Genomic DNA, 56,404 nt, shown 5'->3' on the forward strand with positions numbered 1-56,404 from the left:
GGTTCCGCCGGGGGTGGTGACGGTCAGCTGCACGGTTCCGGTCCCGGCGGGAGCGACGGCCGTGATCTGGGTGTCGGAGTTGACGGTGAACGAGGTCGCCGGTGTGGCGCCGAAGTTCACCGCGGTGGCTCCGGTCAGGCCCGTGCCGGTGATGACGACCGTGGTTCCGCCGGTGACCGGTCCTACGCTCGGGACCACCGTGGTCAGGGCCGGCACGGCGACGTACGTGTAGGCGGCGGCGTTACTGGTTCCGCCCGCAGTAGTGACGGTGACTCCCACGGTCCCCGTCCCCGCGGGGGCGATTGCCGTGATCTGGGTGTCGGAGTTGACGGTGAACGAAGCTGCCGGTGTGGCGCCGAAGTTCACCGCGGTGGCTCCGGTCAGGCCCGCGCCGGTGATGACGACCGTGGTTCCGCCGGTGACCGGTCCTACGTTCGGCACCACCGTGGTGATGGCGGGCACCGGAATGTAGGTGTAGGCGAGGCCGTTGCTGGTTCCGCCGGGTGTCGTGACGGTGACTTGCACGGTTCCGGTCCCGGCCGGCGCGACCGCCGTGATCTGGGTCGCCGAGTTGACGATGAACGAGCTCGCCGGTGTGGCACCGAAGCTGACCGCTGTCGCTCCCGTCAGATTCGTCCCGGTGATGACGACCGTTGTCCCGCCGGTGACCGGACCGGCATTGGGCACCAACGTGGTGATGGCGGGCACCGCCACATAGGTGAAGGGAAGGCCGTTGCTGGTTCCGCCGGCAGTGGTGACGGTGACCTGCACGGTCCCCGTTCCGGCTGGAGCGACAGCGGTGATCTGGGTATCGGAGTTGACGATGAACGACGTCGCCGGTGTGCCACCGAAGTTCACCGCGGTGGCGGTCGACAGCCCCGTTCCCGTGATGACGACCGTGGTTCCGCCGGTTGTCGGACCGGTCGTGGGTACCAGGCTGGTCAGCGCTGGGACACCGGCATAGGTGTAGGTGACACCGTTGCTGGTCCCGCCCGAACCCGTGACGGTGACCTGCACGCTCCCCGTTCCGGGAGGCGCGATGGCGGTGATCTGAGTGGGCGAATTGACCGTGAAAATGGTTGCGGTGTTTCCGAACCGGACAGTCAGCGGGCCGGTGAACCCGGAGCCGGTGATCGTGACGGTGTTACCTCCCGAGGCCGGCCCGGCGGTCGGCGAAATGGAGGTGATGGTGGGGACGACCACGTAGATGAACGGCACCGCACCGCTGGTGCCGCCCGGACCGGTGACCGTGACCGGCACGATCCCTGTACCGGCCGGCGTGACAGCCGTGATCTGGGTGTCGGAGTTGACCGTGAACGAGGTCGCCGGTGTGCTGCCGAAATTGACCGCGGTGGCTCCCGTGAAGCCCGATCCGGTGAGCGTGACTGTCGTCCCGCCCGCGGTGGAGCCTTGGTTCGGGTTGATGCTGTTCAGCGCGGGAACCGGAACATAGGTGTAGGGGAGGCCATTGCTGGTTCCCCCCGCGTTGCTGACGGTGACCTGCACCGTACCGACCGAGCCGGCCGGGGCGATGGCCGTGATCTGAGTGGGGGAGTCGATCGTGAAAGTGGTCGCGGTACCGCCGAACCGTACGGTCGTCGGACCGCCGAATCCGGTACCCGTGATCACGACACTGGTTCCACCCGTTGCGGGCCCTGATGTCGGGGAGAGGGAAGTGATGGTAGGCATGGCGCTGCCTCCTTTTGCCGTGGTGATGATTCCTCTGCACCGGGGGGCGCCCGCCGCTCTTCAACGGCCCGGCTATCTCAATTAACGCCTTTGTACTGATGCCTGGCAACATATCCCGCGATCCGTTTTGGTCCGTTTTAGGTTCGCCGACGATGCATCGGGTTACGGCGCGAACAGCCTGGCAGGCGTTGCGGCAGAAATATTTTCGACGGTGTCTCGCCGCTGCCGGCAGCTACGCCGTCAGCACGGAGCCTGCCGAGAACCGCCGTCTCGGCGAACGACTGGCGACCATCCGGAACGCCCGTCAGCATCCCGCCTCGGAGTCCCTTCCCGTGTCAGAGGAACAGTTCCGGTGGGTCGTCGAATTCGATGCCCGCCTGCCGTGCCCGGGTCACCATCTTCCGATCCCACTCCCGATGGACCCGCAGAGCCATGCGGAACTCGCCCATCTGCTCGGACATCTGCTGGGTCTGCGAGATGGCCAAGTCACTCAATACTTTCGCGGCGTCGGCTTTCGTCTTCGTCATATGGGCGTCGACGTCGCCGCGCTTGAACCACGCCGTCACGGCCGCCGACAGCACCGACGAACTGGCGATGAGCACCAGCGCCGCGAAGACCGGTGACTGCTGGATGAGGTTCATGACGCCTCCCGAATCTTCACCGCGTGCAGCGTCCGGACGTCCTGCAGCACCTGTCGGCGCTTCCAGAGGAACGCGACACCCAGGGCGATCGGCAGCGGACCCCCGAGAACCGTGGCCGGACCGAGGGTTCGGTGCTGGATCTGCAGCAGCAGCAGTTGCGCGCCGAAGGCCACCAGGGACCAGCCGAGCGCTCCTAAGCCGACTTGCTCGACCAGATAACCCCAGACGCGCCGGGCGAACAGGCCGACCAGCGTGGCGACGCAGCCGATCAGCATCAGAACGAGCCACAGCGTGCGAAATCCCGCGGGCATGGCCGCGGTCGCCGAACCCGGCGGTGGGCCGTAGACGCAGTGCAACAGCATCGAGACACCGAATACCGCGCACAGCACCACCTCGAAGGGATCGTGGCGTGTCTTCTCCTTCTGAGCCCTCATGCTGGTTCACCGCTATCCGGTGGCGCCGGGCTCACCCGGTGGCGCGCCGATTCGACTGCGGGCAAGCCCAGTGCCGCCGCGACGATCGCGAGGACGAACCCCGAGAGGTCGGCGGAGACGACGCCTTTGGTGACGCCGTAGCCGATCAGCGCTACCAGCAGTGGGTACAGCAATGCGCGAACGGGCTCGCTGTGCAGGATGGTGATCACCTTGTTCATCGGTTCTTCCCTTTCTTTCTGTATCGACGGCGCTGTCGGCCGATGCCGGAGCGCCCGCCGTCTGAAAACCCACCGTGGGGTTTGTTTCGGATACGACCTGGTCCGATGTTCGGACGGTGTCGTGGAAATGCCTGCCGGCCAGTGGTATCTATGCGAACCCGTATGCGTCCGTGGAGGCTTCATGGCGCGTTGCCGCGGCCTGCGCCGGAGCGGCGCCGTTTACCGGAATGCCGTTTGCCGCCGTGTCGCGTCGGGCCCGCGAGTGATGTCCTGCCGAGGGGTAGAGGAAGGTAGGCATGACGCTGCCTCTCTGTTTGCTGGTTCCTCTGTACCGGGGTGCGCGACGCTGGTGGCGAACCGGTTAACTCCGTTATGCCCCATGATCAGCGGGTCGGCAACGCGCCAGATGATCCGTTTTTGTCCGTTTTCCAGATTGTTGCCACGTATTGACCAGGCGGCGGTGTGATTCGGTCGGGCCGCATCGTCCGGCCTGGCCGCAGTGTGGTTCTCGCCGGTGCGGTGGACCGGGACCAGGCAGCCCCGGGACCCCGGCCGCCTCGCAAATCGGAAACGCCACGCCCGCTGGAATTCTGGTCGCCACGCCCGTGCGTCTGCCAGTCCGCGGGTCGGGAGATCGAGATCACTGGTCGCTGTGAGGGAGGACAACCCGGCCGCAAGTGAGGGTCGGTCCCTTCGATCGGACCGAACGCTCGAGGATTTCACGCTCCACGCGACCGGGCCGCCGCCGGAATGCCCGGCGGCGGCCCGGTCGCTGTCTCGATCAGACGTAGGAGTACGTGGCGCCGTTACTGGTTCCACCGGACCCGGTGACGGTGACCTGGACATCGCCGGCCGCGTGGGCCGGTGCGACGGCGGTGATCTGGAGAGCGGAGTCGACGGTGAAGGTCGTCGCGGTGTCGCCGAACCGTACAGTGAGCGGACCGGTGAATCCGGTGCCGGAGATCGTGACGTTGTTTCCACCGGATGTGGGCCCCGAAGTCGGCGTGAGCGCCGAGATGGTGGGCACCACGACGTAGACGAAGGCGACCCCGTTGCTGGTGCCACCCGGAGCGGTGACGGTGACCGAGACGATGCCCGTGCCCGCCGGAGCGACAGCCGTGATCTGCGTGTCCGAGTCGACGGTGAACGACGTCGCCGGTGTGGTGCCGAAAGTGACCGCGGTGGCGCCCGTCAGCCCCGATCCGGTGAGCGTGACCGTCGTCCCGCCGGAGGTGGACCCCTGGCCGGGCGCGATAGAGCTCAAGGACGGAACGGCAAGATAAGTGTAGGTGGCTCCGTTGCTGGTTCCGCTCGAGTCCGAGACCGTCACCTGCACCGGACCGGCCGACCCCGCTGGGGCGATGGCCGTGAGCTGAATCGCGGAATCGATGGTGAAAGTCGTTGCCGTGGAGCCGAAACGCACGGTCAGTGGGCCGGTGAATCCGGTACCGGTGATCGTGACGCTGGTGCCTCCTGTAGTCGGGCCCGATGTCGGGGTGATCGAAGTGATAGTGGGCACGGTGATGCCTCCTGGTTCCGTAGAGATTTCCTCTGCACCGGGGAGGGCGCCCCGACTCACTCAGTGGCCCGGCACTTTCCATTAGGGCCCCGCGCCGCTACCTCGGCAATAATCCACCCACTCCGTTTTTGTCCGTTTTCTCCAGCGGTGCCCTCGTGAATCATCGCTGCACTCATACGGCCTCGGCCGCCGCAGGAAGGATGCGCCGCAGCAACGCCGCCACCTCGTCCGGCGCTTCGAGCGGTCCGCAATGTCCCGTCTCGAGTTCCACCAGCTCCACCAACCGTGGGAGTTGCTGGGCGAGCGGGCGCGAGCGGTGCGCCCGGGTGATGCGGTCGGCGATCACAGTGCTGGCACGGGTGAGGGCGCGAGGTTCGATGCTGGTCGCCATGCGCACCAGCATGAAGCCGTCGCCACCCCGGCCGCGAGCGGATGTCGCGGCGATGATCTCGTCCAGACGGAGCAACAACCTCGCTGGCGCTACGGGTCGGCGGGACGACTGGAGGAAGCGATTGCCCTGTTCGAGCGGACCCTCGCCGATCGGGAGCGGATCCTCGGTCCAGGCCACCCCGATACCCTGGCTCCCCGCGATAACCTTGGCGGGATGGTTCGGTCCGAGAATTCGCTCGAAGTCGGCAACGGTCCGCTCGTAGAGGGAGATTGCCTCTACGCGTCGCCCCATCGATGCGTAGGTGTGAGCGAACGAGGTGGTTCGTGGCAACCTCGCGGCCTCACAGGCGCAACGATCGAGGCCGCGTGGTCGGCAGTAGGTCCGGTGCCACAGCGGACGGTGCATTTCATCGACCGCCCCGTGTGCTGCAGATATTGCCCGAGAAGCCGGAATCGACGCAACGCGGCGGACGGCGTCTGGCAGCTCGACCTTCTTGATCTCGGGGATGGATGCCAGATAACCGTGGTTATCTGGCAATAGCTCCTCTACGCAGATTGTGGCGCGTATGACGCTCGGCCGTATCGGGCAGGATTTTTCGGTGCCTGGTGGGCTGCTCGTAGATGCTGCAGAGCAAAACATAGAACATCACCTCGTGACACCGGTCACTGATGGAACCTGTTGTGCCGCAGCATCGTCCAAGAGCAGTGAAGGAGATACCTTCAAACCAACGGAGGGGACGACATGCGAACCATTTCGGCCGGGCGGCGACTTGTCACAACAATCGCGCTGACGGCTGCGTGCATCGCGGGCGCATCGGCAGCCGGGGTCGGCATCGCACAGGCTGAGATACCGACGATTGCCGCCGAACCCGTCGAGGCGGCACGCCCGCACTGGCAGTTCGAACTCACCGCCAAGTGGACCGTGACATTGTCCTGCTACTTCGAGAATCTGGACCGGACCGACGCCACCGGTCCAGAGAAGTACACCGGAACGGGTAAGACCAAGGACGCGGCCGAGAAAGACGCTTGGAACAAGGCGCAAGCGGCTGCGCCCAAGGGGCGGAAGGTCAAGCACTGCCGCGTCGAGAGCTCATCGAAGAAATAGCAGGAAGGTTGGACGTGGACGACGACGAACGCCAAGTGTGGGAGTTCGCGGTAGGACTCGGGTTGCCGGACGCGACCGGGCCCGGTGCCCTCGACGGCGAGGGAATCCACCCGGTTGCGCTGGCGCTCGAGGAGAGCGCCCACCGGATCCGCGGGGTGAACCGTATCCCGTGCTTCACCAGTTTCGGACCGGTCACCGCGGTCGATGAGTTCGCTCAGCGCGCGTGGGGCGACGCATACGACCCGGCGCGCGTCCTGGTTGAATGCCGTCTTGCCGTCTATGTGACCGATGACGAGCTGGACGAACTGGTGTCAGCGATCGTCGAGGATCTCGGCATCGACGAGGACGGATACTCGGTGGTAGTCGGCCGGAAGGTCACCGTCGGCCTGCGGGCCATCTCGCTGGAGTCGCCAGAGAACAGCTTCTACCAACACCTCGTGGGCCAATACCGGGATCAACCCACCACGGATTGACTCCGTTCCGGAAGCCCCCCGTAACGACGACTACGAACCGGTCCAGAGCTACATCCTGCGGATGATCAAGCCATTCGCGTAGCGCAGACGCGTCTGTGCATCGAGGCCCGTCGCTCCGCGTAGAGCGACGGGCCTCGTCGGTCTCGCTTTCCTCGGCGGCTCGACACGCTTCTTGACAACGCGATGCGCTGGAATTCCGCGCCTTCGGTGCCGGGTGTCGAGTATCCGAAAGCTGAACGTTTCTCAACACCCCCGGTGGCGAGTCCGGCGGCGGATCGACGCCAGTCGTGCGGTGTCCTGGGTACTGAGCGAGCGCTAGAAGAAGGGCGATTCGTCGTCGCCGTCCTTCGTCACAGTGCGCCGGTAGACGCCGGTGACGATGCCCACGCGTCGCTATTGTTCCCCGAACAGCCAACACCGGAACGCGGCTGGGAACTGCTGTCGGTACTCGAACAGGGCGATGGGTCCCGTTGGATCTCGACCACCGTTTCATCGCAGCCCATATCGTCGCCGGCCAAGCCGAAGGCATACTCGCCAGGGACGATCCGGACCTACGCGCGGAGGTGATGATCCCGCTCACCCTCGGCTATTTGCTGGCGCCGAGCCGGCGTCTGAATCTCGAGGACCCGACCGTTGCCCGGCACGTCGCCCGCCGGACCGTCGCACCCCTGGTGACGGGTTCATCCTGCCCCGGACCCGGCTGCCTTCCGACGCCGTCACCGGATCCGGCGGTGGTGCCCGCTCGGGCGACGACTGCAATCCGTCGGCACCTGCTGGGGCGGTAAAGTGGGCCCGGTCGTGCTGTCGGAGCACGTTGCGTCCGAGGGGGATTCATTGACCGCGATAATCGGTGCGGATTTCGATGTGCGGGGCTGGTCGGCCTCCGTTGAACTGCCACGGATGCACGGCTCGGTCGTACGAGTCGACTGGCGCGGGTAGGAATGCAAGCGTGAACGGTCAGCCGCCGCCGCTCCCGGCGGGCCCGGGTCCGGTGCTCGACGCCAGGGCAGTCCTGAACGGAACCGTCGACATGCGCACCTACCGGCGCAAATATCTGGTCATCTGCGCGCAACCCCGGCGAGGTCTCGCCTGGGATGCGGGCCTGCTGAAAGCCAACCATCAGGCGAGTCTGTCGACGCTGACCGCCTGTATCGAATGGCTGGACACGTACTTCGGCTGGGAGCTGGTGAGCGTCTTCACCCGCCAGGTCGACAAGTACTACATCCACCACGCGATGTTGCGGCGTCGATGACGAACAGCGGCCGGATGAGTTGGGCAGCGACCCCTCAAACGCATCGCAGCTGGGTTACGCGCATGGTCCGCGTGGTGTCACGGCACGTCGTAGATCTCCCACCTCGCGAGTTCTGCTTCCGGAGACGGAGTGCCGTCCCATGGATGCGCTTGGAAGTCGTGGTCCACCAGATATGCTCGGTACTTTACTTTCGCGGAGCCGGTGTTGGTGACGTACAGGGTCCCTGTGCGAGCCCCCAATTCACTCTTCTTCAAAGCGTGGGCGACGGTGGTTGCTATCGGCCGAAGTCCATCGGGATTCTTCGACGCTGGTACGCAAAGATGAACCAAGACTATAGCGCTGCCATGTTTGTCGGCGGCAATTCCGAAGTTCACATCGAAGAGGTTGACCTCGGGCGGGAGCCGCAGTTCATCCGCGAATTTCGCCAGCTCCGGTTCTTTGATCTTCAGCATCGGAAAGCAACTGTCGATTTTCGTGGGCGTCGTTGACGCTGCCACCGTACTTGTCGTAATCGGAATGATGTCGTTGTCGGGTGTCGATCCGCAGCCGACCGGGGTGCAGGCGATGGCTACCGCCGCAATGGTCGAAGTGCGCCGCATGAATCGCCGGGCGGTGCGAGATGGCAAGATCATTTGACCACCAACTCCCACAGCTTGGGATCCTCGAAAGTGTTGGAAACAGAACTCGGCCACGTGTTGTTCGGCAGCCCGCGCGGGTTGTTCCTGAGATTCTTGAGTTCGTTCGCCGCGATTCCCTGCTCCTGCAGATTTCCGAGTGCTGCGGTGAACAGATCCGCCATCGTGGTGAATGCCTGGCCAGCCAGTTGTCCGACAACGCCGGCAGCCTCCAACGCCCCGACTATCTCGGCGATGTCGACGATCAACTCGACAATCTTGGCGTAATATCCAACGATGCCTTTGACGATCTCGGTGTAAAGCGCATGTCCGCTTCTGGCCAAGGAAATCAACTGATCGTGTACCTTGTCACATAAATCTGCGGTGGTGGCCATCGCCTGCTGCTGGCTCGTCCGGGACGCGCTGTAACGATCCTTCGCGGCTCCTGTCCAATGCCCATCGAGGCTGATGACAGGATTAGATTGTGCGTTCTCTGCGCCACGTACCGTTGCGCCTACCGCTTGCCAGTCGGCCGCGTACTGGATGAACAGGTAGGGTGCGGCAATTCCCTCGCCGATCTCGATGAATTTATCCATCACCTTCTTGAGTTCTACCTGTGCGTCGTCGCGCTTAGAAGTCACCAGCGCATAGAGCGGTGGCGCCTTCCACTTCAAGCCGTCTACTGCGTCGTTCAGCTTGTTTGGAAGATTGTTCCAATCATCCCGCGCCTTCTTGAAGTCGCCGATCGATTTGTCCAGATCTTCCTTTTTGAGCGTTTCGGTCATATGCTGAAGTCCACATCCAACTTGTTGAGATCGCCTTCGATCGCCTCGTCCTGGCTTCTGTAAGTGGCCGCCGCTCGGTGCAATGCGACACCCATTTCGGTGGCCTCGGTGCCGCCTTCTCGGAGGCGATCCTGGATATAGGCGGCGGTCTGGGTGTACTGATCCCAGGGTATCTGGAAGATCCCAAATTGAATCCTGGAGAACTTCAGTGGCTCTATTTGATCCGCAGCATTATAGAGCGCCTGATCCACGGTGTCGGTCCAAGCTTTCGACGCTTGTTCGAGAAGGTCCAGTTCTACGGATAGGTTGTCGGCCATCAGATCTCGTTTTCGGTCAGTTTTCGAATGTGCTCGGCAAGGCGCTTGGAGACCTCGGCCTCTGATTCTCGATCGAGATAAGGATCTCTGGCTGAAACCGGTTTCATTGCGCGAATTCGATCGGCGCATGCCACGATGTCGTGGGCGATCGTGAAAGGTTCGGCACCCTGGGCCCATCGCGGATCGATCCGGATGGCGATAATTCTTCTTTCATTCGCCGTCACGGTAATCGCGGGCTCGTCGGACTCGGTCAAACCGGGGCCGTGTGCTTCGTATGTGACGGGACCTATCAGGCGTGTGAAGGTCTCCTGATATTCATGAGTGTCTCGCGTTTGCAGAAGCGCGGGCGCGACATCGTGCAGGGATGGCATCGTCGATTCCGGAATCGAGCCGGACTCGGCATAATGAAGTTGCCGCTCATAGAGGGCATATTTGTATGCGGTCATGATGCTCTCCGCGTAGCGTGACGGCTCCCAGCTGCCCTTCCAGTTGCGACTGATTTTCACTTCGGTGGGCAGGCAGTCTTCACCTACTTTTACCGATACCAACGCGGACTTCTGCGGCAGCGTGAGCGTATCACGCTCGGCACCGGCGGCGGAATCACCTCGATCGGCACCGGCCGATTGATGCTGCCGCCGATTGTCGTCGGGCTCGTCATCCCAATAATTCGGGTCGTCCCACGGAGGTGGGGTGTGTGGCATCACTCGTCCGCTTTCGAACTCGACAGTGCCTGATCCTCGTAAAGTCGTCGCCCAGCAAACTCTACGGGTGCGGTATTTCTGCTCACGAAACTCCCCTCTCGGCAGCCTGTCGATGAATTCATGCAGGCCGATCAACTCCCCATTGGGTTCCAGACACTACCGGCGTGCCGGGCCGTCGGCAAGCTTCTCAGCAAGGAGTTGGCCACGCTGCTACCAACTTTCGGGGCGGGCGGCTTCGAGATGTTGGAGGGCTTGGGTGATCCAGGTGGTGAAGTGGGTGGTCAGGTCGGTGGGGGTGGTGGGGCGGATGGTGATGTGGTCGGTGCGGTGTTCGGTGTAGCGGCCGTCGGTGGAGATGTCGTGCCATTGGAGGACTTTGGCGGGTTTGGTGTGGGTGTGCAGGGGGGCGGTGATGAGGACGGCGGTGCCGCCGCCGTCGACGGGGCGGCCGAGGAGGCGTTGGTATTGCTCGCGGGGGGTGTTGCGGGCGTTGTCCTGGAGGTAGGTGTCGCGGCGGGGGATCAGGTCGTCGGGGTGGAAGGTTGCGGGTTTCTCCGTTCCGGGGGTGCAGGCGGGGATGGCGTTGAGGAGGCGTGCCGGGAGTTGTTCGGCGGGGAACAGGCGCGCGCGGATCGGGCCGTGTTCGTGTTGATTGCCCGCTTGGCTGAGGACAACGGCGCGGTAGTTGTCGCGTGCGCCGAGGATTCGATACTCGCGGATGTCGTGGGGGCCGGTGCTGTTCTTGTGCTTGCAGGTGCCGCCGAGGATCTCGATCCGGAGGTCGGAGTCGCCCAAGGTGCGGAAGGCCGCGGCGATCTCGTCGAGTTCGTCCGCGGAGTAGCGGTCCCAGACGGCGGCGCGGTGGGCGGCGAAGTCGTCGCGGAAGGCGAAACGGCTGGTGTAGCGCAAGGGGCTGGGGATGCGATCGTGCGCGTCGCCGTACCAAAGAGCGGCGAAGTCGTCCGGTTCCCAGGTCCATTCAGCCATGTGAGAGGTCCAATCCGGCCGCTGCGCGGCCACTGTTCACACGCGTACGCCCGCTCACCGATACGGCAGGCGGGGGTGCGCGGAGTCGAGAAGTATGCGGCCCGATCAGTCGGGCGTGCCGCCGATGACGCCGCCGGGCAGCGTTCTCGGAGGTTCACCGAGCAGTTCGTCGGTGTTCTCCTGGGTGATCAGGTAGTCCGGCGTCTTGTGCTCGGACTCGTCGTCCTTGCCGCCGCCGCGAGCGCCGGGCGCCATCATGCCCGGCATCCCGCTCGTGCTGCGTAGTCCCGAAGCGGCCCTCGCAGCAGCTGCCGGATTCGCTGTAGGGTTCAGCGTTCCCGGTGCGCCCGCGATACTGCGTCCCGGTTGCGGCTGGTTCGAGGTGCTGGGCGTCCCCGGTGTGCCAGGGCTGGGCGCACCCGGGCTGTGCGGGGTCGGGTTGCCGGCCGGCGCGGACTTGGTCGGGTCCGTGGTGGAGGCGGGAGTCGTGGACGTGGGGTCCACGCCTGCGGGCTCGGTCGTGGTATCGGACGCTGTCGTGTCGGACGATTGCTGATTCCGGGGCGACTCGTCGGTGGACTGCTGCTGTTCTTCGGTGGTCGTCTCGTCGGGCTCGCCGTCGCCGTTCTCGTCACCGGGAGTGCCCGAATCGGTAGTGGTAGGACCGTTGCCGGAGTCGGTCGACGTGGGGCCGCCGCTGTCGTCGCTGTGGTATCCGCCCGGCGGTGGCGCTGGGATGTCCACGGATGCGGTGGGGCCCACCGGTGTGGGCAGCACCGGAATCTTGCCATCCATCTCACTGAAGGGCTGGACGTAGTAATCGTTCATCGCGACTCGGGCCGACTGCTCGGCCAGGAAGCGTTCGCTCGACAGGTTCCATCGTCTCGGATTGAAGATGCGATCCTCGAACGGGATGTTGACGAGCTCGGGGATAGCCTTCTTCGTATCGGTGATCGCGGTGGCGGCGTCGCGGACCCGGTAGTACAGCTCCTCCAGGGAGGTCGTCAGGTTCTGTGCGTCGCTGGTGTACTTGGCGATGGAGCTCTTGGACTGCTCCGCTGCGGGGCCGGACCAGGCTTGAGCTATGGATGTCTGGATTGAGCGCGCGAAGGTTTCGACACCGCGCTCCCACTCATTGCGAGCCTGCCAGTACGTGTCGGCATGGGTGTGGGCATCAGTGGGATCGAGGGGCTTGAACGTGTCGTTGATGCGCGCGTGTTCCCAGCTGTCGGTGTGCTCGCCACCGTTCGGGATGCGCTTGTTCTCGTAGCCGCTCATTTGCTCGGTCCGATCGGGAGTCGAGGCGGTGAGAATTGGACTCCAACGGGCGGCCGCTCGGGCAGTGTGGTACTCAGCCTGTGGAAGTCTGCGGCAAAGTCGCTGTCGGACTGCATGATTCGATCTCGAGCTATCCGGTGAACTTCCTGGATGTCCTCGACGATGCGATAATGATCATCCATGATCTGATAGACGCTGTTGTTGTCTTCCGCGCCGCGTGCCTTCTTTTTGAATCTATCGACCAAGGTTTGTGCCGACACCATGTCACCGTCGCGCTCGCCCAAGCCCCAGTGAGACTGCTGTGAGACAAAATCCATGGATCTTTGGATCTTCTGAATGGCGTTCTTGAAGTACTCGCAGTCGCGGTCGATGTAGATGAAGTCCTCTGCGGACATGTGGATTCCTAGCTGGCCCTCGTTCGCCGCGCTTAAAATGTTCGCCATCGGCCGAGGCGGCTGCGCGCTGTCGTCACCCATGTACTGCTCCCTCCCGGTGAGTTCGATCGCTTCGGCGGTTTCAAACAGTGGCAGGCATTGTCGGCACTACTTTCTCAGCCAGAGTCCGTGCCAGTGCGCATGTATCGAGGCTTCCCGTGTTCTTGCGCGACGGTGGATTACTGAGGAAGATTTCGAGGCTTCCGCCTCTCATCTCCACATTGATCGTGCACACCGCGTCCGGGTGCTCGTCTACCTGTCGTGTGGAGATCGCTCGGCGACCGTTGAGCGTGTACTCGCGCGTATCTGTGAACTTCTTGTCCCGCACCATGTCGACGGTGATGTTGGTCGTGGTGATCACCGGGGCGTAGCCGTCGGTCTGGATCCATGCGCAACCACGCCACTTGACCCCTCCAGAAGCGTTCGAGTCCTGCTTGTCTTTGCTGCGCAGGTTCTCTGAATCGAGCACGCTCTGCGGGATGTCGGTGCACGGGTCGTAGCCGGTGGGGACGTCAGGGGCGATGGTCGGGCTGGCGGATGCGGCTCCGGTCGACGGGGCATGATCGGTGGAGGAATCGCAGGCTGGCAGCATGAGCGCGGCACCGAGGGCGAGGATGACCAATCGCTGAGATTTCCGCGCTGACGTCATTGGTCCCCTCCTGCACCGGTGTGTTCCCTGGCCTCTCCAGGGCCGGACCGGCTCTTCCGCCCCCTGCAGTGAATGTTGACGCTACCGGGAGGTTTCCCCGAGGTGCAAGCGTACCGAAATGTATCCCGCGTCCTAGGGTCTCCGGTTCAATCGAGTACCTCGGACCTCCCGAGAGGAAGGTCCGAGGACGTGGCCGACCGGCCTCGGGGGGCTGGTGTCAACCGCGTTCGTTCGTTGCTGGCAATGCGAGCGGTGAACGAGTCCCACTCGCGCGGGGTGAACACGAGAGCCGGTCCGGTGGGATTCTTTGAGTCACGTACACCCACGCAACCTTCGCCCAGGAACGCGACCTCGACGCAGTCCTTCTCGGCACTGCTATAGCTGCTCTTGAACCAGGTGACGTCGGATAGGCTGGCGTTCATTCGGCGTACTCCTTCGCGATCTTGTGGATGAGAAGTCGGCTTCGCTCCTGGTCAAGTGCCGATCGCTGAATATCGGCGTACGTCTGGCGATATCGCCGGATCTCGTCGGGCCTCTCAAGATACAGGTCACCGGTGAGTCCCTGCATATAAACAACCGGCGGCTCGGTGAGATGTGCAGTGGGATAGTTCGGAAAGTCGAGCATTACAAACGACCCGGCGCCCAATCCCGCGTACGCCTCCGCTGCGAGCGGAACCACTCGGATTGATACATGGTCTCGTTCGCCTACAGTCGCCAGGTGCCTGAGCTGCCGTTCCATTACTGATGGGCCACCGATCGCGCGACGCAGTGCGGACTCATCGATGACAGCCTCCAGGAGAACCGGGTCGGAGTCGTCCAAACGGGCCTTCCGCTGCTTGAACATCTCGATCCTCCGCTCGACTTCGTGTCCGGGTATCGCGGGAAGCTCGACCCAGATGAGCGCGCGTCGGTACTCGTCGGTTTGCAGGATTCCGGGCAGAAGGGTTGTTTGATAGGACACGAGACGCTTGGCTACCGCCTCCAACTCCACGAAGAGGCTGAACTCTTCGGCGATGGTGTCCCCGTAGGCGTGCCACCATCCGGGCCGCTTGGTCTCCTCGACCAGATTGAGCAGGATGGCGGTCCGTTCCTCCGACGCTCCGTACACCTTGCACAGCCGTTCGACGAACAACGGGTTCAGCCGGACCGGTTGCCCGGTCTCCATCCGCCACAGGGTCTGTTTCCCGACGCCGATCGCGTCCCGTGCGTACTCCGCGCTCACGCCCGAGCTGACCCGCAGCTCACGCAGCTGCCGCCCCAGCATCCGGCGGGGCAGGGTGGAACCGGTTGAAGTCACGGCGAAATCCCTTTCGTAGCCTAAGTATTGGCCGGGTACCTAACTGGAACCGAATGGCGGGGGACCTTGGAACCTGGGCGATTTCCGCCCGATTCCACCACTGAGAACATTCCCGCCCAGCAATATCCGGTGCTCTACTGAACGCGCCCGGACCCAATCGAAGAAGTGCTGAAACCTTAACCGCGCCAACGGTTCCAGGTCCAGCGTCCGGGATTTCTCGCGTACCGAACTATGTGAATCGAGGCAGGCGAATGAATCATGCGGCATTCGCGGACACTCCCGCGTCCCGCTGCGCGTTTTACCGCCGCACCTGTGGGCTGCCCGCCGGGATCCATCCGGAGATCGGCCGGATCGTCGTGAAGGCGGGTGTGGTGGGCGGGATCACGATGCCCGACCGGCTGGGGCAGTGCGTGCGGGACGACATGCTTTTCCGTGGCAGGCCGCTGGGCCCGGTGGTCGCGCACATCCGTTCCCGCCGATGGACATTCCTGTGCCGTCCCGATCTGCCGGACGACGTGCGGCTGTTCGCGGCGTTGTTCCGGCTCGACGTTTCGGTCGTGCCGTTCGGCAGTGAAATCGCGCTGCCGTCACCTGCCGATGCTCCAGGCGTGTTTCGCCGATGGGTGGTCGCGCCGCGCGACACGTTCCGTCCGTCCGGGATGGTGATCGTGGATTGCGTGCTGGCTCGCGCGGGCAGGAAAGGGGCACTGTGAGCGAGGGGTTGCCGACGCGAAGTCAGCTGTTGGGAGCCTGCCGGGACAGCGCACCGCCGCCGGGCCATCCGGTGCTGCTGCGGGCGCGCGCTCTCGCGGAGTTGCATACGCGCCGGATCCGCGCGGGTCACGGCTGCATGTGCGACAACGATGAGCGCCGGGCCCGGCTGGTTCGTGACGTCGACCGCTGGGTCGCGACCCGATTGCCCGCAGCGCGCGGCGGAGCCTATCTGCACACCGAATCGGTCGGTTCGGTGGTCGACCGCCTCGCCCGGCTCAGCGCGGGCGCGTCTGCGGCGATGGCCGACGACCAGGGCTGGGACCTGTGGTTCGCCTGGGAGCGGCTGGCCGAACTGGCCGTGGCCTACGAGGATCTGGTCGGCGAGTTGCGCAGTGGACGTCGCCGGTTGCCGAGCGCTTTCTAGCGTGGATCAGTTCCGCCGCAGGGTGGCGGCGAGGTGATGCCGCAGCGGTTCGCCGACCGCCGCCATCCGGAGCGTGTAGTCGATGGTGTCGCCGGACACGTGCAGCGACCGGCCGAGAGCGGTGACGAGTTTCGCGGTGCTGCTGCGCCCGATGGCGGTGGAGTCCAATTCCATGCGCAGCGCGCCGTCCTCGATCGTGAGCGAGCCCTCACAGATTTCGGTGATGCCGGTGGGATGGGCGAGGATCAATTCGACGCGGTCGGGGCGCGGGCAACGCAGATAGCCGGTCTCGGCGTGCAGCGGCCGGCCGTCGTCGGTGGCGCGGGTCTTCTGCCGGTAGGTGAGGAACGGTCGGCCGAGATGGCCGAAGCGGATTTCCTCGACATAGCCGAACGGCTGAATGGTCGGGTATTCACCCTGCCCATTACCGCGCCACGTGCCGAGCAGTGGAGCGAGCGGAGCGATATCAGGGTGCAGGGCAATAGCAGGCTGGGGTTCGACCACGGCGAACAGCCTAAACCCGTGCCCGTCCCACCGTTCGGGTACTCCCGAATTTGCCGCACGCTAAGGTTAGCTTCGCCTTATCACCAATGTGGTGTGGTCGGAAAGGAAACAGTAAGTTGAACGGACGCTGGAATGAGTCGCGTCGTGGCGGTACGCCTCCGTCGCGGACCCGAAGTGGTCTGCTGCGCGCGTCGGCGCTTGGTGTCGCGCTGATCGTCGCGGCGGGCTGCTCGGACTCGAAGTCGGACGAGGTGCCCGCGCTCGACGGCAACAAATACGTCCAGACCAATCTCGCGGCCAACAACGCGGAGTACAAGGCGCAGTTCGTTTTCCCCGACCTGGTGAACGCCTGGGGGCTGGCCAACCGCCCCAAGGGCGCGGGCGGGCACTTCTGGGTCGGCGCGGGCGGTAAGTCTTTCCAATTCGTCGGTGACGTGACCAAGTCCTCGGACGAGAAGCTGCACAAGCTCTTCCAGGACGATCTGAAGATCGTCACCATCCCCGGCGCCGACGCCGACACCTCGGACAAGAGCGCGGGCAAGACCACCGGCGTGGTGTTCAACCCGGCGCCGATCACCTCCGACCTGTTCGTCGTGCGCGACCAGCCGGTCGAGGCGGAAGGCGGGCCGCTCAACGGTTCGGCGCGGTTCATCTTCGCCACCGACTCCGGCAAGATCTCCGCCTGGACCGAACTGGGCTTCGAGGGCCGGATCGTGCGCCACGACGGGCCCGCCAACCTGGTCTTCGACGGCCAGGCGCAGGGGATGCAGTTCTTCGGGATCGCGCTCGCCCCCTCCGGCGACAAGCTGCTGGCCGCCGACTTCGGCGCCGACCCGCAGGTGCGGACCTTCGACAAGAACTGGCAGCCGATACCGACCACCGGCTTCGCCAACCCGTTCGCCACCGGCGACGCGATCGACCCGGCCGCGCCGGAGAAAGGCAAGAAGGCCGAGCCCGGCGATCCCGCGCCGTTCAACGTCTCGACCATCGGCAACCGGGTGTTCGTCGCCTACGCCACCACGCAGCCGGACGAGAAGGACGCCGCGAAGTTCGACGCCGGCGAGGAGGACTCGCTGGACAAGGACGAAGAGCGGGAAGCGGGCGGCAAACCGGACAAGGGCAAGCTCGCCGAGTTCGACGCAGGCGGCAAACTTGTGCGCATCATCGATGACGGCAAGCGCCTGAACGCGCCCTGGGCGGTGACGATCGCGCCGGACGGGTTCGGTCCGCTCAGCGGCAAACTGCTGGTCGGCAACTTCGGCGGCGCCGGACACGTGCTGGCCTACGACGACACCACCGGCAAGTTCGCGGACTACTTGCGCGATGCCGACGGCAAGCCGGTCGCGATCGAAGGGCTGTGGGCGCTGATGTTCGGCAACGGCGAGAGCCTCGGTGACGCCGACTCGCTCTACTTCACGGCCGGACCCGACGACGAGAAGGACGGTCTGTTCGGCAAGCTTCGCTTGAAGTAGGACCTTTCCCCAGCGGCCCGCACCGATCCGGTGCGGGCCGCTGGTGCTTATCGTCCGCCCTTCGGCGCCGAGGCTCGGGGTTCGGCGCGCCGTTCGCGGACGGCCGACTCGACTTCGTCGATCGCCGTCCGGATCATCGTCCCGTAGCCGTCGTCGGCGAGGGTGTGCAATCGTGTGCGAGCGGCGTCGATTTCGCGTTGTGCGGCGTCGAACGAACCGAGCCTGCGGTAGTCGTCGGCGAGGTTGAGGTGCAGTGACGGGTAGAACGCGGCCACTCGCAGCGATCCGTCATAGTCATGTGCGCGGGCGTCCGAGAGGCTGTCGGCGGCATCCAGTGCCCGGATGTTCCAGGTGAGCGCCTCGGCGGCGTCGTCGTACAGGTCGGCCAGATAGTGCGCGAGCGTGCACCGGTGCAGCGGGTCGCCCTGCGGGCCGAGCGAGGCCCATACGGCGAGCAGAGCGTCGCGCGCGTCGTTCGGGCGGCCGTCGTGACCGAGGGCGACAGCGCTGGTGATGGCGTCCATGGTGGGATCGTGGGTCGGGTTCATCCGGGTCTCCTTCGGTGTGGGATGAGGTCGCGTGTCGTATGCGAGTTCGAGTGGCCGGTGTCGGGCCGACATCGGATGTATCCGGAGGCAGGCGGGACGCGCGTTCGGATCGCGCCGCCGACGGGCACGACGAACGGGCGGCGCAGCGAAGGCACAGATACCGGCCGTCGGCGACGGGGTGACTATGCCGAAGCGTTCTCGTCGAGCGGTCGGACCGGCATGGCCAGGGTGGTGAGATCTCCGTCGGTGGCGGAACGCAGGATCACCGGTTGATCGGCGGCGATGATGTCGAGCATGAGATCGGGGCCGAGCGCGGTGTGGACGGCGGGCAGCAGCGTGGCGGGATCGAACGACAGCGCGACGGCGGAGCCGGTGACCTGAGCGGGCACGTGATGCGCCGCGCCGGGTTCGACCGCCACGACCTCGGATCGCTGGATATCGAATCGGACTGTCACAGAAGCCTTTTCGAGAACGTCCAGCATCAGGTGCCGGGCGACGAGCACCCTGGTGCGGACCGGTCCCAGCCCAGCCAGTAGGGCGCGATGGTCGGGGAATTCGCCGTCGATGACGGCCGAGCGGTGTTCTCCGCTGTCTCCGGCGAGAATCAGTCCGCCGTCGGCCGGTGCGGCGACGACCTCGTCCATGCCGCGCAGCGTCTCGGCGATCGACGCGAGCCCGTCCGGATCGAGCACCACGGACCAATCGCCGCCGTGCTGCCGGTTCGCCACCACGGTGCGGGTGGACAGGCGGTATCGGTCGGTGGCCGTGAGAGTCACGGCGTTCGCGCTCGCTTCCAGGAGAACGCCCGCCAGCACGGGAATTTCGCGGGTACGAGCCGCGGCGGCGCGGACCTGCTCGAGCGCCTCGGCCAGCACCGCCGCGTCCATTGCCACGTGCGCGCCGAGTGACCGCTTGACCACGGCGGCGACGCGAGCGGCCTCGTGTGCTCGCCGCGCCAGTTCCGCCACGTGACGGTCGAGCAGTACGCCTGCGTGCTCGGCGTCGCCGGTAAGAATTTCCGCGATCGCCTCCAGTGGCAGATCTATCGCGCGCAGCTGCCGGATGAGCGTCGCCCGCTCCCGCTGCGCCTCGGTGTAGTAGCGGTATCCGGTCAGTGGGTCGACCCGGGCGGGAACGAGCAGGCCGCAGTCGTCGTAGAACCGCAGCGCGCTCGCCGTGAGCCCGCTGGCCCGCGCGAGCACACCGATCGTGATCAACCCCGTCGACTCCGCACTCACCACGGGGCCATCATGGAGTCTCAACCAACTCGAAGGTCAAACGCCGGGGTCGGTGGGGGTCACGCGCCAGCGGCGCGACCAGTCCCAGACCGATTCGAGTGCCGTGCCGAGTTCGACGCCCGCGGTGGTCAGTTCGTAGGACTTGTCCGGGTTCTTCGCGATCAAGCCCGCGGACTGCAAGTGCTGCAAGCGCACCGACAGCATGCTGGAAGAGCAGTTGCCCATGCGCCTGCGCAGTTCGAGGAAGCCGAGGCGGTCGGGTTCCAGTTCCCACAGGATGCGCAGGATCCAGCGCTGGCCGAGCAGATCCATCGTGGCCAGCAGCGGCGCGTTCGCCGGGTCCTCCCGGCCGCGCGGCGGCTTCGGTTCGTTTGCGCTTCTCATTTAGAACCAGCATAGTAGTTCTGAATCAGAAGCATCGGCCCGGGTCGCCGGGTGGACCGAGAGGGTGACGGTGGACGACACGACCGGACGGCGAATCGTTCTGATCACGGGCGCCTCCCGCGGTATCGGCGCGGAGACCGCTCGAGTGCTGGCAGCGCGGGGCGACCACGTGGTGATCAACTACCGGGAGAAAGCCAAGCGGGCCGATGTGCTGGCCGAGTCGATCCGGCAGGCGGGCGGCAGCGCCTCCACCGTGGGCGCCGACATCGCCGACGCGGACTCGGCCCGTGCGCTGCTCGCCGCGGTCGTCGAGGAGTTCGGACGGCTGGACGTGCTGGTGCTCAACGCTTCCGGTGGGCTGGAGCGCAACGCCGCGCCCGGATACGCGATGGCCCTCAACCGCGACGCGCAGGAACGGCTGGTGCGGCTCGCCGTGCCGCACATGCCGTCCGGCGCGCGGATCGTGTTCGTGACCAGTCATCAGGCGCATTTCCACGGCCGCAAGCCGGTCCCCGCCGACTACGAACCCATCGCGGCCAGCAAGCGTGCGGGCGAGGACGCGCTCCGCGCCATGATCCCCGAACTCGCCGCCGGAGGCATCGCCCTGCACGTCGTCTCCGGCGACATGATCGACGGCACGATCATCGTCCAGCTGCTGGAGCGCCGGAACCCCGACGCCGTCGCCGCGCGCCGCACGCAGGGTGATTTGCCCAGCGTCACGGAATTCGCCACCGCCGTCGCCGCGGCCACCACCGCCCCCGCCGACCCGGGCCACACCACCTACATCGGCGGTCGGGACTACCTGGACGCGCGCGCGACGGTTTCCTGAAAGCCCCCGTCGCGGGCGGTCGGTCTGCGACGGTTGAGAGTCGAGGCAGCGAGACGATCCCGAGTGCCGATCGATCATGTGACTTCGCCAGGCGTAGCCGGGTCTGCGGGCGCCGGTAGTTCGGGTATGCGGGAAGCCGTCTCCTCAGTGCGGTCCGTCGGTCGGCGTCGGTGAGCTGCGCGCGGTCGGGCAGGTCGCTCACCCGCGCGCCGTTCATCAGCGCGCCTCGATATCGCCCAGGCGTGGGCACACAAGGAATCGGTGATTTCGGTGGAGCGTCGAGGCCAGAACTCGGATCATGGGCGGGTGGTCGACTACCTGAGCACTGCGTCGCGGACCGAGTGGGCCGAGGTCCCGCTGCCGGTGCGGGAGGAAGTGGCGCGGCTGCTCGGGGATGACGTCTGTGCGGCGGTCGATCAGCGCGGCGGGTTCGGTCACGGTGTGGCTGCGAACGAGCGGGGGTGGCGCCGCTTTCGTGAAGGCGATCGAGGTGGGCGACGGGCTCGCGTCGGTCTACCGGCAGGAGGCGCGGATCGCGTCGCGTCTGCCCGCCACGGTGCCCGCGCCGAAATGCCTTTTCACCAGTGAGATCGCGGGCTGGTTCGTGGCCGCGTTCGACGATGTCGATGGGACGTTTCCGCGGCTCGACGAGCCGGGGGAGTTGCAGGACTGCCTCGACCTCGTCGCGTGGTTGGCCACGGAGTTGACGCCGAGCCCGCTGGTGGACGTGCCGACGGTCGCGGAAGCCTACGGGCCGGAGCTGGTCGGCTGGCGGACGTTCGCGACCGAGGGCCCGCCTGTGGACCTGGACCACTGGTCCGTTCGCCACCTGACGGAATTGGCCGAATCGGAAGCGACCTGGCTGACGGCCGCGGCCGGGAACACGCTGCTGCACACCGACCTTCGACCGGACAACATGCTGCGGCGCGCCGACGGTGCGTTGCTTGCGGTCGATTGGGCGTGGGCCTGCCGGGGCGCCGCGTGGATCGACCTCGTCGCCCTCGCTCCGTCCATCGCGGCCGCCGGTGTGGATCCGGATCCGATCGTCACCGCCCACCCGCTGACCCGGGACATCGACTCCGCGGCCATCGATGCCTTCGTATGCGCGCTGGCCGGATATTGGGCCGCGGCCTGCCGGAAGCCCGGACCGCCGCGTTCGCCGTGTTTGCGCGATCATCAGTCGGCGTTTGCTCGGCTCTCCAGAGATTGGCTGGCGTGTCGCATCGGTTGGCAATAATCCCAGCGGAGACGGCTCTATCATCGAAAAACGCGCGATCACTGGATGTTTGCCGTCGGGGTGGTATCGGGGCGGCGCCGAGAATAAGGCCGATGGGCGTGTCGCGGAGGCGGAAGTGGCCGAATCCGGCGCGGTCGCCGCCGTTCTCGGTCACGCTGAGCACATGTGGATGTTCGGGCAGTGCCGGAACACCGGCGAGGCAAGGCATCGAGGACGCGCCCGAAACGCGTCCACCCTGGTCGGAATGGGGGTCCGTGAAGTGGATCAGTTATCCGAGGCCCGGGTGATCCCTGGCAAAGAACTCCTGCTGGCCGCCTTCCGAGGCTTGCCGCACATGGATCATCCGATGCTGGAGGCGGCGGGAGAACTGGCGCAATTGCATCAGACGCGCGAGCGCACCCCGGCGAGCCGGTGCGACAAACTCGATCGGCGCCGAGCGCAACTGGTGCGCGGCATCGATCGCTGGGTCACGCTCGCGACGCCGATTCCGCCGCCCGCCGCGCCCGAGCACGCCGAGACCGTCGGCCGGATGGTGGACCGGCTGGCCATGCTGGCCGCCCAGGCGTTCGCGACGCTGACCCACGCGCCCGATTCGGTCTTCTACGACGCGTGGATCAGGATCGATGAATTGGCCGACGGCTACCAGGATCTCGTCGACGACCTGCGCACCGGCGCGCGACGACTACCCGAGGGCGGTTATGACCGCTGGTAGCTACCTGCCCCGCCCGAACAGCCGGAACGAGCGCCTGCGACGGCGCGGCAGGGTCGCGTACACCATGGTCATATCCGCGAAGACCTCCGCTTCCCGCTCGCGATCGGCGCCGAACTCTGCACGGCCGAGCACGTGTTCGATCGACTGCGGGGAGATCGAGGGCAGGATGACGGACAAGGCGGGCGGCAAGGGATCGCCGCGTTCCTGGTCCTTGTGGTGACCCAGCAGCATGTGGCCGACCTCGTGCAGGATGACGTGATCGGCGTTGCGGCCGGTCGCTGCGGCGTCGTACACGATGATGTCGTCGTGCTTGCGTGCCACCCACAGGCCGCCCCCGCCACAGCCCGTGTCGGCCAACATCGCCTTGGGCACGGGGTGCAGGCTGATCGAGCGTCCGCGATGGGCGGCCACCGCGGCCAGGTAGGCGGTCAGGTTCCACGGATTGGGGAGGGGCACGGTCCGGGTGGCATCCCCGAAACGGGCTTCCATGCTGGTCATCGGCGCCCACCTTACCTACCGGTCGGCGACTAGTCATCTGCGGAATCCGGGCATACCGGTGACGGTGATCCGCAGGGCTACAAGCCGATCGGTCACTCGGCGGGCGGCTTGCTGTCCAACGGCTGGGCCCGGATGGCGCGGATGGCCAGGTAGTTCAGGCCCCACAGCGCGATTCCGATGGCCAGCAGCACGCCGGCGATGGCATATTGCGCCGGATTGCGATCGGTGAACGGCGTGACGAGAAAGCCGCAGGTGAGCGCGCCCAGCACGGGCAGTGGCGTCGGCGTCGTGAAGTGCTTGTGCGGCACCGGGTCTCGGCGAAGCACCAGCACGGCGACGTTGACCACGGTGAACACCGCGAGCAGCAGCAGCGCTGTGGTGCCGCCGAGTTCGGGCACCTCGCCGACGAACAGGATCAGCCCGAGTGCGAGCAGCGTGGTGAAGACGATCGCGTTGTAGGGCGTGTGGCGCCGTTCGTGAACGCGGCCGAACGGCCGGGGCAGCACCCCTTGCCGAGCCATGCCGTAGATCAGGCGACTGGCCATCAACATGTTGATCAACGCCGAATTGGCGACGGCGAACATGGTGATGTAGGCGAAGATGTGCGTCGGGAAGCTCGGCGCGCCCACCTCGACGACCTTCAGCAGTGGGGTATCGCCTTCGCCGAGTTGGTCGGCGGGGACGAGCGCGACCGCGCTGATCGACACCAGCACGTAGATCACGCCGGTGATGATCAACCCGGCGAGCAGCACCTTCGGGAAGATCCGGGTGGGCTCCTTGCACTCCTCGGCCATGTTCACCGAGTCCTCGAAACCGACCATCGCGTAGAACGCGAGCGTGGTGGCCACGATGACGCCGCCGACCGCGTTGCGCTCCCCGGTGTCGAATTCGACGATGCGCGAGAAGTCGCCGTCGCCGAAGCCCAGCGCCCAGCAGCCGATCCCGATCACGATCAGCAGGCCGGTCAGCTCCACGCAGGTGAGCACCACGTTCAGCTTCACGCCCTCGCTCACGCCGCGCAGGTTGACCGCCGCGACCACCGCCATGAACACCAGCGCGATCGCCGTCACCGCGGTGCCGCTGCCGAGATCCAGGCCGAAGGCTTCGGCGAAGTTGGCCGCGAAGGCCCGCGACGCCGTGGAGGCGGAGGTGATGCCGGAACTCATCACCGCGAAGGCGACCATGAACGTGAGGAAGTGGATGCCGAACGCCTTGTGCGTGTAGAGCGCGGCGCCCGCGGCGTGCGGGTACTTGGTGACCAGTTCCAGGTAGCTGAAACCGGTGATCAGCGCGACCAGGAAAGCCACGAGGAACGGCACCCACACCGCGCCCCCGACCTCGTTGGCCACCTTGCCCGTGAGCGCGTAGATGCCGGTACCGAGGATGTCGCCGACGACGAACAGCAGAAGCAGTCCCGGCCCCATCACCCGTTTGAGTTCGGGCCCGGATTCGGCTGGTGGATTTTCGGTGACTTCGGACATAGGTCCTCCCCTCGGCAGTAAGCGCGAGGGTACCCATTCCGGCGCGGAATAGTCGTTCACCCACGCCGGATGCCGGTGGCGCCTAGTCCTCCCGGTCCATTCGGCGCGCGGCCTCCACGATCATGGCCGCGGAGTCGCGCGGGCTCAGCGCCATGGCGCGCAGCTGATCGAAGATGACGCCGAATCGGCGGATCTCGGAATGGCCCTCGATCAGCTCGTCACCCGCCATGCCCTCGACGTAGACCAATTCGGGGTCGGCGGGATCGGGGAAATCGAGCAAAGTGAACGAGCCCGCCATGCCGGGATGCGCGCCCGCGTCGAACGGCAGGATCTGCAGGATCACGTTCTTTCGCTTGATCTCCTGTAGCAGCCGGTCGAGTTGCCCCCGCATCACCGCGGGCCCGCCCACGGTGCGACGGATGGCGGCCTCGTCCAGGACCACCCACAGCTCGAGCGGGTCCTCCTTGGTCAGGTTGACCGCGCGGTCCATCCTGGCCTTCGCCCTGCTCTCCATGACCGACGCCTCGAGCTTCGGCATCGAGGTGTCGATCACGGCCGTCGCGTATTCGTAGGTCTGCAAAAGCCCTGGGATGAAGGAGGTCTGGTAGTGCCGGGCGGACAACGCCTCGGACTCGAAGTTTATGTAGGCGGCGTAGACCTCCGACACGCTGCCCTCGTACGCGCGCGACATGCCCGGCTTCAGCGCGTCGGACAGCAGCTCCAAGGCGTCTTCGCGCTGTTCCTCGCCGATGCGGTAGAGATCGAGCATCGCCATGAGGGTGCGACGCTGCGGACGCGCCTGCGCGGTCTCGATCCGGTACAGCGTGGTGACGTTGATGCCGGTCTTCGCGCTCACCTCTTCCTTACTGAGCTGGGCGTTCTCGCGCATCTCGTGCAGCATCGCCGCCAGCCGCCGCAACCGGACGGTCAGGACGGTGCGCTTGCCTGCCATCAGTACTACCCCTTCGGTCTGCGCACTTGCTGGAACGTGTTATCGCGTGCGCCCTCGGATGCGCCCTGCGTGCAGCGGATCTGTGTCGAGTGTGGGCACAGCAACAGAGACTACCTCCCGTGATGCACGTTATGGTCGGTGTTTTCGTGGGAGTCTGCGTTCGGCGGCCGACTCTGCGGGGCAAACCCGACCGAGCGCTCGGTCGAGGCGGCGTCCGGATACTCGCCGACCGCCCCGCCCTCGTTGCGCGGACGACCGGCACGCCGCGCCGCCGGAATGCGACCGCGGGATGTCACCCCGTGCGCGTGGTCCGGCTGGGCGTGGTCGGCGGCGCCTTCGCATGCTCGTCGGCAGCGGCCATCACCGTCGCGATCGGCGCGCCTGCTGCGTCACGGCTCATATTGCAGCTCAATTGCTATAAAATTCATACTCATCCACAATAATGAATAAGGCCAGGTGGACGGCACTTTTTGACGGATGCGGAGAGTTTGCCACAATTTGATTTCATCTCGTGTTCCCGGCCTTACGTCGTGAGCGCCGATGGATAATGGCCGCGTGACGAGGATGGATCACCTCGCGCTGAGAAGCGCCTCCGCGATAGAGAGCGTCATCGCGGGCACGCCGCAGAGCGTGGGAACCTTCCGCTTCTGGTTCGAGGATCAACGATGGGAATGGTCCGACGAGGCGGCCGCGATATACGGCTACGCCGCGGGGAGCGCGCGACCCAGCACGGAGTTGCTGCTGGCGCACAAGCACCCGGACGATCGGGCGCCCGCCGCCCAGTCCATCGCCACCGCGGTGCGCGGCGGTGAGCCTTTCTGCGGCCGCCACCGCGTCATCGATGCCGCCGGGCGCACCCGGCACATCATCGTCGTCGCCGATCGGATGCGCGACGACCGGGGCGCCGTGGTCGGCACCGCGGGCTATTTCATCGACGTCTCCGACATCCTCGAGGAGAACCGGCAGGAGGTCCTCGACGACACTCTGCCCGAACTGGTCGAGTCACGGGCGGTGATCGAGCAGGCCAAGGGCGTGCTCATGGTCGTCTACGGCATCAACGCCGAACAGGCGTTCCGAGTGTTGCAGTGGCGCTCCCAGGAGACCAACATCAAGCTGCGGACGCTCGCGCGGCTTTTGGTCGGCGAGGTTCCCGCGATGGGCGGCGGCCCAGCCGCGCAACGGGCCCGCTTCGATCACCTGCTGCTGACGATGCACGACCTGCCGGCGTCGAAATAGGCGCCGCGCCGGGGCCGGAGACCGCGCGACGGACCACTGTTCGAGCAGGGCGCGCGGCGACAGCGGCGCCGCATCCTTCGCCGCGTCCCGAATCGGTCGCTTGCCTAGTTGCGCCATGGCCACCCCTGCGCCGCGAGGCCGCCCGGCGCGGTGAACTCCCCGTTTGCCGCTGTGTCGCCGTCGAATCGACAGTGCCTCAACGTCATCCAGGACACGGGGGTTGCGTGACCTTCGCCCTTCGATCGATCCCACTACCGATAAGTCGGAGACAATTCATTAGAAGTCACCATAGTGGGAGGAAGTCGTTGTGGTCAGTGAGTACACATCGGCACTCGAGCGGGAAATCGTCACCATGCGCGAGCAACACGAGGCGTTGCTGCGGACCGGGCGGCAGTGGTCGTTGCGCGCGATGTTCGGTACATCCGACTGGGATATCGTCGATTACTGCCGCGACTTCCGGCCCAACCGGTTCGGCGACCGCGCGTGCGCGGAGGTGGAGCGCTTCTGCCGCGAGCACGGCATCTGGCTCGAGCCCGCGGGGCCGCACTACAACAGCATGACGCCCTACCTGCATCCGGGCGCCGTCAGCGCGGAGCGGATGACGATCATCGGCTTGTACAACGCGATCCTGTTCTGGCTCAACGACACCGTCGGCCGGGAGAAGTTCGGGCACCTCGGGGACGATGAACAGCGCGAGGCGCGGGTGGCGATCGACCGGCTGTGCGTGCTCTTGCGCACGCGCTCGGCGCCGGAGAACGCCACTGCGTTGGAGACGTCGGCCACGGCCTTCCTCACGATGCTGTCCGCCCTCGCCGACCCGGCCTGGCTCGACCGGTTCATCGAATCGACCATCGAGCACCTGCGACCCGCCATCCAGGACCAGAACGCCCGCGCGCGTGGTGGGTTGCTCGGTGTCGAGGAGTACATCGATCTGCGCTCCCAGGTGTCGGGCATGTATCCGGCGATCGCGCTGTGCGAGTTCGGCCGGGACGACTATCTGCCGTGGGAACGGATCCACCACAGCGGGCTGGCCGGCGATCTGCACCGCCTGCGGGTGCTGACCGTGGAGATCGGCGCGCTGATGAACGACGTGTTCTCCTTCGAGAAGGAGTGCATTGTCGATCTCGCGGACTTCAACCTGATCCCGGCGGTACTGCTGAACCACCCCGGATGGTCGCTGGAGGACGCCGTGCAGGGCGCCACCGAGATCGTGCGCGCACGGCTGGCCGAGTTCCGGGAGGTGTGCGCGGTGGTCGCCGAGCGATGCGACCGCCTGGCCGCGGCGGACGCCGAGTTGGCGGCCACGGTCTCGACCCACCTCGCCGACCTGGTCGCGTGCGTGCAGGCGACCTGGGTCTGGCAGGTCGAGACGCTGCGGTACAAAGGTGCGTCGATCTTCCGGGAGAACGGGTTGCCGTAGTCCGGCCCGCCTCGCCATGGCTGGGAATGCTTCCGGGCGGCAGTACTCGACGGTCTCGAACAAGTGTGGATACGATGCGTCGGGGGCTATCTCCGGCCTGAATGGTGAGGGGGTTGCGGTGGAACAGATCGAACTCGCCAGGATGGCGAACGTGTGGTGGCGCGCTCTGCAGGCCGTCGCCGAGGGGTCGGTGTCCGTACCGGACCCCGAGGCTGTGCTGCTCGGGATGGTCGAGGAACTGGTTTCCGGCCTCGAAGCCGAACCTTTCGACGCGAGCGTCGGGCTCCGCGTCGGCGCGGGGCTGGCCGCCGTCGGCCTGGTCGGCCCGGCGGTGCCCAGTACGTCCGCCCAGGTTCTGTACGGGCTGGCCGAACACGAGACGGCTCCGGATTCCGGTCGGCGGCTCGCGGCGCTGCTCGCGGCCGTCGGTCAGGGCTACGAAGCGCAGTCGCGGGACGCCGCCAGCCACGCGCGCCGCTTGTACGACGAACGGTTCCGCGTGGTGTTCGACAACGCGGCGATCGCGATCGCCATCGGTGACACCGACGGCACGCTGCTGGACGTCAACCGGGGCTTGGCCGAGATGATCGGAGTCCCGGCGGAGACGCTGCGCGGGGTATCGGTCTACGACTTCGCGCACCCCAACGACCGCGAGGGCATCCGCACGCTGGTGTACGAGAAGCTCGTGCCGGCGGGGGCGGGCACGGTGAAACTGGAGCAGCGGATCCGTCGCGCCGACGACAGCTACGGATGGGCGTCGTTCGCCATCACCTTCGTCAAGGGCGTGGACGGTCAGAGCGACTATCTGCTCGCGGTCGGCGAGGACGTCACCGAGCAGCACCGGATGCGCGAGGAGCTGCATCGGCAGGCCCGCCACGACCCGCTCACCGGACTACCGAACCGGCGGCATCTCATCGAACGGATCGACGCGATGATCGCCGACGCCCGCAACGGGGACCGCGCGGGCTTGTGTTTCGTCGACATCGATCGCTTCAAACACATCAACGATCGCTACGGCCACGGCACCGGCGACCAGATCTTGACCGCGGTCGCGGAGCGCCTGCAGGACAGTGTGCGCGGATCGGGGTGCCTGGTCGCCCGCATCGGCGGCGACGAGTTCGTCGCGCTGGTCCCACCGCCTGCCAGTGACCACCGGGTCGCCACCGTGGCCAACAGCCTGCTCGAGGCGCTGGTCGACCCGATCACCGCCGGCGACCGGCGACTACGCATGTCGATCAGCATCGGCGCGGTCGTCACGGCGGTGGCGGGCGCGGACGCCGAATCGTTGCTCGACGCGGCCGATACCGGCCTCTACCGGGCGAAAGCCGACGGCAAAGGCCGGTGGGTACTGCACATTCTGGACACCGACGCCTCACGCGGTCCGCAACCGGTGTTGTGAGCGGCGGAGTCGTTCGCGCGACGGTTCAGCGGGCGAGCAACCGGTGCAGGAACCTCGGCGAGACCATCGGCCGTTCCTCGGGCCAACGTCCCTCGCGCAGGTCGTAGTCCAAGCTGTGCAACAGCGACATGACCAGATGCCCCTCGTCGAGCAACGGCCGGATGAGCCCGGCCTCGGCGTACCGGATGACCACCGGGACCAACTCGTCCTTCGCCGCTTCGGTCCGGCCCGCTGCCGCGAGGCAGGAAGCGAGCAGCAGTGACGCCTGTGCCGCGGCTCGGGGGCGTCGATCGGCGTCGATCGAATCCCGTAGCTGACGGGCGCGCGCGGATGCGGCGGCAACCCGCTTGGCGGCTCCGGAACGCAGCAGCATGCGGATCGCGGAATCCTCGCGCATCTCCGCGGCCATCGTGGCTATGCCGCTTTCCCCGGTCGGAGGTTCGGTGACATAGGTGGCCGTCAGGCCGAGCCGGACCTGCTCATTGGCGATGCGGGTGGCCAGTCGTGGCAGTTTGAGGGCCTGCGCCACCTCGGCGCCTTCGTCCAGCCGTCGCGCGGCGGAGGCCAGGTCACCCCGGAGGGCCTTGATCCGGGTGCCGGTGGCGTAGTTCGCCATCAGGAAGTCCACCGGGCCACCCTCGGTGCCCAGACGGCCCGCTTCGTCCAGCAGGCGCTCGGCCGCGGCGAGCTGGTCGCGTTCGTAGAGCAGCTCGCCCAGCATGCCGCCCGCCAGACGGGCGGCGTAGGACCGCGGGCCTGTAGAGGTGGTGGCGATCTCCAGCGCGGTGCGGAAGCTGTGCTCGGCCGTGGCCATGTCCAGCTGCTCGCGTGCCGCGACGCCGACGATGCTGTGGCTGTACATCAGGATGAACGTGCTGCGGGTCTGCCGGTAGAAGGGTGTGGCCCAGTCGTGCCATTCGCGCGCCCGGTCGTAGTCGAATCGGCTGAACGCGGAGAACGCGGCGAGGTTCGCCGCCTCGCACAGCACCCACGGACCCAGCGTGTCGGCCCGGCCCAGGCATTTCGCGACCACGTCGTCCACGCCTTCGGGATGGTCGCCGAACGCGCGTTCCACGCACTCGATGAGATCGGCTTCGATCGCCAGATCCGGGTCGTCGACCGTTGCCTTCTCCAGCGACGCGCGCACCAGCCGTAACGCGGCGTGCAGCTCTGTGGGCTGCCGCAGCACCACGTGGGTCCAGGCGATCGCGATCTGCAGCCGCGGGCGCGCGGCCGCCGCCGCGGGCGGAAGTTTGGCGACCAGGCCGACGAATGTCGCCAGCTGCGCGTCTTGCACCAGATCGCGGGCTTTGGCCTCGACGATGTCGACCGCCATTTCGCCGCCGTCGCCGGCCAGCGCGTGGTCGATGGCGTCGCTGAGCATGCCATGGTCGCCGAACCATTTCGCCGCCGTGCGATGGAGTGCGGCGACCTCGTCGGGGAAATCACGTTCGAGTCGCCTGCGCAGGAATTTCGCGAACAGATGGTGGTAGCGGAACCAGTCGCCGCTGTCGTCGACCCGGCGCAGGAACAGATTGCGGCGTTCGAGATTCTCCAGCAGGTCCTGCCCGTGCGGCCTTCCGGTCAGCGCCGTGGCCAAACTGCCGGAAACCCGGTCCGGCAGTGAGGTTTTGAGCAGGACGTCGAGCAGTTCGGGCTCGACGGTGTCGAGCACGTTCTCGGCCAGGTACTCGGTGATGGCATGGTTGCGACCGGACAGATGGGCGATCAGCGAGGCCGGGTCGGGGTGCTCGCGCAGCGACAGCGAGGCCAGTTGCAAGGCCGCCGCCCAGCCTTCGGTGTAGTCGTGCAGTTCGGCGTTCTCGGCGTCGGCCAGCGTGAGTCCGGTCTGTTCGGCGAGGAACGTGCGCGCCTCGTCGGGGTCGAAACGCAATGCGGCGGCATCGATTTCGACGAGCTGGTGGTGCACGCGCATGGTGCCGAGCGGCAGACCTTCCAGCGACCGGCTGGTCAAGATGATCTGCAGGTGCTGCGGGCCTTCCTCGATCAGGTAGTGGAGTGCCTCGACGGCGGTGGGATCGGTGATGCGATCCCAGTCGTCGATCACCAGGGCGAACCGCTCGTCGCGCGCGTGGATGGCGTCGATCAGCGTGGTGAGCACGTAGCGCGCGGCGGCGGCGTCGCCTTCCTCGAGCACCGGAGTCAGGTCGGGCGCCAACGCCGGGCTGACGCGGTTGAAGGCCTCGATCAGATGCGTCAGCAACCAGACGACGTTGTTGTCGTCCCGGTCGACGTTCAACCAGGCCACCGCCACCTTCTCGGTCTCGGCGAGACGCTTGGCCCACTGGGCCGCCAAGGTGCTCTTGCCGAACCCGGCCGGAGCATGGATCACCGCCAGGCGCGGCGGCGGCACGGTCTGCAAGGCGTCGATCAGGCGCTCCCGCTGGACCAGCGGCCGAGTGGGCAACGCGGGGCGGAACTTGGTCTCCGGCGTGGGCGGAGTCTTCGGGTGCGGGGTGGGGAACCGCGCGGTGGCCGTCAACGGCCGCGTGCTGAGGTCTTCGGGCGTGGGCCGATCGCCCGCGGGCAGGGTCATGTGCTCGACCTGCATGTCGTTACCGCGCTGGATATCGCGCAGCCGCTCGCCGAACGCGGCGGCCGAGGGCGGACGGTCCGCGGGATTGTGCGCCATGCTGGCCTCGATGGCGGCGGCCACCTCGTCGGGGATGCCGTCGAGCCGCAGATCCGGCAGCGGGTCGGCGGCGATGCGCAGGAACTGCGCGACGACCTGCTCGCCGGAACGACGCTCGTATGCCGCGTGACCGGTGATCATGGCGAACAGCGTCGCGCCGAGCCCGTAGACGTCCGAGGCGACCGACGGAACGCCGGAGCGCAGCACCTCCGGCGCGGTGAACGCGGGCGACCCGGTCACCACGCCCGTGGTGGTCTCGAACCCGCCTTCCATACGGGCGATCCCGAAATCCGTGAGCTGCGGCTCGCCGTAGTCGGTGAGCAGGACATTTCCCGGTTTGATGTCGCGATGCAGAATGCCGGCCCGGTGCGCGGTCTCCAAGGCGCCGGCCAGCTTCACGGTGATTCCGATCGCCTCCGGCAACGGCAGCAGACCCTCCCGGCGAATGCGGTCTTCCAGCGAACCGCGCGCGTGATACGGCATCACCAGGTAGGGCCGTCCGCTGCGGGTGGTCCCCACTTGCAGGATCGGCACGATGTTCGGATGCCCGGACAGCGCGCCCATGGCCTGCTGCTCACGCAGGAATCGTTCGACGTTCTCCGGTTCGAGATCCGGTCGCGCGGTGAGCACCTTGACCGCGACGTTGCGATTCAACGCCCGCTGCCTGCAGCGATAGACGACGCCGAACCCGCCCTTGCCGATCACTTCGGGGTCGTCGAGACCCGCGCCCTCCAGTTCCCGCTCGATCCCTGGAGGCCGATCATGCTGTGTGGCGAACGGGTCCGAACCGGCCATGGCCCTGCTCTGCGTCGGATGTCTGTGGTCCTGCGGGTGGATACCCAGTTTATGCCCAGCGACCCGCCGTTCGGTTATTACGTTCCAGAGGGAAGGTGAGGCACGGGTGGGCTTGGTGGCGTTGTGCCGTTGTTGTCGCGGGGCCGCTGCCGGACCTCGGCAAACAAGAGGCTTCGTGCTGCCGAGCAGGACGCTCCAGCGGACGTCGTCGCAGCGGCGCCGACCGCTGTGACCTGTGTCAGAATCCGCGCATGACCATCGACGTCTGGGCGCAACACCCGACCCGGCGCTTCCTTGCCCACGACATGTTCGCCTCACTCCGGCGGTGGACCGGAGCGGTGATACCGACCGACGAGATTCCCCTGTCGGTCACCCTCGACGCGATGGATGCCGCGGGCGTCGACCGAGCGCTCATCTCGGCGTGGCACGGGCCCGAGGGCGTCCTCATCTCCAACGACGAGGTCGCGGCCTGGGTGGCCGAGGCGCCCGAGCGCCTGCTCCCCATCGCGTCGGTGGACCTGCGCAGTCCGATGGAGGCGGTGCGGGAGTTGCGCCGCCGCGTCGATCAGGGATTCAAAGGGTTGCGCGTGCTTCCGTGGCTGTGGGAGCTACCGCCGACCGATCGGCGCTTCTATCCGCTGTTCGCGGCCTGCGTCGATCTGGGCATCCCGTTCTGCACGCAGGTGGGGCACACGGGTCCGTTGCGGCCGTCGGAGACCGGTCGCCCCATTCCGTACATCGACCAGGTCGCCCTCGACTTCCCGGAGCTGACGATCGTCTGCGGGCACATCGGCTACCCGTGGACCGAGGAGATGATCGCGGTCGCGCGCAAGCACGAGAACGTCGTGATCGATACCTCCGCGTACACGACCGAACGCTTTCCCGCGGACCTGGTCTCCTATTTGAAGTCCCGGAGCGGGCGCAGGAAGGTGCTGTTCGGCACGAACTATCCGATGATCTTCCCGCAGCACGCGCTCGACGGCTTCGCGGCCCTCGGACTGGACGACGAGACCCGCCGGCTGTACCTGGACGGCAACGCCCGGCGCGTTTTCGGACTGGCCGGTTGACCGATTCAGCGCGGCGGCGTGTCGGCAGGGCGTTGCCCGCGCTTGCCCCCGCTTCGGTCATAGGATGCCTCGGCGCGCCGGAGATCGGCCGGGCCGTCGCGCGGATCGCCGGACGGTCGGGCGCCGGCGCCCCCGGTCGGCGCGCATCGTGAGGAGGTCGAATGCTCTGGGTGGTACAGGTGTTCGCCGCCGTGGCCGCTGTGCTCCATGTCGGCATCTTCGTCATGGAGTCCGTGCGGTTCGGTGACCCCAAGGTGTATCGGGGGGTCTTCCGGCTTTCCGAAGCGGAACTGCCCGCGGCGCGGCCATGGGCGTTCAATCAGGGCTTCTACAACCTGTTTCTGGCGGTGGTGACACTCGTGGGCGTGGCGATCCTGCGGTCGACGCCGGAGGCGGGATGGGCGCTGCTGCTCGCCGGATGCGGGTCGATGCTGGCCGCGGCGGTGGTCCTGGTGGCGCACGACCGCCGGTTCGCCAGAGGCGCGGCGGTGCAGGGCGCGCTGCCCGCGCTGACGCTGCTCGCCGCCGCTACCCAGCTCTGAACGTGTCCAGGCGGTCGGCAAGCCGCTGAACACCGGTGTGGCGCCTCGGAATTCTGTTCCGGTCACCAAGGTCAGGCAAACGCCATCAGCACACCGGTGGCAACTAAAGGTCAACAGCGATGGTCGCATTCGTACTCGTGGACGGGCGCATGGCCCTGAACAGCGACCGGAAGTCGGGAACGACGGACGTCTCCGGTATCGCCGACCGGGGCGCGGATCGTTCGTCCCCTTGGGCCGAAAAGGGTTGCGGCGAGTGTGCTCTCGGTGCTGAGGCGCCGTCAGGAGGTCTTGACCGCAGAAATGCAGACGCAATCTTGCGTTCTTGCATCTGTACGTGCATGATCCAGCTAGCCTAGTTGTGACAACCGATCCGATGGCCGGGATAACCGAATCGAGAGCCAATTATGTTGGTACAAAGAGCGTTGGTGTCGGGCGAACTCGGAGTACGGCGGTGAGCGCGCCGACAGTCGGCGTCTTACCGACCGCACCGCAATTGTTGTGTGCTTTCCAAGGGCGGCGTTTCCAAGACCGGGAGCTGCTGCGGTCCGCACACGCACTCGCCGAGCTGCACCAGCACCGCGTGCGCGCGGTGGACGCCGCACTCATCGCCGAAATAGACTGCCGCCGCCGCGAGCTCGTCGACGAGATCAACGACTGGGTCGCGCAGGAGATCCCGCAGCACCGCAACGGGGCCTCGCTGCACACCGAGAGCCTGGGCGCCGTGGTGGACCGGATGGCACGTAGCTGGGTGGACGCCAATCAGGTCATTCACACCGAGGGCGCGCGCAGCGACAATACCCATAAGCATTGGTACCAACTGGCCGAACTCGTCGACGGGTACACTGATCTGGTAACCGACGTGGCCGGTGGCCGCCGCCGTTTGCCCGAACAATGAGTTCGTCGCGACGGTGGTCTCGTCCGCGGTAGTGACACTGCCCCGCAGCGTCACTCGTCCGAATGGCGGCGTCCCGGTGCCGAGCTACCCGACCAGTGGCTTGCTCCGGGTGGTTCTGTCGCCGGCACAGTGACGGCGGGCGCAACGGGGCGCCCCGCCCGGCGTGCCGCGTGGTCGACTGGCGCGGCACGCCCGTGACGGGTTCCACTGCCTAGCAATCATTTCGCAACCAACGCGCGGCTGCCCGTGCGCTCGGCCCGACGGGCCCGTCGCCGCCGGAGATAGCGACGAATCCGGCTCGCGCAGAAGTACACCACGGTCACACCGACGAGGAGCAGAACCGCCGCGATCACCGCCGCGGCCAGTGGGTGGAAAACGGCGAGGGTGACCACACCGGCCACGGTCACGTCCTCGGCGGTGCTCACCACGATGTTGCTGGCGGGCTCGGGCGAGGTGTTGACCGCCATCCGAGTTCCCGCCTTCACCAGATGGCTCACCAGGGCGGCCGTTCCGCCGACCGCGCCCGCGGCGAGTTCCGGCAGCGAGCCGTCCTGTCCGGCCAGCAGGGCCGCGACCACCGCGCCCGCGATCGGCCGCACCACGGTGTGCACCGCGTCCCAGAACGAGTCGAGATACGGGATCTTGTCGGCCACGGCCTCGACCAAGAACAATACTGCCGCCGCGATCAGGACGTCGGTGCGCTGCAAGGCTTCCGGTACCGAATCGGCGAAGCCGAACCGGCCGAAGAGGCCGAGCAGCAGCACCACGGCGTAGGCGTTCACGCCGCTGGCCCAGCCTGCGGTGAAGATCAACGGTAGAGCGGACACGAGCCCATGGTAGGGCGACCGGGCGACAGCGCGCCCTGGCGTCCGTGTCCCTGCTGGATATCCAGACTGCCGAATCGGCAGCCGACATCGACCTGGTCGGGCGAATGCCGAATCCGCCGCGCCGGAGCCAATTTCAGCGAGGGTATCGACGTGACGCGCCTTTCCGGCTGTGGCGTACACGGCCGTTGATACGGACGCGGTGCCGGAGCTCAGCGCAGCGCACAGGGCTGCTATGAGCGCGTAGCGTCCGCTTCGCGTGGTCGGAACCGATTCCGGCGCGGGCTCGCCCTGCCCTCCCGCCGGAACGGGTGCGGGGCGATTCCACTCCCGGCTTCCGGTCGACGGATCGTTTCGAGGGCGTGGTGACGTCGTCGGCCGAATTACTCGATCCGGTGTCGCCTACGCCGACTCGCCGGGTGTGCACTCGGTCGGTGCGAACCGCCACCGTCGGGCCGCGTCGGTCGCGTATTCGTCGGTGCTGGGCGGGGGGATGCCGCGCGCACGTCGGTCGCTACCGTGTGTGGCGGCCCCTTCCCGATCGGCCTCGGTTCATGCCTCCGATTCGATGATCGAGCGCTCCGGCGCGCTCGTGCCCGGCCGAACCGGACCGTGGTCCGAGGCTGTTCCCGCTGGCCCTCGGCATCGGCGCGGTCGTCCGATTACGCTGTTCGCTATGTCTGTCCGCACTCGCAAGCCCCTCGTCCCCGGAACGCTGTCGCCCACCCGTGAAGTGCCGCGCACCATCGAGCGCCCGGAATACGCGTGGAAGAAGACCGCCGACGAGGGGCGTGAGCCTTGGGTACAGACCGCAGAGACGATCGAGAAGATGCGGATCGCGGGCAAGATCGCCGCCCAGGCGCTGGAGGAGGCGGGCAAGGCGGTCGCGCCCGGCGTGACCACCGACGAACTGGACCGCATCGCGCACGAGTACATGTGCGACCACGGCGCCTACCCGTCCACCCTGGGCTACAAGGGCTTCCCGAAGTCGTGCTGCACCTCGTTGAACGAGGTCATCTGCCACGGAATCCCGGACTCGACCGTGATCGAGGACGGCGACATCGTCAACATCGACGTCACCGCCTACATCGACGGCGTGCACGGTGACACCAACAAGACGTTCCTGGCCGGTGACGTCGACGAGGAGGTGCGCCTGCTGGTCGAGCGGACCGAGGAGGCCACCATGCGGGCGATCAAAGCGGTCCGCCCCGGCCGGGCGCTGAACGTGATCGGCCGCGTCATCGAGTCCTACGCCAACCGGTTCGGCTACGGCGTGGTGCGCGACTTCACCGGCCACGGCGTCGGCCCGACCTTCCACAGCGGGCTGGTCGTGCTGCACTACGACCAGCCGGCGGTGGAGACCATCATCGAACCGGGCATGACGTTCACCATCGAGCCGATGATCAACCTCGGCGGCATCGACTACGAGATCTGGGACGACGGCTGGACCGTCGTGACCAAGGATCGCAAGTGGACCGCGCAGTTCGAGCACACCTTGGTCGTCACCGAGTCGGGGGCCGAGATCCTGACCCTCCCGTGACCGGCGGCCTGGCCCGTCGCGGTCCGGCGGCTCGGATGACCGCGCCCCGCATGACCGGACCGCGATGAAGGGCGCGCTGCTGGTCGCGGGCACGACCTCGGACGCGGGCAAGAGCGTCGTCGTGGCCGGGATCTGCCGGATGCTGGCGCGGCGCGGCGTGCGCGTCGCCCCGTTCAAAGCCCAGAACATGTCCAACAACTCCGTGGTCACCCTCGACGGCGGGGAAATCGGCCGGGCGCAGGCATTGCAGGCCCACGCGTGCGGACTGGAGCCGAGCGTGCGGTTCAATCCCGTCCTGCTCAAGCCGGGCAGTGATCGCCGCTCCCAGCTGGTGGTGCGGGGCAAGGCGATCGGCACCGTCGGCGCGGAGGACTACTTCCGGCATCGCCGGGAACTGCGCGAGGTGGTGGCCGCCGAACTCGCCGCCTTGCGCAACGAATTCGATGTGGTCGTCTGCGAGGGCGCCGGGTCGCCCGCCGAGATCAACTTGCGTGCGACGGATCTGGCGAACATGGGCCTGGCTCGTGCCGCGGGGCTGCCGGTGCTGCTGGTCGGAGACATCGATCGCGGTGGGGTGCTCGCCCATCTGTTCGGCACCGTCGCCATTCTCGAGCCCGAAGACCAGCGCTTGATCTGCGGGTTCGTCGTCAACAAGTTCCGTGGCGCGGTCGAGCTGCTGCGGCCCGGGCTGGAACGTCTCACCGAACTCACCGGCCGCCCCACCCTCGGCGTGCTGCCGTATTCCGAGGACCTGTGGATCGATGCGGAGGACTCGCTGAGCACCCTCGCCGACGCGCCGGTCGGCCGTCCGCGACCACCGGTGGGCGCCGAATGGCTGAGCGTCGCCGCGATCCGGCTGCCGCGCATCTCCAATTCCACCGACGTCGAGGCATTGGCCTGCGAACCCGGTGTCGCGGTGCGCTGGGTGGCCGAACCGTCCCGGTTGGCGGACGCCGATCTGGTGGTTCTGCCCGGGAGCAAGGCGACCGTGTCGGACCTGCGGTGGTTGCGGCGCACCGGCATCGCCGACGCCTTGCGGGCCCGCGCCGCCGCGGGCAGGCCGATCCTGGGCGTCTGCGGCGGGTACCAGATGCTCGGCACCCGCATCCTGGACCGCGTCGAGTCCGGTGCGGGCGAGGTCGACGGTCTCGGATTGCTCGACCTCACCGTCGCATTCGCCGAGCCGAAGGTGTTGCGCCGCAGCGCGGGACACGCCGCGGGGGTCTCCGTGCACGGCTACGAGATTCATCACGGCCGCGTCACGCACCGTGGGGATCCGGCGTGGCTGACCGTCGACGGCGAGCCGGAGGGCAGCGTCCGTGGCGCGGTGTGGGGTACCCACCTGCACGGTTTGCTGGAGTCCGACGAGTTCCGGCGCGGGTGGCTCCGTACGGTGGCGGAGGCGGCGGGGCGGGCGGGTTTCGTCGCTGCCGGCGACGTCTCGGTCGCGACGGTGCGTGCCGCCCAGCTCGATCTGCTGGCCGATCTGATCGAAGACCATCTCGACCTCGCGGCGTTCGAGCGCCTGCTGACCGACGGCGCGCCCGCCGGCCTGCCCGCTCTGGCCACCGACGTGGTGCTCCCGAACGGCCGTATCGGTTGACGCGGACCACCCAGCGCCTTACCTTGCAGTAAGGAATTCGGCTCCAGGTAAGGCTCGGAGCCGATCGGCACGGTCGGGTGAGGATGATGGCGGCGGAGAAGAGGCCAAGCGGCCGAGGGGCGAATGTGGTGTCGGCGACGGTCACGAGCAAGGGGCAGATCACCATCCCGATCGATGTGCGCGTGGCGATGGGCTTGCGCACCGGCGTGCGCGTCGCCTTCGTGCCCACGCCCACGGGCACCTACGAACTGGTGCCCGAAACGCGCACGATCAAGGCGCTGAAAGGCATCGTGGGCTGGTCCGGATCTCCGATCGGCCTTGCCGAGATGAACGAGGCGATCGCGGGCAACGTCGTGGAAGGTAAGCGGTGATGATCGGTCTGGACGCGAACGTGCTGATCCGCTATCTCACCCAGGACGACCCGGAGCAGTCCGCGCGCGCCAATCAGGTGATCGACGGGCTCACCGAGAGCAAACCGGGTTACGTCACGATGATCGTGCTCGCGGAGATCCACTGGGTGCTGCGTCGCGGCTACAAACAGGATCCCGAGGCCGTCACCGACGTGCTGCTCGGACTGCTCGATTCGAGCGAGATCGTGGTCGAGCGGGCCGACACCGTGCGACAGGCGTTGCGCCGGGCCGCCGACGGCGCGGACTTCGCCGACGCGCTGATCCAGCAGCTCGGTCAGGAGGCCGGGTGTGAGCTGACCGTCACCTTCGATCACAACGCAGGTGAGCGAGCCGGGATGCGCCTGCTCGCGTGAATCCGGCACCCCGACCCACCGCCGCGGTGCCGTGATCCGTGTAGCGTGATTCGGCATGGAATCTCGGCAGATCACGGTGGGTGACCGGGCGTGGACCGTGCGGATCGACGGGCCGGAATCCCGGCACAGCGTGCTGCTGCTGCCCGACGCGGGCGACCCGGCGGACGTCTTCGATCAGGTGTGCGCCCGGCTGCACAATTCGGATCTGCGGACCTTCGCGGTGGAGTCGATCGAAGGTCTCGACCCGGCCGCCGTCACCGCGATCCTCGACGCCCTGGGGCTGCCGTGGGTGAACGTGGCCGGGTGCGGCGCGGGCGCCGTGCTGGCCTGGCAGGCGTGCGCGCGCGGATTCGGACGTTTCCAGAGCCTGGTCGTGGCCGATCGCGGTCATCCGGCCACGCCCGGCGCCGATGGAGCGGTGGCGGACGCGTCGACCGGCCCGGTGGAGGTGCCGACCACGCTGCTGGTCACGAAGAATCTGCCGCGCTCGGTGGCCGACACCTCGGGACGGTTCGTCTATGGCGAGTTCCGGGTGGTGGAGGTCGACGTCACCGATGTGGCCACCGAAGCCGACCACGAGCTGGCCACCGAGATCGTGCTACGCACCAGCCTCTGGTGAGTTCGCGGCCTGGTAGCCGGCCAGCCAGTCGAGCCAGCTGTCGAGTTCGCGGAACGCCTGGGTCAGCGGTTCGGGGCCGGAGAGGAACACGTCGTGCTTGGCGCCGTCGATCGGCACCATGTTCGTGCGATCGCCCAGGCAGCCCGACCAGCGCTGGATCTGCCTGACGTCGAGCACCGCGTCGGCCACGTCCACGGCGGGACCGTATTCCTTGGCGAACTTCGTCATCCGGGAACGCAGGATCAGCGAGGGGACGCCGATGTCGAGGCCCTGGTGCAGCCGCGCGTGGCCGTTGCGGATCGCCCGCAGCCAGCCGAGCCGGACGGGGAAGCCGTGCAACGGTTTCCAGTCCAGGTTGTAGTTCCATTCGCCGGACACCGAGTGGTGCAGGCTGTCGCCGTAGGTGCTGATCTTGCCGCCGGGCAGCTGCACCATCTTGCGGAATCGGCCCACCGTCTTGATGATCGGCGTCCCGATGCTGCGGTAGTACGCCGGACCCTGCAGGTCGAACCACGGGCTGTTGAGCACCACGCCGGTGATGCCCGCCGCGGCCGTGCCCTCGGCGCGGTTGAGCCGATCCAGCCACAGCGACACGACCAGACCGCCGGTGGAGTGAGCGTTCAGCACCACCGCGGCGCCGGTCTCGGCCCGCACGATCCGCAGCGCCTCCGCCAGCTCCCGGTCGTAGAAAGCGAGATCCGTCACATAGTGCGGGGTCTGCCCGTCGCGCAGCGACCGGCCGCATTTACGCAGGTCGAGCGCATAGAATTGGAACCCGCGCGCGGCGAAGTGCTCGGCGAGGTGCTCCTGGAAGAAATAGTCGGTGAATCCGTGGACGTAGAGCACCGCGCCCGCGGTCTGCTCGACGGCGCCGGAGGGGACGTAGCGCACCAGCGTGGCGACCACCTCGCCTTCGCCGTCGGGATCGGGGCCGAGGGGCAGCGTGCGCTGCTGGTACTGCGGACCGAGGACGTCGGGGCGCCAGCCTTCGCCATCCGGCGAAGTGCTGACCGGTTCGGCAAGCGACTGTTCGTTCGTCACGCGACCAATGTATTGGACAGTGTCAACCGCCGACAGACCATGGCCGTCCGCTCGCCGCCGAAGTGACGACGATCTCTGTCGCATTCCGCACATTCAGCAGGTTCGTTGCGGGGTGGCGGCGTGGTGAGGTGCACAATTGGGCTTAGGTGAACGGCGGGTAACCTAACTCCCGCCATGCCGTTCGGGGTCGGCGGACGCCGGAACCGAGCCACAACCACACCGTGCCCAGGCAGGTCCACCCGCCCGGTGGGCCCGCGCAGAAGGACAAGGAAGTCGATCTACCCGTGCCGAACGCTGCCATGACTGAAAAGACCGATGTAGTACTCATCGGTGCCGGCATCATGAGTGCCACTCTCGGCGCGCTGCTGCGGCAGCTGCAGCCGGAGTGGTCGATCTCCCTGTTCGAGCGGCTCGACGCCGCTGCCGCGGAGAGCAGCGATCCGTGGAACAACGCGGGCACCGGGCACTCCGCGCTCTGCGAGTTGAACTACAGCCCGCAGCTACCGGACGGCTCGGTGGACATCACCAAGGCCGTCGACATCAACGAGCGGTTCCAGGTCTCCCGTCAGTTCTGGTCCTACGGCGTGGAGAACGGCATCCTCCGCGATCCGTCCGCCTTCATCAACCCGATCCCGCACGTCAGCTTCGTGCACGGCGCCGACAACGTGGAGTACCTGCGCAAGCGGTACGAAGCGCTGGCGCCGCACCCGCTGTTCGAGGGCATGCAGTTCATCGACAGCCCCGACGAGTTCACCCGAAGGTTGCCGCTGATGGCACGCGGGCGCGACTTCGCCGACCCGATCGCGCTGAACTGGACCGACGGCGGCACCGACATCGATTTCGGCTCCCTCACCCAGGAGCTGCTGGCCTACCTCGGCGCCTCCGGCGCGGACCTGGCCTTCGGGCACGAGGTGCGCGATCTGTCCAAGCAGTCCGACGGCTCGTGGCTGGTCACCGTGCGCAACGTGCGCACCCGGGAGACGCGCAGGCTGATCAGCAAGTTCGTCTTCGTCGGCGCGGGCGGCGGCGCGCTGCCGCTGCTGCAGAAGGCCGGCATCAAGGAGGCGAGGGGATTCGGCGGGTTCCCGGTCAGCGGTCAGTTCTTCCGCTGCGTCAACCCGGCGCTGATCCAGCAGCACGAGGCCAAGGTGTACGGCAAGGCCGCGGTCGGCGCCCCGCCGATGTCGGTTCCGCACCTGGACACCCGCGTGATCAAGGGCAAGCCGGGCCTGCTGTTCGGCCCGTACGCGGGCTGGACGCCGAAGTTCCTCAAGGACGGCAAGAACACCGACCTGTTCAAGTCGGTGCGGCCGAACAACATCTTCTCGCTGCTCGGCGTCGGCGTCACCGAGCTCGGTTTGACCAAGTACCTGGTCAGCGAGCTGCTGAAGTCCGAGGCGGGCAAGGTCGTCACGCTGTCGGAGTTCATTCCGCGCGCCGAGGCCAAGGATTGGGAGCTGATCACCGCGGGCCAGCGCGTGCAGGTCATCCGGCGCAAGGGCGTGGGCGGCGTGCTCGAGTTCGGCACCGCCGTGATCGCCGCTCAGGACGGCACGATCGCCGGTCTGCTCGGCGCCTCCCCGGGCGCGTCCACCTGCGTCACCGCGATGCTGGACGTCCTGCAGCGGTGCTTCCCCCAGGAGTACGCGGAGTGGACGCCGAAGCTCAAGGAGATGGTGCCCTCGCTGGGCGTGAAGCTCTCCGAAGACCCGGCGCTGTTCCACGAAGTGTGGGATTGGACCTCCAAGGCGCTGAACCTCGTCGACGGCGGCGACAACACGCCGAAGCACGCCGGGGTCGCGGCGAACGCCTAGGGTGTGATAGCAAGGCGCGATGATGTCAACGGTTGTTCTCAAACGTTCATGGGCGCAGGATCTCGATACCGCGACGCTCTACCAGCTGTTGAAACTTCGCGTCGAAGTCTTCGTCGTCGAGCAGAAGTGCGCGTACCCCGAGCTGGACGGGAAGGACCTGCTTCCCGAGACGCGGCACTTCTGGCTCGATGACGAGGGCGAGGTCATCGCCACGTTGCGGCTGTGCGAGGAGCACCAGGACGGTGTGAAAAGTTTCCGCATCGGCAGGCTCTGTACCGCGGTGCCCGCCCGCGGGCACGGCTACACCACGCGACTGCTGCAGGCGGCGCTGGCCGAGGTCGGCTCGGCGACGGTGCGGCTGAGCGCCCAGAGCTACCTGATCGACCTGTACACCAAGCACGGCTTCAAGGTCGACGGCGAAGAATTCGACGAGGACGGCATCGCACACGTGCCGATGCGCCGGGGTTGATTCCCAGCGCCTGCGGCGCTGGGAACGGCGGATGCTCGGTCTCGCTTCGCTCGAAAGACGCGAGCGAGGTGAGCCGAGCGCGTCGGGTCCGTGAATGCACTGCTTCGAACGGTGCACCGAATCCGTGACCGGGACCGGCGCAACCCCGGCTGCCGTGCCGGTTCGCGTGAGTACGCATCGGTTCTGAATCGAAGGGCACTGTCGGGCCGATGCGGCCGCGCGCTTAGAGTTGGGGCGTGTCCGTGTCCCATGCCGAAACAGTGCCGACGTCCGACCAGCACAGCCGAACGCTTTCCGGTTCGGACGGTGAGGCGGGATTCCCCTTCTCGGCGGTGGTCGGGCAGGAACGGCTGCAGCTGGCGCTGATCCTCTGCGCGGTGCATCCCGGCATCGGCGGCGTGCTGGTGCGCGGTGAGAAGGGCACCGCGAAGTCGACCGTGGTGCGCGCGCTGGCGCAACTACTGCCACCGGTGGTCGACGAGACCGGCGCGCGGCCCGCCCGCTTGGTGGAGCTGCCGGTCGGCGCCACCGAGGATCGTGTGGTCGGCTCGCTGGACCTGGAGCGTGTGCTGCGGGACGGGGAGCAGGCGTTCCGTCCGGGCTTGCTGGCCGCCGCGCATCACGGCGTGCTGTACGTCGACGAGGTCAACCTGTTGCACGACCATCTGGTGGACGTGCTGCTGGACGCCGCGGCGATGGGCCGGGTGCACATCGAGCGCGATGGTGTGTCGCACTCGCACCCGGCGCGTTTCGTGCTGGTGGGCACGATGAATCCGGAAGAGGGCGAGTTGCGTCCGCAGCTGCTGGACCGGTTCGGGCTGACCGTGGACGTGGCCGCCTCCCGGGACGTGGACGTCCGCATGGCGGTGGTGCGCCGCAGGCTGGACTACGAGGCCGACCCGGCCGGGTTCGCCGCGCGGTACGCCGCGGCGGACCACGCGGTGGCCGAGCAGATCCTCGCCGCCCGCGACCGGCTGGGCCGGGTGACGCTCGACGACGTGGAATTGCGCCGGATCGCGGCGCTGTGCGCCTCGTTCGACGTCGACGGCATGCGCGCGGACCTGGTCGTGGCGCGCACCGCGACCGCCCATGCCGCCTGGCGCGGCGGCGACGCGGTGACCGAGGCCGACGTGCGGGTGGCCGCCGAGCTGGCGCTGCCGCATCGGCGCAGGCGGGATCCGTTCGACGAGCCCGGCATCAGCGAAGAACAGCTCGACGACGCCATGCGCGATGCCGCCGACCAGGCACGACGCGAGGAGACGTCCACGCCGAGCGGTACGTCCGAGCCGGACGGCACGCCTCGGGACGCCGGGGACCCCGACGGTGCTTCCGGCGACGACACGGACGGCCCCGACGACCCGTCGCCGCCCGACGGTCCGGGTGGCGGGCATTCGCGGGAAGGCCGCAGTGGCGCACCGGTTTCCGCTGGTGCGCGGACACCGCGCTGGGAGGTGCCCGGCGTCGGTGAAGGCGCTCCGGGACGCCGCTCCCGCGCGGAATCACGGCACGGTCGCGTGGTGCGTTCCAGCACGAACACCTCCTCGGGCCTGCACCTGCTCGGGACCGTGTTCGCGGCCGCGCCGCATCAGCGTTCCCGCGGACGCGGCGACGGGCCGTTGCTGCTGTCCGCCGACGACCTTCGCGGCGCGTATCGCGAAGGGCGGGAGGGCAATCTGATCGTCTTCGTCGTCGACGCGTCCGGATCGATGGCCGCCCGCGACCGGTTGTCCGCCGTCACCGGAGCGGTGGTCGCGCTGCTGCGCGACGCCTATCAGCGCCGGGACAAGGTCGCCGTGGTCACCGTGCGTGGCGCGGACGCCGAACTCGCGCTGCCGCCCACCTCGTCGGTCGACATCGCGGTGCGCCGACTGTCCGGAATGCGCACGGGCGGGAAGACGCCGCTGGCCGCGGGCCTGCTGAAGGCGCGGGAGGTGGTGCTGCGGGAGCGCGTGCGCGATCCGCGCCGCAGGCCGATGCTGGTGCTGCTCACCGACGGTCGCGCCACGGGCGGCGTCGACCCGGTTCCCCGCGCCCGTGCCGCTGCCCGTCTGCTCGCCCGAGACGCCGTGACCGCGATCGTGGTCGACTGCGAACGCGGCATGATCCGGCTCGGACTGGCCGCGGATCTGGCGCGTGACCTGCGCGGGGGATACCTGCGATTGGCCGAGTTGACCGGCGATTCGGTGGCCGACGTCGTTCGCGCGAGTTCGGGAGGCCCGGGCGGCACGTCGGTGCGGGCGGCCTGACTTTCCAGAATAAGGAGATTCGATGCCCAAGGGCGTTCCGGAAACTGTTCCCGACGACGGGTTGACCACGCGGCAGCGGCGCAATCAGCCCGTGCTCGCCGTGCACACCGGGCCGGGCAAGGGCAAGTCGACGGCCGCGTTCGGGATGGCGCTGCGGGCCTGGAACCAAGGTTTCGACGTGGCGGTGTTCCAATTCGTGAAGAGCGCCAAGTGGAAGGTCGGGGAGGAAGCCGCCTTCCGCGCCCTCGGCGCGCTGCACGAGCAGACCGGCGCGGGCGGCCCGGTCGAATGGCACAAAATGGGCGAGGGCTGGTCGTGGACCCGCAAGCAGGGCACCGAGCAGGACCACGCGGCGGCCGCTCTGGCCGGCTGGCAGGAGATCGCCCGCCGCCTGCGGGCCGAACAGCACCGCTTCTACGTCCTCGACGAATTCACCTACCCCCTCAAATGGGGCTGGGTGGACGTGGCGGAGGTCGTCGCCGCGCTCCGCGACCGCCCCGGCAACCAACACGTCGTCATCACCGGCCGCGACGCACCCGCAGCCCTCCTGGACGCCGCCGACCTCGTCACCGAAATGACGAAACTCAAGCACCCCATGGACGCGGGCCGCAAAGGCCAACGAGGCATCGAATGGTGACTCCGGTGAGTGGCACATCCTTGCGGCGAATCGCGCGAGGCCCACACGATGGTGTGCCACTCGCGCCGCGGGGGCGGGGATGAGGGCCGTGGTGGTGGCGGCGCCGGCGTCGGGGAGTGGGAAGACGACGGTGGCCACGGGGTTGGTGGGGGCGTTGCGACGGGTCGGGCATCGGGTGGCGCCGTTCAAGGTGGGGCCCGATTACATCGATCCGGGGTATCACGGGCTGGCGGCGGGGCGGCCGGGGAGAAATCTGGATCCGGTGCTGGTGGGGGCGCAGCGGGTGGTGCCGTTGTACCGGCACGGTGCGCAGGGGTGCGACCTCGCTGTGGTCGAGGGCGTGATGGGGCTGTTCGACGGCCGGATCGAGCAAGACCACTCCGGTCCGGTGGCCGAGGGGTCGACGGCACAGGTGGCTGCCCTGCTGGGGGCGCCGGTCGTGCTGGTGGTGGATGCGCGGGGGCACAGCCAGAGCCTGGCGGCGCTGCTGCACGGATTCGCCACCTTCGACAGCGGCGTCCGGCTCGGGGGTGTGATCCTCAACCGGGTCGGCAGCGAACGGCACGACCAGGTGTTGCGCGCCGCCTGCGATCGCGTCGGCCTGCCCGTGCTCGGATCGTTGCCGCGGATGGCCGACCTCGAGGTGCCGTCCCGGCATCTCGGCCTGATCCCCGCCGTGGAACACGGTGCCGCCGCGACGGCGGCGGTGGCGGCGATGACCGATCTCGTCGCCGCGCACGTGGACCTGCCCGCCATCGCGGCACTCGCGCGCTCGTCGGTCACCGGACCGGCGTGGGATCCGGCCGAAGCCGTGCGTGGTCTCGAAGGGGCCGGGGAGATATCCGCCGGGGAGGAGCCGCTGATCGCCGTCGCGGGTGGCCCCGCGTTCACGTTCGGCTATGCCGAGCATCGGGAGCTGTTGGTGGCGGCGGGGGCGCGGGTGGTCGTGTTCGATCCGCTGCACGACGAATTGCCTACCGGGACAGCGGGCTTGGTGCTACCGGGTGGCTTTCCCGAGGAACACGCCGCGGAGCTGGCCGCCAATTCCGGCCTGTTGCGGGCAGTGGCCGAAGCCGCACGGCACGGGATGCCGGTGCACGCGGAATGCGCCGGGCTGCTGTATCTGACCCGCTCGCTGGACGGGCATCCGATGGCCGGGGTGGTGGAGGCCGACGCCGCGTTCGGGCCGCGCCTGACCCTCGGTTACCGGGACGCCGTCGCGCTGGCCGACTCGCCGTTGTGGCGGGCCGGGGAACGGGTCCGCGGTCACGAATTCCACCGCACATGCCTGGTGTCCGCGCCGCCACGAAGCCCGGCGTGGGGCTGGCTCGGCAGCGCGGGAGAGCGCGTGCGGGAGGGCGCGCTGAGCGGCAACGTGCACGCCTCGTACCTGCACACCCACCCGGCGGGGAATCCCGAGGCGGTGGTGCGATTCGGCACGGCGGCAGCGCGGTTCGCGAGCTCTCGTGCCCTCGGCTGAGGTCGTCGTCGGCATCGGCCTGCGACGGGGCACGTCGGCCGAGACGATCCGCGCCGCACTGCGCGAGGGCGTCGCAGATCACCGGATCGCGGGCCTGGCCACCATCGCGCGGCGCCGGGCCGAACCCGGACTGCTCGCTGTCGCTGCGGACCTTCAGGTCCCGCTGCGGTCTTTCTCCGCCGAGGAACTGTCGGTCGTCGCGGTGCCCAACCCGGGAGACCGGACCCGAACGGCCGTCGGCACGGCGAGCGTCGCGGAGGCCGCGGCGCTGCTTGCCACCGGCGGCGGGCCGCTGGTGCTGCCCAAGCGCGTGGTGCACGGCGTGGTGCTCGCGGCCGCACTGTACCGGCGGTAGCGCCGGATCGGACGAGGCGCGCCGCGGTACGGGCGGTTGTGTCAAGGTGCGACCGAGCCCCAGTCGGCGAACCCGGTGGGATCGTGGCGGCCGATGCTGGCGTGTTCGAACAGGCCCCAGCCTTCGGCGTCGCCGCAGCGGGCCCGGGCGACGTGGTCGATCACGCCGTATGGGGTGCGGGCGACGATGGCCGGGTCGGTGAGGTCGTAGCGGCCCGAGGACGACCAGTCGCGGCCCTTCCACTGGCCGTGCTGCCAATCGGGATCGCCGCCGTAGCCACAGCCGACGTGCAGCGGGACGCCGATGCCCGGCGTGATCTCGATCTCCAGGGGCTTGCCGTCCGGCGTGGTCAGTTCCAGTCGCGCACCGATCGGCAGCCGGGTGCCGGACCGGTAGTCGATCGAGATCCGAGGCCAGCCGAGCTGTTCGGTGCGTCCGTCGGGCCAGATCCGGGTCGCGTCGTTGAGCGTGCGCCTGCCGTCCGGCTCCTCCTGCACGATGACGACGACGGCGAATTCCTCGAAACGCAGCGGCACGTACAGCCACCAGAATCCGCCCGAGGGCTCGGCGGCCGCGCGGCCCGGCGGCTCGGTCTCGCCGACCGGGCGGATGCCCCACGAGCGGTCCCTGGTCCCGGTCCACACCGCCGGGTCGACCGCGATGTCGTCACCGTCGATGTGCAGCGTCCCCGCCCACGAGCCGACCTGCGCGAACCGGGAAGCATCGATGATCGGCCGGTTGCCCGCGAGGATGAGATGCGGTTGCTCCTGCACGGCGGGGAAGGCGCCGGTCCAGGTGAGGTCGAAGCCGAGGTCGTCGTGGTCGCAGACCACCCGGATGCGCCGCAGCGGCTCCAGCACCTCGACCCGGTAGCCGCCGACGCGCTGGTCGAGGCTCCGGTCGCCGAGCGCGTCGGAGAAGCGCACCGCGCGCACCGTGTCGCCGCGGCGCACGGCGGCGTAGGCGTCGGTCACCCCGAGGTTGGGGTACACGCCGAGACCGGTGATGAGGAAGGTGCCGCCGTCACGGTCGTGGGCGTTGAAGTAGCTGCGGTCGTAGAAGTTGCGGTCGCTGGATGCCACACGGGCCAGCGAAAGCGGGGTCTGATGGATGGGGTACTCGTCCAAAGGCGCAGGCATGGTCAGTCCCATTCGTAGGTTCCGTCGAGCAGCGCTTCCAGGCTTGCCCGGTGCATGACGTAGTCGTCGCGATCCCGCGTGTCGGTGTCCTCGCCGAAGTGGATCATCCTGCGCTTGATCCGTGCCATCACGATCGCGTGCCGCAACGCGGCGTAGACGATGTAGAAGTCGAGATCGCGCACCGTATGACCGGTCAGCGCTTCGTATTTCGACACCACGTCGTCGCGGCGCAGGAAATCCGGGAGCCCGGGCTGGCCGAATCGGGTGGCCAGGTCCTGGAAGAACCGGTGGATGAAGATCACCCAGCCGAGGTCGAGTTCACGCGGCGCGAGCGCGGCCATCTCCCAGTCCAGCACCGCCACCGGGTCGAAGTCACGGTAGATGATGTTGCCGGGGCGGGCGTCGCCCCAGCTGAGCACGTCCGGACCCGGATCGGCGGGCCAGTGCTCGTCCAGCCACGCGAAACTCCGCTCGATCAGCGGGATCTCGAAGCCGTCGTCGGCGAGCGCCCAGCGGTACCACGAGCGCTGCGCCTCGACGTGCCTGCGCAGCGATTCGCCGGGTCCGTTCAGCATCGGGAACAGGGCCGCGGGGTCGGGGATGCCGTGGATTCTGGCGATCACCTCGACGGTGTTGTGTGTGAGCCGCAGACGTTCGGCGGGATCGGCGTCGAACAGCCAGCCGACGAACACGTACGGCGGGTTGTCGGTCGGTATCCGTCCCTCGACGCGGCGCATCACGAAGAACGGCGCGCCCAGCGGCTTCTCGTCGTTCTCCAGCCAGCACAAGCCCGGCACCGGCACGTCGGTCGCCGCGGCCACGCCCGCCATCACCTGGTACTGGGTGGCCAGGTCGTAGGTCTCGAAGACCGGGAACGACCCGGCATCGGGCGCCATCCGCGCGACGAACGCCCCGCGTTCCGTGTGCCCCCCGGCGCTCCACTCGGCATCGAACAGGATCGACGTGCTGGACATGCCCCCGGACTGCGGACGGGACAGATCGGAGATCCGGGGCAGGTCGTCCGACTCGACTCTCGTCCGTAGCCAGCGCGCCAGGTCCCCGGCGAGCGTCTCCAGGTCGCGTTCGCTGACGGTCAGCTGCTGTCGCTGTGCCGGGTCCGGATCGTCGGCCATCTTGTCCTCCTGACACGTGCTGCCCGGGGTGCACCGCGCGGGTGCGCCGGGATACGCGACTGTAACGCGTTCTAGTTCTCGGTGGGCCGGAACCGCGAACGAATTCCGGCACGCACGGTGGGGCGGGCACGTAGGCCGAAAGAAGGATCCGGAAATCCAGGGTTTTCCCGGAGGTCATCCCATGACCTGGTCGGATACCTTCGGCTCGCGAAAGTGTCGGCCGACGAGGAGGGCGATGTGCGTACCGTCGAGACGGAGGTGGTGTCGCCCGGTATCGGCGAGACCGCGACCGGTGCCGAGCGACCCTGGAGCCTGCCCGCCCGGATCGCGTTCCGCTTCGTCTTCGCCTACTTCGGTCTGTTCTGTGTGCTGTTCGCGCAGATCCTCTTCGTGTTCACCGGCATCCTGAGCAGGTGGCTGCCGGAAAACGCGATCCAGTGGCAGATGCGCGTGACGAGCCCGCTGGTGAGCTGGGTCGGCGACCAGGTCTTCGGCGTGGATGCCGTCTTGCACGAGGACTCCGGCAGCGGCGACCAAGCCGCCATCTGGCTGCTGATCCTCTGCGAGTTCGTCGCGGCGGTGCTGATCACGCTGGTCTGGTCGATCCTCGATCGGCGCCGCCGGGAGTACACGACACTGCGCAACTGGTTCGTGGCGTTCGTGCGGCTGTGCTTGGGCGGTCAGATGCTCTTCTACGGTCTGGCCAAGGCGATTCCGGCACAGATGCCCGCGCCGTCGCTCACCGCGCTCCTGCAACCGTACGGGACGATGAGCCCTGCCTCGGTGCTCTGGAACCAGGTCGGCGCCGCGCCCGCGTACGAAATCCTGCTCGGCACGGCCGAAGTGCTCGGCGGTCTGCTGCTGTTCCTGCCCCGTACCGCGACGGCGGGCGCGTTGCTCAGCCTGGTGAGCATGGCGCAGGTCTTCGTGCTGAACATGACCTACGACGTGCCGGTGAAGATCCTCTCGTTCCACCTGCTGCTGCTCGCCCTGGTCGTGCTGGCGCCGCAGGCCGGGCGGTTGGCGAATCTGCTCGTGCTGGAACGCCCGTCCGAACCGGCCACCCAGCCCCCGCTGTTCGGTTCCCGCCGTGCGAACCGGATCGCCGCGGCGGTGCAGGTGGCGCTGGGGCTGTGGGTTCTGATCGGGGGCGCGCACATCGGCTGGCAAACCTGGCGCGAGTCGGGCGACGGCGCGCCGAAGCCTCCGCTGTACGGCATCTGGACCGTCGGCGAGTTCACCAGGGACGGGCATCCCACGCCCCCGCTGATCACCGACGAGGGCCGCTGGCGCCGGTTGATCTTCGATCGCGAGCACACGACGGTGCAGAAGATGGACGACTCGTTCCTGCCCGTCGTGGCCGTCGTCGACGAAGCCGCGCACACCCTCGTGCTGTCGGAGGCGCCGCGATCGCCGGACGCCAAGCCCGCGCGTCTGGGCGCCTTCACCTTCACCCAGCCCGCCACCGACACTGTGCACCTGACCGGTGAGCTGAACGGGACCCCGGTGACGCTGTCGCTGGACCGGATGGACCTGAACTCGTTCCCGCTGCGCAGCCGGGGCTTCCATTTCGTGCAGGAATACCCGTACTTCCGCTGATCCGAGTCCGGCGGCGGCTCACGATCCCGCCGAAACGCCGCTACGGCCGCCGCAGTTTTCGATACCTTCGGTCTGCACCGACTCGGACTGGAGGGACCGCCGTGACCGAAGCGATCCTCGACCGGACGGAAGCCGCGGACGCGGAGCGTTCCGGTATCCGTCCCTGGCGCGCGACGACCCGGGTGGCTTTCCGCTTCGGTTTCCTGTACTTCGGGCTGTTCTGCCTGGTGTACCCGTCGATCGTTCCGGAGTTCCTCGGACTGGCGCGCGAATGGCTGCCGGACTGGGTGAACTCCGGCGTCGCCCGCGCGCTGCGCCCGCTGGTCGAGTGGACCGGTACCCAGGTGTTCGGCACATCCGTCGCGGCGAACACGGCGTCGATCAGCGGCGACCAGGCCTACTTCTGGGTGCTGGTGTTCGTCCTGCTCGTGGTCGCGGTGCTCGCAACGCTGGTCTGGAGCGCGCTGGATCGGGACCGGCCGCACTACCGGGCCCTGCAGCCGTGGTTCCTGCTGTTCGTGCGGTTGTGCCTGGCCGGGCAGTTGATCGCCTACGGCATGGCGAAGGCCGTTCCCACTCAGATGCCGCCGACGCCGCTGAGCCGGCTGCTCGAGCCCTACGGGAATTTCACTCCGATGGCGGTGCTGTGGAATCACATCGGGGTGTCGCCGCAGTACGAAATCCTGCTCGGCTGCGCGGAATTGCTCGGCGGCGTGCTGTTGTTCGTACCGCGCACCGCGCTGGTGGGCGCGATGCTGAGCCTGGTCTGCACGACACAGGTGTTCGTGCTCGACATGACCTACGACGTGCCCGCGAAGATCCTGTCGTTCCACCTGATGCTGTTGTGCCTGGTGCTGCTGGCGCCTGAGGCCGGGCGTCTGGTGAACGTGCTCGTGCTGGATCGGCCGACCGGACCGTCCACCACGCCGCCGCTGCTGCGCACGCCGCGGGCGAATCGGATCGCGGCCGCGGTGCAGATCGCACTCGGGGTGTGGTTGGTGTTCTCGAACGCGTACACCGGCTGGGAAAGGTGGACCGAACAGGGGGCCGGGCGACCGGAACCTCCGTTGTACGGCATCTGGGCGGTCACCGAGTTCAGCGTGGACGGCAAACCGCTTCCACCGCTGACCACCGACCAATTGCGTTGGCAGCGCGTCGTCTTCGACCGCGACGGGGCTTCCTTGCAGCGGATGGACGGGCAGTTGGTTCCGATGCTCGCCCTGGTGGATCCCGGCGCGCGCACGCTGGTCATGGTCGCCCCACCGGCAGCCGTCGGCGACCGGCCACAACCCGTGGCCGGTTTCGGATTCGACCGGCCCGGCCCCCAGCGGCTGACTCTGACCGGCACGCTGGCCGGACAGCCGGTCTCGATGGCGCTGACCTCGGTCCCGCTCGACGACTTCCCGCTGCGCAGCCGCGGATTCCACTGGGTGCAGGAATATCCGTACTTCCGCTGAGCCGGCGGCTCAGGCCTCGAGATCGTCGGCGGACCCGATGTCCTCGTGCCACAGCGCGGGATGCTCGGCGATGAACCGGCTCATCAGATCGATGCAGCGCCGGTCCTCCAGGACGGTGACCGCGACGCCGTGCCCGGCGAGCCACTTGTGCCCGCCGGAGAAGGTCTGCGACTCTCCGACCACCACCGCGCCGATGCCGAACTGGCGGACCAGGCCGCTGCAATACCAGCACGGCGAAAGCGTGGTGACCATGACGGTGCCGCGGTAGTCGCGCCGCCGTCCCGCCGCGCGGAACGCGTCGGTCTCGGCGTGCATGCTGGGGTCGCCCGACTGGACCCGGCGGTTGTGCCCGCGCCCGAGCAGCGTGCCGTCCGCGTCGAAGAGGGCGGCGCCGATCGGGATACCGCCTTCGGCGAGTCCGCGCAGCGCCTCGTCGTAGGCCACGTCGAGCAGTCGTTCCGGTGTGAGCTGCTTCATCGTCCGCCTTTCCAGCGACTCCACCGCAACCTACCGCCGCGGACCGCCGGATCGCTCGTTACCGCTGGTCACAGTTGTCGGCCGGGGCGGTGGTCGACGCCTCGGCCGTCCGCGGCCGCGCCCTCTCATCGCTGCGAACCGGCTTCGACTACCCGCGACTTCGCTCGTCGCCGCTGCTCGAGACGAGAGGCGTGCCGGTCGATTGCCGGTGCCGGACGGCTACGCCGTAGGCTCGAAACTTGTGCCGAACACGTCAGACGCAACGCAAGACCAGCCGACCGGCGACCCGAACTACCTGGTCGGGCTCGATCTGCACGGACGGCGTGTCGTCGTGGTCGGCGGTGGGTCGGTCGCGCAGCGCCGACTGGGACTGCTGATCGCCTCCGGCGCGGACGTCCACGTGGTGAGCCGTGCGGTCACGCCCGCGGTCGAGGGGATGGCGACCTCCGGACAGATCACCGTCACGCTGCGCGCCTACGCCGACGGCGATCTCGACGGCGCCTGGTATGCGATCGCGTGCACCGACGAACCGGAGACCAACGCGGCGGTGGTCGCCGAGGCGACCCGGCGGCGGATCTTCTGCGTGCGTGCCGACACGGCGCGGCTGGGCACCGCGGTCACCCCGGCCACCGCGCGCTACGACGGGCTGACGCTCGGCGTGCTGGCGAGCGGGCAGCACCGGCGCTCGGCGGCCGTGCGCAACGCGTTGCTGGAAGCTCTGCAATCCGGTGTGGTGAGCGACGACTCGACGCCGATCGCGCCCGGCGTCGCCCTGGTCGGCGGTGGTCCGGGCGATCCCGACCTGATCACCGTGCGCGGGCGGCGGCTGCTGGCCAGAGCGGACCTGGTGGTCGCCGACCGGCTCGCGCCGCCGGAACTGCTGGCCGAACTCGGGCCGGAGGTCGAGGTGGTCGACGCCGCCAAGATCCCGTACGGGCGGGCGATGGCGCAGGAGGCGATCAACAACGCGCTGATCGAAGGCGCGAAGGCGGGCAAGTTCGTGGTCCGGCTCAAGGGCGGCGACCCCTACGTGTTCGGGCGCGGCTACGAGGAACTCGAGGCCTGTGTGGCCGCCGGGGTCCCGGTCACGGTGGTGCCCGGCGTCACCAGTCCGATCTCGGTGCCCGCCGCCGCCGGCATCCCGGTGACCCACCGCGGCGTCACCCACGAGTTCGTGGTGGTGAGCGGGCACGTCGCGCCGGATCATCCGGATTCGCTGGTGGACTGGCCCGCGCTGGCCCGCCTGCGCGGCACCCTGGTGCTGATGATGGCGGTGGAGCGGATCGAGCAGTTCGCCACCGCGCTGCTGGAGGGCGGCCGTCCGGCGGGCACACCCGCCACCGTCATCCAGGAAGGCACGCTGCGCACCCAGCGCGTGCTGCGCGCCGATCTCGGCACGGTGGCCGCCCGGGTGCGCGCCGAAGG

General features: G+C 67.7%; 59 protein-coding genes and 2 pseudogenes (1 of these 61 cut by a window edge). 32 read left to right on the plus strand and 29 right to left on the minus strand.

The window, feature by feature from the left end:
* The 5 genes from GVY64_RS04145 to GVY64_RS04165 form a co-directional block, all read right to left on the minus strand.
* Positions 1–1,689, minus strand: a 1,689-nt coding sequence (locus GVY64_RS04145) for a beta strand repeat-containing protein (protein ID WP_201297899.1), incomplete at its 3' end; no start/stop codon positions are given.
* A gap of 335 nt (positions 1,690–2,024) precedes the next feature.
* Complete coding sequence (locus tag GVY64_RS04150; RefSeq protein ID WP_159838936.1) at positions 2,025–2,330, minus strand: hypothetical protein; 306 nt, start codon at positions 2,328–2,330, stop codon at positions 2,025–2,027.
* Positions 2,327–2,764, minus strand: a complete 438-nt coding sequence (locus tag GVY64_RS04155) for a hypothetical protein (RefSeq protein ID WP_159838938.1) — start codon at positions 2,762–2,764, stop codon at positions 2,327–2,329. The genes GVY64_RS04150 and GVY64_RS04155 overlap by 4 nt, the downstream gene beginning before the upstream one ends.
* On the minus strand, positions 2,761–2,982 hold the full coding sequence (locus GVY64_RS04160; protein ID WP_159838940.1) for a hypothetical protein: 222 nt from the start codon (positions 2,980–2,982) through the stop codon (positions 2,761–2,763). Before GVY64_RS04160 ends, GVY64_RS04155 begins: the two co-directional genes overlap by 4 nt.
* A gap of 781 nt (positions 2,983–3,763) precedes the next feature.
* On the minus strand, positions 3,764–4,501 hold the full coding sequence (locus GVY64_RS04165; RefSeq protein ID WP_201297900.1) for an IPT/TIG domain-containing protein: 738 nt from the start codon (positions 4,499–4,501) through the stop codon (positions 3,764–3,766).
* A 250-nt stretch (positions 4,502–4,751) separates the two neighbouring features.
* Here GVY64_RS04165 and GVY64_RS38615 point away from each other — a divergent pair.
* Positions 4,752–5,030, plus strand: a pseudogene (locus GVY64_RS38615) (hypothetical protein); the annotation flags it as partial.
* A gap of 120 nt (positions 5,031–5,150) precedes the next feature.
* Here GVY64_RS38615 and GVY64_RS38860 read toward each other — a convergent pair.
* A pseudogene (locus GVY64_RS38860) lies at positions 5,151–5,531 on the minus strand (hypothetical protein); the annotation flags it as partial.
* A gap of 102 nt (positions 5,532–5,633) precedes the next feature.
* Here GVY64_RS38860 and GVY64_RS04175 point away from each other — a divergent pair.
* The 4 genes from GVY64_RS04175 to GVY64_RS04190 all read left to right on the plus strand — a co-directional run bounded on the left by GVY64_RS04175 (position 5,634) and on the right by GVY64_RS04190 (position 7,721).
* On the plus strand, positions 5,634–5,996 hold the full coding sequence (locus GVY64_RS04175) for a hypothetical protein (RefSeq protein ID WP_159838946.1): 363 nt from the start codon (positions 5,634–5,636) through the stop codon (positions 5,994–5,996).
* Between the two features lie 62 nt (positions 5,997–6,058).
* Positions 6,059–6,469: a hypothetical protein gene (locus tag GVY64_RS04180; protein WP_159838948.1), complete on the plus strand. Its 411-nt coding sequence runs from the start codon at positions 6,059–6,061 to the stop codon at positions 6,467–6,469.
* A 470-nt stretch (positions 6,470–6,939) separates the two neighbouring features.
* Complete coding sequence (locus tag GVY64_RS04185; protein WP_159838950.1) at positions 6,940–7,254, plus strand: hypothetical protein; 315 nt, start codon at positions 6,940–6,942, stop codon at positions 7,252–7,254.
* 164 nt (positions 7,255–7,418) lie between these two features.
* Positions 7,419–7,721 (plus strand): hypothetical protein, encoded by a 303-nt coding sequence (locus GVY64_RS04190; protein WP_159838952.1) that lies wholly within the window; start codon positions 7,419–7,421, stop codon positions 7,719–7,721.
* A gap of 77 nt (positions 7,722–7,798) precedes the next feature.
* Here GVY64_RS04190 and GVY64_RS04195 read toward each other — a convergent pair whose 3' ends face one another.
* Complete coding sequence (locus tag GVY64_RS04195) at positions 7,799–8,173, minus strand: hypothetical protein (RefSeq protein WP_159838954.1); 375 nt, start codon at positions 8,171–8,173, stop codon at positions 7,799–7,801.
* Between GVY64_RS04195 and GVY64_RS04200 the strand changes: the two genes are divergently transcribed.
* Positions 8,160–8,357, plus strand: a complete 198-nt coding sequence (locus GVY64_RS04200; RefSeq protein ID WP_159838956.1) for a hypothetical protein — start codon at positions 8,160–8,162, stop codon at positions 8,355–8,357. The two genes, GVY64_RS04195 and GVY64_RS04200, sit on opposite strands and share 14 nt — an antisense overlap.
* On the opposite strand, the gene GVY64_RS04205 is transcribed toward GVY64_RS04200, so the two are convergent.
* From GVY64_RS04205 to GVY64_RS04245, 9 genes are all read right to left on the minus strand, one after another.
* The gene (locus GVY64_RS04205; RefSeq protein WP_159838958.1) at positions 8,350–9,120 is read right to left on the minus strand and encodes a hypothetical protein; all 771 of its coding nucleotides are present in this window, start codon (positions 9,118–9,120) and stop codon (positions 8,350–8,352) included. The two genes, GVY64_RS04200 and GVY64_RS04205, sit on opposite strands and share 8 nt — an antisense overlap.
* Positions 9,117–9,437: a hypothetical protein gene (locus tag GVY64_RS04210; protein ID WP_063019833.1), complete on the minus strand. Its 321-nt coding sequence runs from the start codon at positions 9,435–9,437 to the stop codon at positions 9,117–9,119. Before GVY64_RS04210 ends, GVY64_RS04205 begins: the two co-directional genes overlap by 4 nt.
* Positions 9,437–10,273 carry a hypothetical protein gene (locus GVY64_RS04215; RefSeq protein WP_159838960.1) on the minus strand — a complete coding sequence of 279 codons (837 nt, stop codon included), beginning with the start codon at positions 10,271–10,273 and terminating at the stop codon, positions 9,437–9,439. Before GVY64_RS04215 ends, GVY64_RS04210 begins: the two co-directional genes overlap by 1 nt.
* Before the next feature lie 75 nt (positions 10,274–10,348).
* On the minus strand, positions 10,349–11,125 hold the full coding sequence (locus GVY64_RS04220; protein ID WP_159838962.1) for an ESX secretion-associated protein EspG: 777 nt from the start codon (positions 11,123–11,125) through the stop codon (positions 10,349–10,351).
* Between the two features lie 105 nt (positions 11,126–11,230).
* Positions 11,231–12,403: a WXG100 family type VII secretion target gene (locus tag GVY64_RS04225; protein WP_159838964.1), complete on the minus strand. Its 1,173-nt coding sequence runs from the start codon at positions 12,401–12,403 to the stop codon at positions 11,231–11,233.
* A complete protein-coding gene (locus GVY64_RS04230) occupies positions 12,400–12,879 on the minus strand; it encodes a hypothetical protein (RefSeq protein WP_236566604.1) in 480 nt (159 codons plus the stop codon). Before GVY64_RS04230 ends, GVY64_RS04225 begins: the two co-directional genes overlap by 4 nt.
* A gap of 40 nt (positions 12,880–12,919) precedes the next feature.
* The gene (locus tag GVY64_RS04235) at positions 12,920–13,459 is read right to left on the minus strand and encodes a DUF3558 domain-containing protein (protein ID WP_236566605.1); all 540 of its coding nucleotides are present in this window, start codon (positions 13,457–13,459) and stop codon (positions 12,920–12,922) included.
* Between the two features lie 173 nt (positions 13,460–13,632).
* Positions 13,633–13,908, minus strand: coding sequence for a DUF397 domain-containing protein (locus tag GVY64_RS39045; protein ID WP_159838968.1), 276 nt, complete (start codon positions 13,906–13,908; stop codon positions 13,633–13,635).
* Complete coding sequence (locus GVY64_RS04245) at positions 13,905–14,750, minus strand: helix-turn-helix domain-containing protein (RefSeq protein ID WP_268895588.1); 846 nt, start codon at positions 14,748–14,750, stop codon at positions 13,905–13,907. The genes GVY64_RS39045 and GVY64_RS04245 overlap by 4 nt, the downstream gene beginning before the upstream one ends.
* Positions 14,751–15,034: 284 nt before the next feature.
* Here GVY64_RS04245 and GVY64_RS04250 point away from each other — a divergent pair, with 284 nt between their 5' ends.
* Positions 15,035–15,496 (plus strand): DNA-directed RNA polymerase subunit beta, encoded by a 462-nt coding sequence (locus GVY64_RS04250; RefSeq protein WP_159838972.1) that lies wholly within the window; start codon positions 15,035–15,037, stop codon positions 15,494–15,496.
* Positions 15,493–15,921 (plus strand): DUF4254 domain-containing protein, encoded by a 429-nt coding sequence (locus GVY64_RS04255; RefSeq protein WP_236566607.1) that lies wholly within the window; start codon positions 15,493–15,495, stop codon positions 15,919–15,921. The genes GVY64_RS04250 and GVY64_RS04255 overlap by 4 nt, the downstream gene beginning before the upstream one ends.
* A 6-nt stretch (positions 15,922–15,927) precedes the next feature.
* Here the strand turns inward: GVY64_RS04255 and GVY64_RS04260 are convergent, their stop codons facing one another.
* Complete coding sequence (locus GVY64_RS04260) at positions 15,928–16,425, minus strand: peroxynitrite isomerase (protein ID WP_159838976.1); 498 nt, start codon at positions 16,423–16,425, stop codon at positions 15,928–15,930.
* 116 nt (positions 16,426–16,541) lie between these two features.
* On the opposite strand from GVY64_RS04260, the gene GVY64_RS04265 reads away from it, so the two are divergent.
* Entirely contained in the window at positions 16,542–17,897 is a 1,356-nt protein-coding gene (locus GVY64_RS04265) for a TIGR03118 family protein (RefSeq protein WP_442939517.1), read from the plus strand.
* A 47-nt stretch (positions 17,898–17,944) separates the two neighbouring features.
* Here GVY64_RS04265 and GVY64_RS04270 read toward each other — a convergent pair whose 3' ends face one another.
* From GVY64_RS04270 to GVY64_RS04280, 3 genes are all read right to left on the minus strand, one after another.
* Positions 17,945–18,445, minus strand: a complete 501-nt coding sequence (locus GVY64_RS04270) for a hypothetical protein (protein WP_159838978.1) — start codon at positions 18,443–18,445, stop codon at positions 17,945–17,947.
* Between the two features lie 182 nt (positions 18,446–18,627).
* Entirely contained in the window at positions 18,628–19,686 is a 1,059-nt protein-coding gene (locus GVY64_RS04275) for a DNA polymerase III subunit beta family protein (protein WP_159838980.1), read from the minus strand.
* Positions 19,687–19,719: 33 nt separating this feature from the next.
* Positions 19,720–20,067 (minus strand): winged helix-turn-helix transcriptional regulator, encoded by a 348-nt coding sequence (locus tag GVY64_RS04280; RefSeq protein ID WP_201297901.1) that lies wholly within the window; start codon positions 20,065–20,067, stop codon positions 19,720–19,722.
* 70 nt (positions 20,068–20,137) lie between these two features.
* Here GVY64_RS04280 and GVY64_RS04285 point away from each other — a divergent pair, with 70 nt between their 5' ends.
* The 3 genes from GVY64_RS04285 (at position 20,138) to GVY64_RS04295 (ending at position 22,845) form a co-directional block, all read left to right on the plus strand.
* Positions 20,138–20,896 (plus strand): SDR family oxidoreductase, encoded by a 759-nt coding sequence (locus tag GVY64_RS04285; protein ID WP_442939518.1) that lies wholly within the window; start codon positions 20,138–20,140, stop codon positions 20,894–20,896.
* Positions 20,897–21,290: 394 nt separating this feature from the next.
* Positions 21,291–22,133 carry a phosphotransferase family protein gene (locus tag GVY64_RS04290; RefSeq protein WP_159838984.1) on the plus strand — a complete coding sequence of 281 codons (843 nt, stop codon included), beginning with the start codon at positions 21,291–21,293 and terminating at the stop codon, positions 22,131–22,133.
* A 259-nt stretch (positions 22,134–22,392) separates the two neighbouring features.
* Positions 22,393–22,845: a DUF4254 domain-containing protein gene (locus tag GVY64_RS04295; RefSeq protein ID WP_236566608.1), complete on the plus strand. Its 453-nt coding sequence runs from the start codon at positions 22,393–22,395 to the stop codon at positions 22,843–22,845.
* Here GVY64_RS04295 and GVY64_RS04300 read toward each other — a convergent pair whose 3' ends face one another.
* The 3 genes from GVY64_RS04300 to GVY64_RS04310 form a co-directional block, all read right to left on the minus strand.
* Positions 22,846–23,343: a hypothetical protein gene (locus GVY64_RS04300; protein WP_159838988.1), complete on the minus strand. Its 498-nt coding sequence runs from the start codon at positions 23,341–23,343 to the stop codon at positions 22,846–22,848. It abuts the gene before it with no gap.
* A gap of 92 nt (positions 23,344–23,435) precedes the next feature.
* Positions 23,436–24,824: an APC family permease gene (locus GVY64_RS04305; RefSeq protein ID WP_159838990.1), complete on the minus strand. Its 1,389-nt coding sequence runs from the start codon at positions 24,822–24,824 to the stop codon at positions 23,436–23,438.
* A gap of 82 nt (positions 24,825–24,906) precedes the next feature.
* Entirely contained in the window at positions 24,907–25,776 is an 870-nt protein-coding gene (locus tag GVY64_RS04310; protein WP_159838992.1) for a helix-turn-helix domain-containing protein, read from the minus strand.
* 564 nt (positions 25,777–26,340) lie between these two features.
* Here GVY64_RS04310 and GVY64_RS04315 point away from each other — a divergent pair.
* From GVY64_RS04315 to GVY64_RS04325, 3 genes are all read left to right on the plus strand, one after another.
* A complete protein-coding gene (locus tag GVY64_RS04315; RefSeq protein ID WP_159839151.1) occupies positions 26,341–27,012 on the plus strand; it encodes a PAS and ANTAR domain-containing protein in 672 nt (223 codons plus the stop codon).
* Between the two features lie 307 nt (positions 27,013–27,319).
* The gene (locus tag GVY64_RS04320; protein ID WP_159838994.1) at positions 27,320–28,432 is read left to right on the plus strand and encodes a terpene synthase family protein; all 1,113 of its coding nucleotides are present in this window, start codon (positions 27,320–27,322) and stop codon (positions 28,430–28,432) included.
* Between the two features lie 118 nt (positions 28,433–28,550).
* The gene (locus GVY64_RS04325) at positions 28,551–29,831 is read left to right on the plus strand and encodes a GGDEF domain-containing protein (protein WP_236566609.1); all 1,281 of its coding nucleotides are present in this window, start codon (positions 28,551–28,553) and stop codon (positions 29,829–29,831) included.
* Between the two features lie 25 nt (positions 29,832–29,856).
* On the opposite strand, the gene GVY64_RS04330 is transcribed toward GVY64_RS04325, so the two are convergent.
* The gene (locus GVY64_RS04330) at positions 29,857–33,279 is read right to left on the minus strand and encodes a serine/threonine-protein kinase (protein ID WP_159838996.1); all 3,423 of its coding nucleotides are present in this window, start codon (positions 33,277–33,279) and stop codon (positions 29,857–29,859) included.
* Between the two features lie 251 nt (positions 33,280–33,530).
* Between GVY64_RS04330 and GVY64_RS04335 the strand changes: the two genes are divergently transcribed.
* The 3 genes from GVY64_RS04335 to GVY64_RS04345 all read left to right on the plus strand — a co-directional run bounded on the left by GVY64_RS04335 (position 33,531) and on the right by GVY64_RS04345 (position 35,783).
* Positions 33,531–34,346, plus strand: coding sequence for an amidohydrolase family protein (locus tag GVY64_RS04335; protein ID WP_159838998.1), 816 nt, complete (start codon positions 33,531–33,533; stop codon positions 34,344–34,346).
* Positions 34,347–34,507: 161 nt separating this feature from the next.
* On the plus strand, positions 34,508–34,888 hold the full coding sequence (locus GVY64_RS04340) for a DUF1304 domain-containing protein (protein ID WP_159839000.1): 381 nt from the start codon (positions 34,508–34,510) through the stop codon (positions 34,886–34,888).
* Between the two features lie 535 nt (positions 34,889–35,423).
* Entirely contained in the window at positions 35,424–35,783 is a 360-nt protein-coding gene (locus GVY64_RS04345) for a DUF4254 domain-containing protein (RefSeq protein ID WP_159839155.1), read from the plus strand.
* Between the two features lie 218 nt (positions 35,784–36,001).
* On the opposite strand, the gene GVY64_RS04350 is transcribed toward GVY64_RS04345, so the two are convergent.
* Complete coding sequence (locus tag GVY64_RS04350) at positions 36,002–36,610, minus strand: DUF4126 domain-containing protein (RefSeq protein WP_159839002.1); 609 nt, start codon at positions 36,608–36,610, stop codon at positions 36,002–36,004.
* Between the two features lie 673 nt (positions 36,611–37,283).
* Between GVY64_RS04350 and map the strand changes: the two genes are divergently transcribed.
* The 5 genes from map to GVY64_RS04375 all read left to right on the plus strand — a co-directional run bounded on the left by map (position 37,284) and on the right by GVY64_RS04375 (position 41,132).
* On the plus strand, positions 37,284–38,147 hold the full coding sequence (map, locus tag GVY64_RS04355) for a type I methionyl aminopeptidase (protein WP_159839004.1): 864 nt from the start codon (positions 37,284–37,286) through the stop codon (positions 38,145–38,147).
* Between the two features lie 64 nt (positions 38,148–38,211).
* Entirely contained in the window at positions 38,212–39,750 is a 1,539-nt protein-coding gene (locus GVY64_RS04360; RefSeq protein WP_159839006.1) for a cobyric acid synthase, read from the plus strand.
* A gap of 128 nt (positions 39,751–39,878) precedes the next feature.
* On the plus strand, positions 39,879–40,121 hold the full coding sequence (locus GVY64_RS04365) for an AbrB/MazE/SpoVT family DNA-binding domain-containing protein (RefSeq protein ID WP_236566610.1): 243 nt from the start codon (positions 39,879–39,881) through the stop codon (positions 40,119–40,121).
* Positions 40,121–40,513, plus strand: a complete 393-nt coding sequence (locus GVY64_RS04370; protein WP_159839010.1) for a PIN domain-containing protein — start codon at positions 40,121–40,123, stop codon at positions 40,511–40,513. The genes GVY64_RS04365 and GVY64_RS04370 overlap by 1 nt, the downstream gene beginning before the upstream one ends.
* Before the next feature lie 55 nt (positions 40,514–40,568).
* A complete protein-coding gene (locus GVY64_RS04375) occupies positions 40,569–41,132 on the plus strand; it encodes an alpha/beta hydrolase (protein WP_159839012.1) in 564 nt (187 codons plus the stop codon).
* Here the strand turns inward: GVY64_RS04375 and GVY64_RS04380 are convergent.
* A complete protein-coding gene (locus tag GVY64_RS04380; RefSeq protein ID WP_236566611.1) occupies positions 41,112–42,173 on the minus strand; it encodes an alpha/beta hydrolase in 1,062 nt (353 codons plus the stop codon). The two genes, GVY64_RS04375 and GVY64_RS04380, sit on opposite strands and share 21 nt — an antisense overlap.
* A gap of 299 nt (positions 42,174–42,472) precedes the next feature.
* On the opposite strand from GVY64_RS04380, the gene mqo reads away from it, so the two are divergent.
* The 6 genes from mqo to GVY64_RS04410 all read left to right on the plus strand — a co-directional run bounded on the left by mqo (position 42,473) and on the right by GVY64_RS04410 (position 49,174).
* Entirely contained in the window at positions 42,473–43,987 is a 1,515-nt protein-coding gene (gene mqo / locus GVY64_RS04385) for a malate dehydrogenase (quinone) (RefSeq protein WP_159839157.1), read from the plus strand.
* 19 nt (positions 43,988–44,006) lie between these two features.
* Positions 44,007–44,456 (plus strand): GNAT family N-acetyltransferase, encoded by a 450-nt coding sequence (locus tag GVY64_RS04390; protein WP_159839016.1) that lies wholly within the window; start codon positions 44,007–44,009, stop codon positions 44,454–44,456.
* Between the two features lie 260 nt (positions 44,457–44,716).
* Entirely contained in the window at positions 44,717–46,702 is a 1,986-nt protein-coding gene (locus GVY64_RS04395; protein WP_236566623.1) for a VWA domain-containing protein, read from the plus strand.
* Positions 46,703–46,724: 22 nt separating this feature from the next.
* Positions 46,725–47,339: a cob(I)yrinic acid a,c-diamide adenosyltransferase gene (gene cobO, locus GVY64_RS04400; RefSeq protein WP_159839020.1), complete on the plus strand. Its 615-nt coding sequence runs from the start codon at positions 46,725–46,727 to the stop codon at positions 47,337–47,339.
* A gap of 79 nt (positions 47,340–47,418) precedes the next feature.
* On the plus strand, positions 47,419–48,819 hold the full coding sequence (locus tag GVY64_RS04405) for a cobyrinate a,c-diamide synthase (protein ID WP_159839022.1): 1,401 nt from the start codon (positions 47,419–47,421) through the stop codon (positions 48,817–48,819).
* Positions 48,806–49,174 carry a cobalamin biosynthesis protein gene (locus tag GVY64_RS04410; protein ID WP_159839024.1) on the plus strand — a complete coding sequence of 123 codons (369 nt, stop codon included), beginning with the start codon at positions 48,806–48,808 and terminating at the stop codon, positions 49,172–49,174. The genes GVY64_RS04405 and GVY64_RS04410 overlap by 14 nt, the downstream gene beginning before the upstream one ends.
* A gap of 41 nt (positions 49,175–49,215) precedes the next feature.
* Here the strand turns inward: GVY64_RS04410 and GVY64_RS04415 are convergent, their stop codons facing one another.
* Both GVY64_RS04415 and GVY64_RS04420 read right to left on the minus strand, forming a co-directional pair.
* On the minus strand, positions 49,216–50,325 hold the full coding sequence (locus GVY64_RS04415; RefSeq protein WP_236566612.1) for a hypothetical protein: 1,110 nt from the start codon (positions 50,323–50,325) through the stop codon (positions 49,216–49,218).
* On the minus strand, positions 50,316–51,446 hold the full coding sequence (locus GVY64_RS04420; RefSeq protein WP_159839026.1) for a phosphotransferase family protein: 1,131 nt from the start codon (positions 51,444–51,446) through the stop codon (positions 50,316–50,318). Before GVY64_RS04420 ends, GVY64_RS04415 begins: the two co-directional genes overlap by 10 nt.
* A gap of 237 nt (positions 51,447–51,683) precedes the next feature.
* Here GVY64_RS04420 and GVY64_RS04425 point away from each other — a divergent pair, with 237 nt between their 5' ends.
* Entirely contained in the window at positions 51,684–53,045 is a 1,362-nt protein-coding gene (locus tag GVY64_RS04425) for a DoxX family protein (RefSeq protein WP_236566613.1), read from the plus strand.
* A gap of 101 nt (positions 53,046–53,146) precedes the next feature.
* A complete protein-coding gene (locus tag GVY64_RS04430) occupies positions 53,147–54,502 on the plus strand; it encodes a DoxX family protein (RefSeq protein WP_236566614.1) in 1,356 nt (451 codons plus the stop codon).
* A gap of 9 nt (positions 54,503–54,511) precedes the next feature.
* Here GVY64_RS04430 and GVY64_RS04435 read toward each other — a convergent pair whose 3' ends face one another.
* Complete coding sequence (locus GVY64_RS04435; RefSeq protein ID WP_159839165.1) at positions 54,512–54,955, minus strand: nucleoside deaminase; 444 nt, start codon at positions 54,953–54,955, stop codon at positions 54,512–54,514.
* 265 nt (positions 54,956–55,220) lie between these two features.
* Between GVY64_RS04435 and cobA the strand changes: the two genes are divergently transcribed.
* Positions 55,221–56,404, plus strand: partial view of a uroporphyrinogen-III C-methyltransferase gene (gene cobA / locus GVY64_RS04440; RefSeq protein WP_159839028.1) — the 5' portion only. The gene runs 91 nt beyond the window's last position; 1,184 of the gene's 1,275 nt are visible here — the first part of the coding sequence; it begins with the start codon at positions 55,221–55,223; the stop codon falls past the right edge of the window.

The organism is Nocardia sp. CY41, assembly GCF_009829325.1.
Lineage (GTDB): Bacteria > Actinomycetota > Actinomycetes > Mycobacteriales > Mycobacteriaceae > Nocardia.

Coding starts and splice junctions, on each gene's coding strand:
- GVY64_RS04150 (WP_159838936.1), bottom strand. CDS start 2,330: ATGAACCTCATCCAGCAGTCACCGGTCTTCGCGGCGCTGGTGCTCATC.
- GVY64_RS04155 (WP_159838938.1), bottom strand. CDS start 2,764: ATGAGGGCTCAGAAGGAGAAGACACGCCACGATCCCTTCGAGGTGGTG.
- GVY64_RS04160 (WP_159838940.1), bottom strand. CDS start 2,982: ATGAACAAGGTGATCACCATCCTGCACAGCGAGCCCGTTCGCGCATTG.
- GVY64_RS04175 (WP_159838946.1), top strand. CDS start 5,634: ATGCGAACCATTTCGGCCGGGCGGCGACTTGTCACAACAATCGCGCTG.
- GVY64_RS04195 (WP_159838954.1), bottom strand. CDS start 8,173: ATGCTGAAGATCAAAGAACCGGAGCTGGCGAAATTCGCGGATGAACTG.
- GVY64_RS04205 (WP_159838958.1), bottom strand. CDS start 9,120: ATGACCGAAACGCTCAAAAAGGAAGATCTGGACAAATCGATCGGCGAC.
- GVY64_RS04210 (WP_063019833.1), bottom strand. CDS start 9,437: ATGGCCGACAACCTATCCGTAGAACTGGACCTTCTCGAACAAGCGTCG.
- GVY64_RS04220 (WP_159838962.1), bottom strand. CDS start 11,125: ATGGCTGAATGGACCTGGGAACCGGACGACTTCGCCGCTCTTTGGTAC.
- GVY64_RS04225 (WP_159838964.1), bottom strand. CDS start 12,403: ATGAGCGGCTACGAGAACAAGCGCATCCCGAACGGTGGCGAGCACACC.
- GVY64_RS04230 (WP_236566604.1), bottom strand. CDS start 12,879: ATGGGTGACGACAGCGCGCAGCCGCCTCGGCCGATGGCGAACATTTTA.
- GVY64_RS39045 (WP_159838968.1), bottom strand. CDS start 13,908: ATGAACGCCAGCCTATCCGACGTCACCTGGTTCAAGAGCAGCTATAGC.
- GVY64_RS04245 (WP_268895588.1), bottom strand. CDS start 14,750: ATGCTGGGGCGGCAGCTGCGTGAGCTGCGGGTCAGCTCGGGCGTGAGC.
- GVY64_RS04250 (WP_159838972.1), top strand. CDS start 15,035: ATGAATCATGCGGCATTCGCGGACACTCCCGCGTCCCGCTGCGCGTTT.
- GVY64_RS04270 (WP_159838978.1), bottom strand. CDS start 18,445: ATGAACCCGACCCACGATCCCACCATGGACGCCATCACCAGCGCTGTC.
- GVY64_RS04280 (WP_201297901.1), bottom strand. CDS start 20,067: ATGAGAAGCGCAAACGAACCGAAGCCGCCGCGCGGCCGGGAGGACCCG.
- GVY64_RS04290 (WP_159838984.1), top strand. CDS start 21,291: ATGACGTCTGTGCGGCGGTCGATCAGCGCGGCGGGTTCGGTCACGGTG.
- GVY64_RS04300 (WP_159838988.1), bottom strand. CDS start 23,343: ATGACCAGCATGGAAGCCCGTTTCGGGGATGCCACCCGGACCGTGCCC.
- GVY64_RS04305 (WP_159838990.1), bottom strand. CDS start 24,824: ATGTCCGAAGTCACCGAAAATCCACCAGCCGAATCCGGGCCCGAACTC.
- GVY64_RS04310 (WP_159838992.1), bottom strand. CDS start 25,776: ATGGCAGGCAAGCGCACCGTCCTGACCGTCCGGTTGCGGCGGCTGGCG.
- GVY64_RS04315 (WP_159839151.1), top strand. CDS start 26,341: ATGGATCACCTCGCGCTGAGAAGCGCCTCCGCGATAGAGAGCGTCATC.
- GVY64_RS04330 (WP_159838996.1), bottom strand. CDS start 33,279: ATGGCCGGTTCGGACCCGTTCGCCACACAGCATGATCGGCCTCCAGGG.
- GVY64_RS04335 (WP_159838998.1), top strand. CDS start 33,531: ATGACCATCGACGTCTGGGCGCAACACCCGACCCGGCGCTTCCTTGCC.
- GVY64_RS04340 (WP_159839000.1), top strand. CDS start 34,508: ATGCTCTGGGTGGTACAGGTGTTCGCCGCCGTGGCCGCTGTGCTCCAT.
- map (WP_159839004.1), top strand. CDS start 37,284: ATGTCTGTCCGCACTCGCAAGCCCCTCGTCCCCGGAACGCTGTCGCCC.
- GVY64_RS04360 (WP_159839006.1), top strand. CDS start 38,212: ATGAAGGGCGCGCTGCTGGTCGCGGGCACGACCTCGGACGCGGGCAAG.
- GVY64_RS04370 (WP_159839010.1), top strand. CDS start 40,121: ATGATCGGTCTGGACGCGAACGTGCTGATCCGCTATCTCACCCAGGAC.
- GVY64_RS04375 (WP_159839012.1), top strand. CDS start 40,569: ATGGAATCTCGGCAGATCACGGTGGGTGACCGGGCGTGGACCGTGCGG.
- mqo (WP_159839157.1), top strand. CDS start 42,473: ATGACTGAAAAGACCGATGTAGTACTCATCGGTGCCGGCATCATGAGT.
- GVY64_RS04390 (WP_159839016.1), top strand. CDS start 44,007: ATGATGTCAACGGTTGTTCTCAAACGTTCATGGGCGCAGGATCTCGAT.
- cobO (WP_159839020.1), top strand. CDS start 46,725: ATGCCCAAGGGCGTTCCGGAAACTGTTCCCGACGACGGGTTGACCACG.
- GVY64_RS04405 (WP_159839022.1), top strand. CDS start 47,419: ATGAGGGCCGTGGTGGTGGCGGCGCCGGCGTCGGGGAGTGGGAAGACG.
- GVY64_RS04415 (WP_236566612.1), bottom strand. CDS start 50,325: ATGGGACTGACCATGCCTGCGCCTTTGGACGAGTACCCCATCCATCAG.
- GVY64_RS04420 (WP_159839026.1), bottom strand. CDS start 51,446: ATGGCCGACGATCCGGACCCGGCACAGCGACAGCAGCTGACCGTCAGC.